We start from the raw sequence: 43,568 nt of genomic DNA, 5'->3' as shown, positions 1-43,568 counted from the left end.
CGCACGGAGAGCACATTAAGTGCTCTCCGGCTCGTGCGGAACTCGCGATCGACTTCGCATGCCGCCGGGCAGCCGGGGCAGACGTGGGGTTCAAAGGTTGTCAAAAAAGCGGTCGGCGCGCAGGTGCGCCGACCGCCGATATATGGGGTCTGATATTTTCTACCAGCTAGTTCCTCTTACTCGTCGAGGAGATCCTCTGGCATGTCGTTACCGTCGCCTAGGTCGACTGGCGCCTCTTCGGCATCGGCTGCGGCCTCGGCGCCTTCGCCTTCGGGCTTTTCCTTGGCGGCCGTCATGCGGGCGACAGCGCATACGCGGTCGTTATCGTCGACGGTCATCATCTTGACGCCCTGGGTGGCGCGACCGGTTTGGCTGATCTCGTCGGTCTTGACGCGAATGACCGTCGCGCCCTCCGTCACGATGAACAGCTCATGCTGCGGACCCACCGTCTTCATGGCTGCGAGGTTGCCTTTGCGCTCGGTCATCTGGATGGTGTAGACACCCTGACCGCCGCGGTTCTGCTCCGGGTAATCCGAGACCGGCGTGCGTTTGCCGTAGCCGCGTTCGGTAATGACGAACAGGTCGCCGTTACCGTTGGTAATCTCCATACCAAGAACGCTCATGCCTTCCTTCATGCCAATGCCGCGGACGCCGCTGGTATCGCGACCGGTGGCGCGCACCTGGTCCTCGGGGAACATAATCGCCTTGCCCGCGGTGGTTGCCATGATGATCTTGTCACCCTCGCGCACGCGACGTACGGCGAGCAGCGCGTCGTCGTCCCTCAGGTTGATGGCAATCAGGCCGTCGCGACGGCTTCGGTCGTAGGCGCTCATCACGGTCTTCTTGACCATGCCGCTCTTGGTGGCAAACATCAGGTACTCGTCGGCGGGGAACTCGCGGCAGCTGATGACGCTCGCGATCTTCTCGCCCTCCTCGAACGGCAGCAGGTTGACGATCGCGGTGCCGCGCGCCTGGCGCGTGCCAACCGGCAGCTCATGCACCTTCAGGCGATAGACTTTACCCTTGCTCGAGAAGAACAGCACGTACTCGTGCGTGGACGCGATAAACATCTCGTCGATAACGTCGTCCTCTTTGAGATTAACGCCCGACACGCCCTTGCCGCCGCGCTTTTGGGCGCGGTAGGCGGCCACCGGGATGCGCTTGACGTAGCCGGTGTGGGTGATGGTCACGACCATGTCCTCGTCGGCAATCAAATCTTCGACATCCAGGTCCTTCTCGACATGGCTGATCTCGGTGCGGCGCTTGTCGCCGAACTTCTTGGAAATCTCGCGCATCTCTTCCTTGATGACGCCCAGGATTTTCTCCTCGTGCGCCAACAGGTCCTCGTAGTAGGCGATGGCGCGGCGCAAGCCGTCCAGCTCTTCCTGAATCTTGTCGCGCTCCAGGCCGGTCAGGCGGCGCAGCTTCATCTCGAGGATGGCCGTGGTCTGCTCGGGCGTAAAGCCAAAACGCTCGATCAGGCGGCTGCTGGCCTCGGAGTCGGTCTGCGAGGAGCGGATGATGCTGATGACCTCGTCAATATGGTCGAGAGCCATCAGGTAGCCCTCGAGGATATGGGCACGCGCCTGGGCCTTCTTAAGGTCAAAGCGGGTGCGGCGGGTGACGACGTCGACCTGGTGGTCGATGTAGTGCTGCAGCATCTCGCGCAGGCTCAGACATTTGGGAACGCCGTTGACAAGCGCCAGGTTATTGGCACCAAAGGTCGTCTGCAGCGAGGTGTACTTGTACAGGTTGTTGAGCACGACCTGCGGGATGACGCCCTTCTTGAGTTCGATGACCAGACGGATACCCTTCTGGTTGGACTCATCGCGCATATCCGAGATGCCCTCGATGCGCTTGTCGTTGACGAGCTGGGCGATCTTCTCCTGCAGGGTACCCTTGTTGACCATATAGGGAATCTCGGTAAAGACCAGGCGGCTACGGCCGGTCTTGGTGGACTCCACATGAGCCTTGGCGCGCACGGTGATGGAGCCGCGCCCGGTCTCGTAACTCTGCTTGATGCCGGCACTGCCCATGATGATGGCACCGGTGGGGAAGTCCGGACCGGGCATGATCTGCATGAGCTCGTCGACGGTGGCGCCGGGGTTGTCGATCAGGTAGCACGTGGCCTCGATCGCCTCGGTGAGGTTGTGCGGGGCGATGTTGGTGGCCATGCCGACGGCGATGCCCTGACTGCCGTTGACCAGCAGGTTGGGGAAGCGCGCGGGCAGCGCTTGGGGCTCGGCGAGCGACTCGTCGTAGTTGGGCTGCCAGTCGACGGTATCCTTCTGCAGGTCACGCAGGAGCTCCATGGCGGGCTTTGCCAGGCGGCTCTCGGTGTAACGCATGGCGGCGGCACCGTCGCCGTCGATGTTGCCGAAGTTACCGTGACCGTCGATGAGCGGTGTGCGCATGGAGAACCACTGCGCCAGGCGGACCATGGCCTCATAGACCGCGAAGTCACCATGCGGATGGTACTTACCGATAACTTCGCCGACCGTCCAGGCCGACTTCTTGTGCGGACGGTTGGGGTAGATGCCGCTCTCATTCATTGCGTACAGGATGCGACGGTGCACCGGCTTTAAGCCATCGCGCACGTCCGGCAGGGCGCGCGCCGTGATGACCGACATCGAGTACTCGATGAACGACTGCTTCATCTCGCGGCCAAACTCCGAAATCTGGAGCTGGCCGCCGTTGATATCCTCGCCGGCCGAGGCACCACGGTCGACTTCGCCAAAGCTCTCCTCGAGCTCGGCGTCGTCATCCTCTTCTTCGTCCTCGGCGTCGGGGTTGTAGGAATCCGGGTTGCCGTCCTCACCCTGCTCGGCGCGGGCGAGCAGGCGCTTCAGATCGTCGGGCATGCCGGCGTCGCCGGCCTCGTCCACACCCTCGTTATTGTTGATATCGTCTGCCACGTTACCTCCTCATGGTTTGCGTGGTCCATTAATCGTCCTGCCGCGGAGACGGATTACCGGGAATGCCGGATAACCCTCCTAGGTTTTCCAGGTGCCCCAGATTGCCCTGAAGGATGAGGGCGCACGCCTTGCGTGCGGCGCCCGAAATCCTGAAGAGCAAGATGGGGCGCCTGGGAAAGCTAGGCATCCAAGAAGCGTGCATCATGCGCGTGCTTTTCAATGTACTCGCGGCGATAGCCGACCTCGGAACCCATCAGTTCGCGCACGGCGCGGTCCGCCACCACGGCGTCCTCGATCGACACGCGCTGCAGAATGCGGGTCTTGGGGTCCATCGTCGTCGAGGCAAGCTGCTTGGGGTCCATCTCGCCCAGACCCTTGTAGCGCTGGACGGTGTAGCCCTTGCGCTTCTTGGTGATCTTGCCGTCCTTGGCCTTGCCGTCCTCGTCGTTGTCGTCGGGGTTCAGTCCCAGGCTCTGGATGGTGTCGCGCAGGATCTCGTCTTCGGGCTGGCGGCCGTTGGGATACACGTAGTGAATCTTGTTGCGCACCTTAATGCCAAAGATGGGCGGGCACGCGACGTAAATGTAGCCGGCATCAATCAACGGGCGCATGTACTTGTAGAAGAACGTCAGCAGCAGGATGCGGATATGCGCTCCGTCGACGTCTGCATCGGTCATGATGATGATCTTGTGGTAGCGCGCCTTGGTAATGTCGAAGTCGCCACCGTCACCGGCGCTCGTCGTGACGCCGCAGCCGATCGCGGTGATAAGCGATTGAATGGTATCGCTCGAGAACGCGCGGTGGTCGCCCACGCGCTCGACGTTCAAAATCTTGCCACGCAGGGGCAGAATCGCCTGGATGTCTCGGCGGCGGCCGTCCTTGGCCGAGCCGCCTGCCGAGTCGCCCTCTACGATAAAGAGCTCAGTCAACTCGGCGTCACGCACCGAACAGTCGGCGAGCTTGCCGGGCAGCGATGCCGTCTCGAGCAGGCTCTTGCGGCGGGTCGCCTCGCGCGCCTTGCGGGCGGCGTTGCGCGCCTTGCAGGCCTGTTGGGCCTTCTTGACGATCTCACGAGCGGGCTTGGGATGCTCCTCGAGGTAATCGGCAAGGCCGTCGGTCACGATCTTGAGCGTCAGCGCGCGCATATAGGAGCTGCCGAGCTTGGCCTTGGTCTGGCCCTCAAACTGCGGATCGGGCAGTTTGACCGAGATAACGGCCGAAAGGCCCTCGCGCACATCGTCGCCGGTCAGGTTGGCGTCTTTTTCCTTGAGCAGGTTCTGTTTGCGCGCGTAGTCGTTGATCACGCGGGTGAGCGCGGTGCGGAAGCCCTCAAGGTGCATGCCGCCCTCGGGAGTGTAGATGTCGTTGGCAAACGACATGACGTTCTCGCCGTAGCCGCTATTCCACTGCAGGGAAACCTCGACCTCGCCCATCTTGGCCACAGGCGCGTCCGGGTCCGACTTGCCCTCGATGTAGATGGGCTCCTTAAAGGCCTCGGGGACGTCCTTGCCCTCGTTGAGGAACTTGACGAAGTCGATGATGCCACCCTCGTAGCAAAACTCCTCCACGTGGGGAGTCGCCTCGCGCTCGTCGGTCAGCACGATTTTGAGGTTCTTATTGAGGAACGCTGTCTCCTGCAGACGGTTGTGCAGCGTATCGAAATCGTAGATGCAGGTCTCGAAGATCTCGTCGTCGGGCCAGAAGGTGACGGTGGTGCCCGTCGAATCCGAGGTGCCTACGACCTCCATCTTCTTGACGGTCTTGCCGCGCGAGAACTCCATCTCGTAGGTGTTGCCATCGCGACGAACCTGAACGACCACGCGCTTGGACAGTGCGTTGACGACGGAGATGCCCACGCCGTGCAGGCCGCCCGAGACCTTATAGGCCGAGTTATCGAACTTACCGCCGGCGTGCAGGATCGTCATGACGACCTCGAGCGTCGGGATCTTTTTAACAGGGTGCTCGTCGACGGGGATGCCGCGCCCGTCGTCGACGACCGTGATGGAGTTGTCGGCGTGGACCGTCACCTGGATCTCGGTGCAGAAACCGGCCATGGCCTCGTCGACGGAGTTGTCAACGATCTCCCACACCAGGTGATGCAGACCGCTGGCGCTCGTCGAGCCGATATACATGCCCGGGCGCTTACGAACGGCCTCGAGACCTTCGAGAATCTTAATCTCGCCGCCATCGTAATCGTTTTCGTTTGCCACACGTCCTCCTTCAGTCAAGAAAATGTGTACAGCCTTACTAGTTTATCGTAAAAAAATACCCTCGGGAACGAGGGTATTTGGCTCTACAAGGCCGCCAGATGCGATTTAAGGCTCTTTTTTGCTTTGCACGCCCTTGGCCCACTCGGCACTGGCTCTCATGGCGTTCTCGAGGGCCTCGCGCAGTTTTTGGTCTTCGATGGGCGCCACTTGGCGCTCGATCTCGGTACGCTCGGCCTCACTTAGGTCGGCGTGCGGGGCCGGCGATCGCTCGGTCGTCGCCGGGCGCAGGCGCTCCTTGGCGGCGGGCGGCGTGTGACCGGGCGCGGTGGTTTTGAACACCAGGCCGTCCACATGCGCACCGGCGCGCTCCATGCGCGCGCGGATGATCTCGCGCAACAACGTCATTTCCTGCGTCCACGAGGGCGAGTCGAGATACACCAGCAGCTCATTGGACTCGGGCAGGTAGCGCAGTCCCGTCACATGCCGCCCCTCGCGCGTGCCCGAGCACACCGCGTTCCATGCGCGATAGACCGTGCGCGACTCCTCGGCGGCCTCCATCTGCGCACGGCGCTCAGGGGTCGCAGCCGCCAGGATGCGCTGGCGCTCTGCGTTCAAAAACCCGCTGAAGGCGACCGTTTCGCTCTCGCGCTCGTAATTAGCACGTCTCACCCATGCTCACCACCTTGGCTCGATCAAGCAGGTCATCGGTAAAGTACCCCAGGTTGGTCGTAGTTATGACCGTCTGGATATCATCGCCGATCAGCCGCAGGAAAGCGCCGCGACGTTCGCCGTCGAGCTCGCTCATCACGTCGTCCAGAAGCAGCAGTGGGGCGGTGCCCAGGACATCGCGAGCCACGGCAACCTCGGCCACCTTCCAGGACAGCACCAGCGTGCGCTGCTGTCCTTGGCTGGCAAATGAACGGGCGGAGCGACCAGCCACGGTGAACTCGATCTCGTCGCGATGCGGTCCCACCAACGTCACGCCGCGGCGAATTTCCTCGTCGGCATGCTCGTCAAGGGCGGCCAGCATGCGCTCGTACGCCCAGCCCTTCAGCTCTTCGCGATCCTCGACCTGGGGCAAATCCCCCAGCGTGGACGCATAGGTCACGTTGGCGGTCTCACCTGACGCCACTTGCCCGTAGGCAGTGTGCACATGGCCCGCCAGCCGGTCGAGCAGAGCCAACCGGTGCACGAGCAGGGCCGAGCCCGCGCGGGCAATCGAATCGTTCCACGCGCCGAGCATCTCGCGGCAGCACCAGGTCTCCTTGAGCAAGGCGTTACGCTGGGTCACGCAGCGCCCATAGGTGCTCGCAAGATCGGCATAGCGTGCGCTCAGTTGCATGCCGAAGTCATCGAGGGCGGCGCGGCGCACACTGGCGCCTCGCTTAACCATGTCCAGATGGTCGGGGCAAAACAGCACGCTCGGCAGAACCCCGCGCACACCGGCGGCAGAGCATCTCTTGCCGTTGCGGCTAAACGAGCGCTTACCGTCCTCCGCGCTCAATCCCATATCAAGCACGCGGCCGTCGCCCTCGAGCCTCAGCTCGATCTTGCACGAGCCCACGCCGTCATGGACGAGCTCGGCTGCGGTCGGATGCCTAAACGAGGCGCCGCTCGTCAGCAGCTGCAGCGCCTCTATGAGATTGGTCTTTCCCGCCGCGTTGGGTCCCGCAAGTATCGTCACGCCCTCGTCCAGGGCAAGGCGATAGCTATCGAAGCTGCGGTAGTGCGCGACGGAAAGATCGCGGGCGAACATAGTCATGGCGCAGCGCTAGATGCGGACCGGCATGACCAGGTACAGGTAGTTGATCTTGTCGTAGGACTTAAAGATGCCCGCCTGCGAGTAGCTCTTGAGCTCCAGCGTGATCTCCTTCTCCTTGGACAGGGCATTGAGGCAGCCGAAGATGTAATGGTAGTTGAAGGCGATGGTACCCGACTCGCCCTCGGCCTCGACATCGATCGTCTCCTGCGCAAGGTCCTGGTCATTGGAAATGGAGGACAGGCCCATCTGCCCGTTCTCGACATCGATCTCGAACTTGACGGCGGGGTTGGCGCTCGCGATAACGGCCACGCGTTTGAGGGCGGCGTTAAAGGCGGCGACGTCGATCTTGACGCTCGTCACGCACGAATCGGGGATGAGCTGCTTGTAGTTGGGGTACACGCCCTCGATACGGCGCGACACGTAGGTGGTGTTGCCGGCCTCGAAGACGACCTGGGTGTCGGTAGCCCCGATCATGATGGTCGCCTGGCTGGCCATGATGTTCAGCGCGTCGTTAAAGGCGTCAGCCGGAACGTTGAGCTCAAAGGAGCCCTCGAGGGTCGAGGTCTCGACCTGCGTATCGCACACGGCCAAGCGAAAGGAATCGGTCGCTACCAGGCGTACGGTGTTGTTCTCGACCTTCATGTGCACGCCGCCCAGGATGGGGCGAGCCTTGTCGGTCGAGGTGACGCGCCACACGCGGCCGACCATTTCGGACAAGACATCGGTCGGCAGCTCCACGGCACTCTCGATGGCATAGGCCGGAAACTCGGGGAAGTCATTGGCATCGAGCGTGTTCAGGCGGAAAGAGCTCTTCTCGCAACCAATCAGCACCTGGCGCTCGGACAGCTCAAAGGTGACCGGGGCATCGGGGAGGGTCTTGGTGATATTGGAGAGCATCTTGCAGGGAATCACCATCTCGCCCTCTTCTTCGACATGCGCCGCGATGCGATGACGGATCGAGATGGTGTAGTTAGAGGTCTGGAATTCCAAGATGCCGTCTTGGGCCTTAACGAGCACGCCCGACAGGATAGGGAGGGTGGATGCCGAAGCGACACCCTTCATAACGACGCCGATGGCTTGTGTAAGCGAGCTCTGGCTGACGGTGAACTTCATCTTTTAATACCTTTCTATAGATATAAATATCTTAATAATAGTAATAGCACTGACGAAACTGTTGATTACTCCCAAAGACGCAGGTCAGACCCAGAAAGAGAATCGACAGCAACCTGTGTGCAACAGGGGTGGTTTTCCACGTTCAAAACCTGCGCAAAACTTTTCATCACCGCGGGTTGGGTTTTAGACACCTTATGCCCGTGGTTTCGACAAGTTTTCAACAGGTGTCTCTATTTCCCTACGAGCGCAGTGTAATTTTATCGCGCAGCGACTTGAGGTCTTCGGTGACAGTGCGGTCTTCCTGGATCATCTTCTGGACCTTTTTGTAGCTCGTGCTGACGGTCGAGTGGTTGCGGTTGCCAAATTCGGCGCCCACCGCCGTGGTCGTCATCTCGCACATCTCGATGGCTAGGTAGATAGCGATATGGCGTGCTTTGGCGATATTGGCGTTGCGACGCGGGCCGATGAGCTCCTCGTGCGTCACGCCGTACTGCTCTTCGATGACGGACTGAACCGTCTGGACGTTGATCTTTTTGGCCGATGTGTCGAAGTACTGGCTGGCGATGGCGTCGATATCGTCAAAGGTGAGCTCCCCGCCCTCGCGCTCGCGGTCGCCCGCCTCGCCGGCGCAGCGCTCGCAGAAGCTCTCGAGTTCGCGGATGTTGGTGCCCGAGACCTCGGCCATGTGTTTAAAGTGCTCGTCGGTCAGGTGCCCGCCGTCGCCCCCATAGGCCGCCAGCAGCGAGTCGTCGCCTGCCTCGGGAGCGGCGACGATGGTGTTCTCGTAATAGCGCTGCAAGATCTTGTATTTCATCTCGTAGCTGGGCTCTGCGACCAAGCAGAGCATGCCGGCGTTGAAGCGGCTGGTCAGACGCTCGTCCATGCTCAGGTCCTTGGGGGCGCGGTCTGCCGCGATGACGACCTTCTTGTTGTTGCGGATGAACTCGTCCATGAGCTGGAAAAAGTAGTCCACGCTCGCGCGCTTGCCGATGATGTTTTGGATGTCATCGATGATGAGCACGTCCACGCCGTGGTATGCCTGCATGATAGGGGCGTTGCTCTTCTTTTGGCGGTCGAACTCGGTCATCAGGTCGTCCAGATATGCCTGGGAGTTGGCATACTTGACCTTGATCTCGGGCGACTTTTCGGCGAGCTCGTTTTTGATGGCAAGCAGCAGGTGCGTCTTGCCCAGGCCCGATTTGCCGTAGATGAACAGTGATGTGCACGTGCCACGCTCGTCCGCGAGGGCGGCAAACTTGAGTGCCGAGCGATAGGCATGGCTGTTCTCGGGGCCGTAGACAAAGTTCTCAAAGGTAAATTTTGAGTTCGCGGCGAGCGGGGCTCCATCCGCATTCTGCTCGGCCGGTACGGTCGGTGCCGGCATGGGTGAAGCGGGGGTCGCAGCTTGCGTGGACTTAGTCGGCGCTCCGCCCTTCATCTGGTTCATCATGCGACGAAAATCATCGGCCGAGAGCGTGTTCTTGATTGCAATGCCCGAATCCGCGCCCGCCGCTGCGTCGTGAGCGATAGGCATGTGCGTGACGGGTGCGTTCGTTGACGTCGCCGCCGCGGTCGGCAACGGTGCCATGGTTTCACGGGAAACATCGCCGTGCTGGTGCTCGATTGTCGGCACGTCGCCTGCGGAGGCCGGCACCGCCGGGGAGGCAGCGGGAGCCGCGGCGGGCGCCGTCGCAGCAGCGGATTCCGCCACGGCTCCTTGCGGTGCCACGATGTCGAGCGCAATCGGTGCAAAGGCGATTTCTTCCAGATAGGCCTCAATAGTCGGCTGATGCTTTTTGAGCTGCGCGATGGCAAAGCGCGAGGGGGCCTCGATCGTGAGCGTATCTTCGGTCAGGCTTGTGGCGCGCGATTGCCCCAGCATGTTGATGAGGCGTGCATCTTGGCCGTCGCGCTGGCAAAAGGCGATGGCATCCCCCAGGATGATGCTTGCTTCCTCGTCCACTGTCTCTCCCGTTCTTTAGCTCTGAGCTCGCACGCGAGCGGCGCCGAGTTCGGTCAGATGGTATTTCTGGCCATGCTTGATGACCAAGCCGGCCTGCGCCAAGTCATTGAGCGTGCGTGACCAAGTGGGGGCCGAGTTTCCAAACGCCCTCGCCAGATCGGTAGCACCGCACGCTTGATTTTGCGCCAGATAGCCCAGCGCGGCGTTGCCGCGATCGCTTACGAACACGTCCGGTTGTGGCTGCGCATACTGATTTGCTGCATTAGGATACATCATTTGAGCTGCTGGTTGTTGAGAACTCTGCATCGGCGGCATTTGCTGTTGAAAACTTTGAGGCCACTGTTGGTAAGGCTGCGGAGTCATCTGCTGGGCCCAGGGGTTGTACTGCTGCTGCGGCATCTGCTGGTACGGCTGCTGATATCCCTGCTGGTACTGCTGCGGGAACTGCTGGCCATACCCCAGTGGCGGCATCTGCTGATATGGATATCCCTGTTGGTACGGCTGATAGCCCATTTGCTGGCCACCCGGTGCCCCCGTCGCCTGCTGCATTGCTGCTGCATCCTGATCCGCCAGCGGCATGGCCTCTGGCGCGTTTGGCGGCATCGACATCGATGCCGCCTGGGGCTCTTGTGTAGGAAGCATTCCGGGCTGCTGCATCTGTCCCACGGGGGGCTGCATCTGTTGCGTTGCCATGGGCTGCTGCGCAAAAGCTCCCGGCAGGGGATATGTGGGCTGCTCCGTCTCGGGCCGCACGGCAGCACCGCGTCCGCCGGCACGCTCTATTTCCTGCACGCGTTTAGGGTCCAGGCTTACCGTAACCACGGTGCCGTTGCCCATGTTGTCCTCGATGGACACGGCCCCGCCGGCGTTTTCCAAATACTCCTGCACCATGGGAAACCCTGCTCCGGTTCCACGGATGTAGCGCTTCATCTTGCTGTTTGCGCTGGTAACGCCAAAGTCGAAAGCACGCTCCTTGTCGTCGATGCCGGGTCCTTGATCAGCGAAGCGGATGGTGTCTCCGCCGTCCAGAATCGAGATGATGGGCTCGGCAAAGTGCGCGTGGATAAAGTTTTCGACAATCTCGCGGATGACCATGAGCGAGATATGGCCACCTTGTTCTTTCATGCACTGGTAGACGGTGTTGGTCGTCTCTTCCAAATACGTGCGGACATCTTGCGGATCAATGACGATCACACGCGGTGTCGACAGCATATCGTCATAGACGGCGATGCGCGCGGCGTACATGGCTTTTGGCGCCTGCGTGGTCGTCTGCTCGCCTTCCTCACGCTCTTCGCGCACGCCGGTGATGTGCTCGTTGTCGGGTGCCGGGTCTCCGGAATCGACCATGGTGTAAAAGTCGTCAGACATGCCGCTCGCAATCTTTCAAAAGGTTTCGAACAAATAGTAGCTCACCGTGCAATGTTTCTCATCTTTCGACAACTTTTCAAAACCTGTTGAAAACTTTGGAAAACGGACGAAAAGTTCTCAACATTGCCAACATGACCTGTTGAAAACTCGATGAAATATCGTGAAAAGTTGCCATGCACCGCTAAATCGAGCTCGGCTTATGGGGGAACCGTGTGAACTGCGCAACCTTTTACCTTTGATTTCTTGACATTTGAACATTGATTTCCCTACAATCTTCAAGCTCACGTGTCTATATCTGCGTCCGCGCCCCCGCGGACACTCGAAATGCAGCAGGAGGAACTTAAGATGAAGCGTACGTATCAGCCTAATAAGCGTAAGCGTGCCAAGACCCATGGCTTCCGTGCCCGTATGGCCACTAAGGGTGGTCGTGCCGTGCTCGCCCGTCGTCGCGCCAAGGGCCGCAAGCGTCTCACTGTCTAGCAGCGATACACACATCTCGCATGAAGACTATTAAGTCTCGGCAAGATTTCGAGCATGTGTTCAGTCAGGGGCGTCGTTTCAATCACCCTCTGATTCGAATGACCATATGTGAATCGGTTGGCGAAGGCGACTCCGGAAGGGTCGCCTTCGTTGGTGCTAAACGGCTCGGTTGTGCTGTCGTGCGCAACCGTTCTAAGCGTGTGATGCGCGAGGCCGCCCGCAGCTGTGGATTTCCCGTTGCGGGTTATGACATCATCTTGTTCGCAACTCCCAAGACGAGGGTTTCTTCGCCTCAGGAGATGGACAATGCATTGCGTTCGCTTATGAAACGCGCCGGCGTTGCCGGGGAGGAGCGATGAGCAATCACGTTTTGCGACGTGTTGCCATCGCTCCTATTCGCATATATCAACAGGTTATTTCGCCCTTATTGCCTGACGCCTGCATTTATTACCCAACGTGCTCGCAATACGCCGTCCAGGCGATTGAGAAGTACGGTGTTTTGAGAGGCTGCTGGCTTGCCGTGAGGCGCATCGCTCGCTGCAATCCCCTGCACGTCGGCGGTTATGACCCTGTGCCCTAGCGGGCACTCGCTATCGGAGGAAAACTTACATGTGGGATTGGATCGTTAACATCCTTTTCGAGCTGCTCAAGCTCATCCAGACCTTTGCGGTCGACTGGGGCCTGTCCATCATCATCCTGGTGGTCATCATCCGTCTGCTGCTGACGCCGCTTATGCTCAAGTCGACCAAGTCGACGGCTCGCATGCAGGTGCTGCAGCCCAAGATGCTCGAGATCCAGGAGCGCTATGCCGACGATCCCCAGCGTCAGGCCGAGGAGATGCAGAAGTTCTACAGCGAGAACAAGTTCAACCCCATGGCTGGTTGTCTGCCGCTTCTGATTCAGATGCCTATCCTGTTTGCCCTGTTTACGCTGCTTCGTAACCTGCCGCAGTACTTTAACGAGGGCACGTTCTCGTTCTTCAACATCCTGCCCGACCTGACCACCACGCCGAGCGCTTCCTTTGCCGATGGCTTTATGGTTGCACTGCCTGCGCTGGTCTGCCTGATCCTGTTTGCCGTCCTGACCCTGATTCCGCAGCTCTATATGTCGCGCAACCAGACCGGCCAGCAGGCTCAGAGCATGCGTATGATGGCCGTTGTCATGACGGTCATGATGCTTTGGATGGGCTGGAGCCTTCCCGTTGGTGTTCTGCTGTACTACGACGTCTCGTCTGCTTGGCAGGTTATCCAGCAGATTTTTGTGACGCAGAAGGTCATCGACAAGGCGAAGGCCGATGAGGAGGAGCGCCTTAAGAACGCGCCGCTGCAGGTTGAGGTCACTCGTCGCGAGAAGAAGCCGCGCCCGCACAAGAAGAAGTAGCGGGATATCAATCTTATTTAGGTACCTAACTTTTGGAGTACGTTATGTCTGAAGAGATCATCGAGGATATGCTTGAGGAGGTTGCCCCGCAGGTCGCGGGCGATTATCCCGAGATTGCACAGCGCTACAAGGCCGGTGAAGAGCTGACCGACGAGGAGCTCGACACCATTGCCGATGTCGCGATTTCCATCCTGCGTTCCATCCTTTCGCACTTCGATGCCGCCAACTCTCCTATCGATGAGTATGAGGGCGACGAGGGTGAGCTGATTCTGGATGTAACGGCTCCCGACCTTGCTGTTCTCATTGGCCGTCATGGTCGCACCCTTGATGCCCTTCAGGTTATGTTCTCTTTGCTAGTGAGCCGCAAGCTTGGCTTTAGGTATCCGGTTGTAGTGGACGTCGAGGGATACAAGAGCCGCCGTCAGGACAAGGTTGCCTCCATGGCTCAGTCTGCAGCCGAGCGTGCCATCCGCACTCATAAGAGTGTTTCGCTTCCGCCCATGAATGCCTATGAGCGTCGACTGGTTCACATTGCACTTCGTGGCAATGATGCCGTCGATACTCATTCTGAGGGTTCTGACCCTGATCGCCATGTGGTGATTGTTGCTCGATAATCTGCTCGAGCTTATGCTAAGGGGACGTGGTTTCCACGTCCCCTTTTTTTGTCAAAAGTTCTCGATACACTGATTTTTGTCAGAAAGGAGCTTTCGTTGTTAGTACTTACTGATCAGCAAGCTGACGAGATGTTGACTCGTCTAACTTCCTATTGCAAAGAGTATTCCTTGAGCGTATCTGATGTTGAGCTGAGGAAATGTATTCAGCATTTGGATTTGGTTCTGGAAACAAATAAGACAACTAATCTCACCCGTATTCTTAACGTAGAAGATGCTGCGGTACTTCATATCCTCGACTCACTTGTTTTGCTTCCCTATATCAATAAGGCTCCTGAGGGAGCTTTGCTCGATATGGGGACAGGTGCGGGCTTCCCTGGTATTCCGTTAACCATAACCACGCATCGTAAAGCTACTTATATTGACTCTGTTGGTAAGAAGGTTGATGCCGTCAATTCTTTTGTTGATGCTCTTGGGTTGAAACATGCTCATGCGATTCATGATCGCCTTGAAGAATATGCTCGAAGCCATAAGAAGCAGTTTTCTGTCGTAACCGCCCGCGCACTTGCCCCTCTACCGATTCTTGTTGAGTATGCGGCTCCGTTCCTCAAGGATGGAGGTCTATTTGTTATCACCAAGGGTAATCCTTCGGATGAGGAGCTAGTTTCCGGCATGTCGGCAGCTAAGATTTGCGGCTTCACTTTGCTTCTTAATGACGCAATCGATTTGCCTGAGGGCTTGGGCCACAGGGAGTTCATTGTTCTCAAGAAGAGTCATCCATCATCCGTTTCATTGCCTCGTGCAAATGGCATGGCTAAGAAGAATCCGCTTGCCTAGATGTTTCACGTGAAACATAATGGATACTAACAACTTGCAGTGTTTCACGTGAAACATGGCGGTTGATATCGAATCGGAATGTTTCACGTGAAACATCCTCCGTTTGACAGCTTTAATACACACCAGGAGGGACCGTGGGATTTCGCGACGTTAAGCGTTCTAAGAACGCAAAAGACACGCGTATCATTGCAATCATCAATCAAAAAGGCGGCGTCGGTAAGTCAACGACGGCTGTAAACCTTGCAGCAGCACTGGGTGAGCAGGGTCGTAAGACACTGATTGTCGATTTTGATCCGCAGGGAAACAGTACCAGTGGATTTGGAATTGAAAAAGAAGACCTTGATCACTGCATCTATGATGCATTGTTGAATGATGTGCCGGCAGAATCGCTTGTTCTTGATACAAATTGCAAAAAGGTATTCGTAATTCCAGCTACGATTCAGCTTGCAGGTGCCGAAATTGAGCTCGTAAGCGCAATTGCTCGTGAAACCCGTCTCAAAGATTTGCTTGAGCCGATTCAGGACGAGTTCGATTTTATTTTCATTGACTGTCCTCCTTCGCTCGGCCTGCTTACTATCAATGCCTTGACCGCAGCAGATAGCGTTTTGATTCCAATCCAGTGTGAGTATTACGCACTCGAGGGCGTTACGAAGCTGCTTGAGTCAATGAAGATGGTCAAATCACGTCTGAACAAGGGCTTAGACACCTATGGCGTGCTTATGACGATGTTTGACTCGCGTACTTCTCTGTCAAATCAGGTTGTTGAGGAGGTTCAATCGTACTTTGGTGATAAGGCATTTAAGACGCTGATTCCCCGTACGGTTAAAATCTCCGAAGCTCCGTCTTTTGGAGAACCGGTAATTACCTATGCACCTCAAAATAAGGGTGCAAAAGCGTATATGAACCTTGCAAAAGAGGTGATCAAACGTGCCTAGTGCAAAGAAACGTGGAGGATTGGGACGTGGACTCAATGCTTTGGTCTCTGAGGCCGAGTATGAGACCGGTGGTTCGGCTGCATCGGCTTCAAATGCCGCATCTGAAACTAAACTGCCTATTGAGGATATCGTTCCCAACCCTAATCAGCCGCGAATTCACTTTAACGAAACTGAACTTCGAGAGTTGAGCGAGTCGATACAAGAACATGGTGTTTTGCAGCCTCTGTTGGTTCGCAAGCATGGAAACGGCTATGAGATCATTGCTGGTGAGCGCCGTTACCAGGCGTCAAAGCTTGCTGGTCTTGAGGAACTGCCTGTCATCATTAAGGAAGTTAATGATGAGGAGATGCTCACTCTTGCTCTTATCGAGAATCTTCAGCGTTCTGATTTGAATCCCGTCGAAGAGGCGAAGGGTTATCGTCAGCTCATTGATGCCAGCGGTATGACACAAGAGGCGTTATCAAAGGCTGTCAGTAAGTCTCGTTCTGCAATTACAAATTCACTTCGTTTGCTAGATCTTCCCGAAGTCGTACAACAGATGATTTTCGAGGGCAAGCTTACTGCGGGACATGCGAGAGCGATTCTTGCAGTTCCATATGAAGATGCCAGGATTCGACTTGCTGAGAAGGTTGTTGCAGAAGGTCTTTCCGTTAGAGCGACAGAAAATCTTGCTCCGTTGTTTTCTGCCGGAGAGACGCCAAGGACTCCGAGGCCAGCAACACCTCAGTCATTCAAAAAGGCCGCTCGAGTCCTTCGTCAAGTTTTCAACACGAATGTTCGTGTGAAGAGCTCGCGAGGCAAGAACAAAATTGAAATCGAGTTCAAAGACGAAGAAGAGCTCTCCCGTATCCTTGGCGAGATGATTCAATTTGGGCAGGAGGATCAGGATGAAGAGTAAGGTTCTCGCGGTCATTGCGTTTGCAACCACCGTCGCCGCTGGTGCTTTTGCTGGTTATAAGATTGCGACAGATGATGAACTGCGCGGTCGACTGCTGCGCGGAGCTCAGGATATCGTCGATACATCTAAGAAGAAAATGGATGTCATGACCGAAGATGTCGCAATGCGCACTGCTCAGGTGACTAAGAATCCCAAGATTAACCAAGACTGGGTTAACCATCAGTGGGAAAATGTTGGCTATTAGGTACCTAACAATTACTTGCCTGTTTTGAAAGGGTCCTTGTCTGATTCATGAGACAAGGACCCCTTATTTTGGCCATAAAACTATGCTTGAAGAAATCAAATCCAATAGTATGAATATAAATGAAACAGCCCTGGTTGCATTATTTGCAACCAGGGCTGTTGGATGTTTCACATGAAACGTTATGGGGCACAGACTCCCCTATGCGTTCTTCTGGACCTTGAAACGTTGCTTCAGCTGACCGCAGGCGGCATCAATATCATTGCCGCGAGAATTACGGATCGTGGTCTCGATGCCACGAGACTCAAGGCGGCGCTGAAGATCCTCGACCTTATGAATCGGCGACGGCTTGAGCGGGCTGCCCTCGATGTCGTTAAGCTGAATCAGGTTAACGTGGCACAGCGTTCCCTCGCAGAAGTCGCAGAGTGCCTGCATCTCGGGATTCGTATCGTTGACGCCTTCGATCATGGCATATTCATAGGTCGGGCGGCGGCCAGTCTTTTCGGTGTAGAGCTGAAGCGCTTCGTGAAGGCGAAGCAGCGTGTATTTCTTAACACCGGGCATGAGCTTATTGCGCGTCGACTGGATGGCGGAATGCAGGGAAACGGCAAGCGTGAACTGCTCGGAGATGTCGGCAAATTTGCGAATACCGGGAATAACGCCGCTGGTAGAGACGGTGAGATGACGGGCGCCGATACCGATGCCATCGGGGTCGTTGAGGATACGCAGTGCCTTGAGAACCTCGTCGTAGTTGGCAAACGGCTCGCCCTGGCCCATGAAGACAACGCTCGTGGCACGCTCGCCAAAGTCGTTGGATACATGAAGTACCTGGTCGACGATCTCTTGAGCGGTCAGAGAGCGCTTGAGGCCGTTGAGACCGGTAGCGCAAAAGGCGCAGCCCATGCCACAGCCTGCCTGGGTGGAAACGCAGACGGAAAGCTTGTTGCGACGGGGCATACCGACGGTCTCGACGGAAATGCCGTCGTGGTACTCGAGCAGGTACTTGCGAGAGCCGTCTTTGGAAACCTGCTTGGTGAGTTCAGTCGGCGTGTCAAAGGCAAAAGCCTCTTTAAGCTGCTCGCGGAAAGCCTTGGGAAGGTTGGTCATGTCGTCAAACGAACAAACGTTCTTCTCAAAGACCCATTCGATGAGCTGCTTTGCGCGGAAGGCGGGCTGGCCAAGTTCGGCCACGAGCTCGCGAATATCGTTTTGGCTCAAGTCGCGAATGTCCTGAGATTTAGTCCTGGGATTCATGGAAGCCTTTCGATTTTGGGGAAACGTAGAGGGTATCGCTACAATATGGTATCAGCTGCAGAAATTATAGAGGAGGAGTCTGCCCATGCCGGGTAAAAGCCTAGAGAACATGCACGTAGCGGTCTTGGCGGGCGGTCATTCCGCCGAGCGCGAGATTTCGCTCAATTCGGGAAAGAACGTCGTGGTGGCACTGAAGGAGGCCGGCTACACCTCGGTGGAGCTGCTCGACACGGCCGCCGAGGACTTTATGGTGACCATGGCGACCGGTGGCTTTGATGTGGCATTTATCGCGATGCACGGCGCCGGCGGTGAGGATGGCGCCATGCAGGGAGCCATGGAGACCCTGGGTATCCCCTACACGGCCTCGGGCGTGCTTGCCAGCGCTTGCGGTGCCGACAAGGAGGTCTCTAAGCTCCTGTACGCCAAGGCGGACATTCCCATTGCCCCCGGCCTTGCGCTCGAGGTGGGCGATGAAGTCGATATCGATCATATCGTCGAGGTTTGTGGCGAGCGCTGCTTTGTGAAGCCGGCCGTCAACGGTTCCAGCTATGGCATTTCCCTGGTCCATGAGCCCTCCGAGCTGCCCGCGGCAATCGCCAAGGCGTTTGAGTACGGCGACAAAGTGCTGGTCGAGAAGTGCATCGAGGGTACCGAGATCACCGTCGGCGTGTACGGCGAGGATGACGTGCGCGCTCTGCCGATTGTCGAGATTCGTAAGCCCGAGGACTGCGAGTTCTACGATCTGGACGTAAAGTACGTCGATCCCACTGACATCCATCGTATTCCGGCGCAGATCTCGCCCGAAAACTATGCGCGTGCCCAGGAACTTGCCTGTGCGGCCCACAAGGCCCTCGGCTGCCTAGGCGTTTCGCGCAGCGATTTTATCGTGAGCGAGGACGGCCCCGTCATTCTCGAGACCAACACCATCCCCGGCATGACCGATACGTCACTGTATCCTGACGAGATCCGCCACACCGACGACATGACGTTCCCGCAGGTGTGCGACAGCCTAATCCGTATGGGTCTTCGTCGAGCGGGCGTTGCATGCTAATCGAGGACGCTGTATCTCCTGGAACGCCACAGTTTGTCATCGATTCTTATGCCACGCTCGCCGAACGTGCAAAGACACAATCGTTTGGCCTCATCGAAGAGGACGTTATCGTCCTCGATACCGAGACCACGGGTCTTTCGGTGCAGGACAACGAGTTAATTGAGATTTCCGCGGCCCGTCTTTCGGGCCGCGAGATCATCGACCGCTTCGATACCTTCGTGCATCCCAAGCAGCTGATTCCCGCCGAGATTACCGAGCTCACGAGCATTACAAATGCCGATGTGGCAGATGCCCCGTCGGCCGTTGAGGCCGTCGCCGCTCTCTCCGATTTTGTCGGTGGTTGCCCGGTGATCGCACATAACGCCACGTTCGACCGCTCGTTTATCGAGTCGGTCAAAGGCGGCGTCAACGTGAGCGATATTTGGATCGATTCGCTGGCGCTGTCGCGCATCGCGCTTCCACGCCTGGCCTCGCACAAGCTGTCTTTTATGGCCGATCTGTTTGGCTGTGACTCGGTATCACACCGTGCCAATGCCGACGTCGACGCCCTGTGTGGCGTATGGCGCGTGTTGCTCGTGGCGCTCACCGACTTGCCCCAGGGCCTCATGGCGCGCCTAGCCGACATGCACTCGGATGTGCCTTGGTCCTATCGTCCCATCTTCTCGTTCTTGGCGGGACAGAACCCTGGTTCTATCTTCTCTCTCAGCGCCGCCCGCGCCGACGTTCTCAAGGCCGATCGCGCCGACGATCGGGTGGACGCCGACGAACTGCGGGTCCTCAAGATGCCGAGTCGTGAGGAGATTGAGGCAGACTATGCGCCGGGTGGCCTGGTCAATCGCATGTATCCCACCTACGAGCCGCGTGATGAGCAGATCGCGATGGCACTCGAGGTCCGTGACGCACTCGTTACGGGAACGCATCGCGTGATTGAGGCGGGCACAGGTGTCGGCAAATCGATGGCCTATCTGGTGCCTTTTGCCGAGGCAGCACGCCGTAACAACATCACGGTTGGTATTGCGACCAAATCGAACAATCTTGCCGACCAGCTCATGTACCATGAGCTGCCAAAACTTGCCGAGCAACTGGACGGCGGCCTATCGTTTTGCGCCCTTAAGGGCTATGACCACTATCCATGCTTGCGTAAGCTTGAGCGCATGAGCCGTGGCCAAGTCGAAATTACGACTAAGCGTGATCCTGCCGACACGCTCACGGCGGTCGCGGTCATTATGGCGTACGTCTGCCAATCGGCCGATGGCGACCTCGACTCGCTTGGCATTCGCTGGCGCAGCGTCAACCGTCCCGACTTTACGACGGCGTCGCGCGAGTGCGCCCGTCGCCTATGTCCGTTTTTCCCTGATAAATGTTTGGTCCACGGCGCTCGCCGTCGTGCGGCGCATGCCGACGTGGTGGTCACCAACCATTCCCTGCTGTTCCGCAACGTAGCGGCCGAGGGCAGGATTTTGCCTCCGATTCGTCATTGGGTAATCGACGAGGCCCATTCCATCGAGCGCGAGGCGCGCCGTCAGTGGGCGCGCGTGGTGTCGGCGGACGAATCACGCGTTCTGTTTGAGCGCCTGGGTGGCTCGAGCACCGGCGCACTAAGCCAGGTTTCCCGTGATTTGGCAACCTCCGAGGGCTCTACGCTCTATCTGGGCCTTACTGCCAAGGCGACGTCGATGGTTGCGCGCGCGAGCATGGCAATCGCCGACGTGTTCGATGGCGTTCGCGAGCTCGGCCGCCGTGCCCGTGGGGGTTATGACAATGCCAATCTATGGATTGGCCCCGAGCTGCGCGAATCTGACGACTGGCATGATTTCTTACCGTCGGCCTACACTGCCATCGACGCATTGGAACAAGCTGACAAGAGCGTCGACGCGCTCGTGCAGTCCGTTGCCGCCGACAAGCCCGAGGTTGTTGTCGACCTGGGTGATATCTCGCGCCGCCTGCACGAGCTGGCCGAGAACCTCAAACTCATCATTGATGGCACCGATGAACACTACGTGTATGCGCTGCAGGTCAATCGCAGGCTGCGTGCCGGCGGAGAGTCAATGACCGCAGAGCGCATCGATATTGGCGAGGCCTTGGCAACCGAGTGGCTGCCCGAGGTTCACACGGCTATCTTTGCCTCGGCGACCATGACGGTGTCCAAAAGCTTTGAACACTTTAACCACGCGGTTGGCCTCGATCGCATCGGTGCTTCAACATCCTCATCGCTGCACTTGGATTCGAGCTACGACTTCGATTCGAACATGGCTGTAGTCGTTGCGGGCGATATCCCCGATCCGCGCGATCGTGAGAGCTATCTTACGGCGCTCGAGCGCGTACTGGTCGACGCCCATCTTGCCATGGGCGGATCGGTGCTCACGTTGTTCACCAATCGGCGCGACATGGAGGACCTATACGCCCGCGTTGAGCCCAAGATGGCCCGTGCGGGTCTGGAGCTCAACTGCCAGCAGCGCAACTCATCTCCTCGTCGCCTGCGCGACCGGTTTATCAACGAACCGACCTCGTCGCTTTTTGCGCTCAAGGCCTTCTGGGAGGGGTTTGATGCCAGCGGCGAGACGCTGCGCTGCGTCATCATTCCCAAGTTGCCGTTCTCGAGCCCCACGGACCCGCTCTCGTGCGAGCGCAACCTGCGCGAAGACCGCGCATGGGCGCGCTATTCGCTGCCCGAGGCGGTGCTCGAGGTTAAGCAGGCCGCGGGGCGTTTGATTCGCTCGTCGACCGATAGCGGCGTGCTGATCTTGGCGGATCCTCGCCTGGTGACGAAGGGCTATGGCAAGAAGTTCTTAACGTCGCTGCCCACGAGCTCCTACCAGCGCATCGAATCGGCGCAGATCGGGCACTATCTACAGCTGTGGCGCGCACGCCACGAGCGGCGGCGCTAAAGCGGACAGACGAGAGTTTTTGCCATATCGCACAGACGCTTTGACAGGGTGGGGTCATCCAAGATGCGGATGGCTCCGCCCGCTGCGATTATCTGGCTCAGCAGCCAACGCTCGGAGCCGTAATGCACGGTTACCGTTGCCATGTCTGCCCCGCTGCGCTCGATGAGGGTGATGCCGGCCCAGTCCAGATGCTCCGCCATATCGAATGGCATCAAGAGCTTTGCGCTACGCTGCGTCTGGGCAAGGGAATCGTGGAGGGATGCGACGTCCGGTGCGTGAGGCACGACGGAGTCTTCCGTCAAGGCGAGTCCCTCGATTTTATCCATGCGATAGGTGCGCTGCTCATCGACCGCGATGTCCCAGGCAATCAGATATGTTTGGTCGCCGTTTGCTGTAATGCGCAAGGGGTCGACCAGACGCTCGCGTGGCCGCGCATCGTCCATCGAGCGATACGAGATACGACAGCGAACGCCGTCCTGAATGGCGCAGCTCAGCTGCTGCCAGTGCGACCCGTGGTTGACGGTGTCAAAGACGTGCTGGTTATAGCCGAGCTCTTCGGGTAGAAGAGCATGTCGAATTCGAGCCGCCGCCTGGGGCTCGATCCCCAACGATTCAAGTTCGTGGTTGAGCACAGCGCCCTCGGCGGCACTCAGGCGCAGCGGTAGTACACGCCCGGCGTCACCGGTGAGGACCACGCGCTCGCCGTGGCATTCGCAGATGATACGCGCACCCGATTCTCGGTCCGCGAGCGTCGAGACGATCTCGAGAATCTCGTCGAGCGACGCCCCCGTGATGTCAAAGCGACTGCAAATCTCGGTTCGTGTCATGCCGCTCTCGCCGGCGGCGTAGAGGGCCTCCATGATGTCGATGGCGCGCGAGAGCCTCTGCTCGCTGGTGAGTTTACGCACGGGCATGCTCGTGCACCGTCCTTTCAATGAGGTGGTTCCACGCCTGCTTGAGCGATTTGGGGGCCATGGGCCTCATGCCGTCCATGGCGTGGGCCATGCAAAATGAGGCGGCGGCTTCAAGATCGCGCACGTCAACGGTCCAAGTCCATCCCGAATCGGTGTGTGCGAGCTCACCTCGCCCGCGCGTGAGGCCGTTGATCATATCGATCTGCGTCTGCGGGGCGAACGAGAACGTAGCCGCAACGGGCGGGCGGTCGGCAAAATCGAATTCAAAGAACAGGTAGTCGTTGAGATTGAAGTCTGCAGGGATGGCGTAGGCCTTCGAAGGACGCCAAGCGCGAACGATACGGTCGCAGCGGAATGTCCTGATGTCGTCGGTGGCATTGTCGAGGCCGCAGAAGTACGCAACGCCCTCGCGCTCGAACATGCCGTAGACGCAGACGGTACGCTCTTTCTGCTCACCGCGTCCGTTCTGATATAAAAATCGCAGTGCGCATCGCTCGGCAAAGGCGCTCCATACCGCATCGACGGTGGGAGAGCGGCGGATCGGTGCTTCGTCCGCCGTCGTCCTGCCGGTGAGGTAGGCAATCTTGGAACGAATATCGGCAAGCGGCGCGGCAAAAGTGGATGAGCCGGCCGCTATTGTCTGGTCGATAGCGTTGAGCAGGATATCGGCGTCGTCTGCGGTGATGAGGCCGCCTGCCGCAAACGTGTGCTCGCGGTCGATTGTCCATGAGCTTTCCTCGGTCTCCTGCGCGCCGGCGGGGCGAACCTCCTTGATTAAGATGCCGCGTTCGAGCAGTTTGTCACGATCGCGCCGAAACTTGCGCTTATCCGAGTCGATATTGCCCGAGCCATATCCCAGGTCAGAATCCAAGACGATCTGCTCGGTCGTCAGCGGTTCGGGGGAGCTGTTGAGCACAAAGAAAAGATTGAGGATGCGCTGAGCCGTTTTATCGAAACTGGGCTCCGAATTCCCCTTTTTAATTGTCGCGGTCGCGTCGCTTGCCGTCATAGAGTCCTCGCATGAGAAGGTGGTTTGCTGCCATGATTTTAGTCCGATATGGAGATTAGGCTATATCCTTGTCCGCTCGGGGCGTTAAGATGGCCCGAATTCGGTCGTTTGCGCTCGCTCGGGGTATACTTTCGACTATATACGGTTCTAATGTGCATGCATTGGGCCTATTTGTCGGATTATGGATGTGGAGCGCACATGGCGAACACCCAGAACTATATTAACCACCTGCTGCAGAACACCGGCATTACGCCGGCATGCAGCGAAGAAGAGCGCTTGGCTGCCGAGGATATCGCTCAGATCTTCCGCAACCACGGCTTTGATCCCGAGGTTCAGGAGTTCAATGCCCCGGCGCCCAGCAGGTTGGCATTTGCCGTTACCGGTATTCTTGCGTTTGCCGGCGCCCTGCTGATGGGCATCGGCGGCGGCATCGGCTTGGTCGGCACCTTGCTGGCCATTGTCGGTGCCGTTCTTTACGTGCTCGAGCGCACGGGCCATCCCGTGGTTTCGCGCCTGGGCAAGACGGGCGTGAGCCAAAATGTCATCGCCTACCACAAGGCCTCGGGCCCGCTCGCGTCTCCGCGCAACCGCCCGGTGGTCGTTGTCGCACACTACGACTCTCCCCGTGCTGAGCTGCTCGCCCGCGAGCCCTATGCTTCGTATCGTGCGCTCATCGCCAAGCTGTTGCCCGTTGCCACGGTTGCCCCTGCTGCCGTTGCCATCTTGCGTATCCTGCCGCTCCCCGGCGCGCTCAAGGTTCTGCTGTGGATTGTCGCGATCCTCGCTTCCCTCGTTGCGCTCGCCAACGCGGCAAACATCATTTCTAACCGTTTTGTGCTTCCCTATACGTCCGGCGCAGTGTGCAACAAGTCTTCTGTCGCCGCTATGCTCGGCGTTATGGACAACGTTGCTCCCTTCCAGGGCGAAAACGAGTTTCCCGACGATGTTCCGTTCGATACCTATTTTGGGGAGCAGAAGCGTCGTGCCGAGGAGATGGCGCGCGCAGCAGCGGAGTATGCCGCGGCCCAACAGCAAAACGACTACGGCAACACCATCGAGTATGAAGAGCCTACCTACGCCGAGGACGAGTTCGGTCAGCCGATTGCTCCCGACGCTCAGACCGAGCCCGAACAGGGCGAGGCTTTCGACGAGCAGATCGAGGGCTTTGAGGGTGCGTCTGCCGACGAGACGCTGATTGGCGCCATCGTGCCCGAGGATCAGAATCAGGCTGTCCAGGCCGAAGAGTTCAATGACGAGGTTTCCGCTGCCGAGCCGGCGGAGGAGCCTGTCGCGGCCGAGCCCGAGCCCAAGCTCTATCGCAATGCCGCCGGCAACATCCGCTTTGGTTCGGATGCCATCCGTGCGCTCGGGATGCTTCCCGAGTCCTGCACGCTCGATTACGAGGAGGGCGAGGAGCCGACGTTTGAGCCCGAGCCTGCCCCCGTCGTGACTGCACCTGCGCACGCCGTCACCGTGGATGATGAGTCTGCCGCGGTTACCGCTGCCGTTGCCGAGCCCGAGGCGGTGTCCGCGATCGATCCCGCGGCAGGACTGGACATTTTGGCCCCCGCCGCGCCGGCGCAAGACGTTGCGGACGAGCCTGACGACGATTACGTTGAACAGCCGAGGCGCGTGTCTTACGAGAGCGATACTGATTTTTCGGCCGAGATTCCCGCGGCAACGCCCCATGCCGATATTGCATCCGCGTTCTCTTCGATTGGCGCCAGTGCTTCCAACTTCTTTAAGGGCGCGCTTGCAAAGGGCAAGAAATTTGTCGACGATTTCGAGGAGAAGCGCGCTGCCGCACGCGAGGCTGCCGAGCAGGAGGCTATCGCTCAGCAGCAGGCAGCCGAGGCGGCACGTGAGCTCGCGGCGCAAGAGCTCGAGCAGAACGAGGCTATGCAGTCCGTGCCCGTCGACGCTGCCGAAGCTACAACGTCCTTTGAGTCCCAGCAACCGGCGTCCACGGATGTTGTTGAGGCGACGACGTCTTTCGAGGCTCAGCAGCACGTCGATAGCACCATGTCGTTTGATGCCGCGCAGTTCGATTCCACGATAACGTTTGAAAAGCAAGGCACCGCGATTGCCGAGCCCCTTCCTGTTTCCGATGAGCAGGGCGACGCGGCAGACGATGACGAGCCCATTGATGCTGCCGAAATTCAGGATGCCGCCGAGGACGAGTCCGTCGAGGCCAACTGTGACGAAGAGCAATACGCGGCAGCCGATCAAGGTGATTCGGCCGAGGTCGAGCAGGAGGAGGTGCCTGCGGTTTCCGAGACTCCCGAGACGGATGAGTCGAGGCCTTACTCCACGCAGATTTTCACCATGCCGACCCCGAGTGGTTCCGGTGCCACGGTTGCCAATGTCGCTCCCACCCAGGACGAAACGGTCGATTCCCTTATGGCCCAGATTTCCTCCCAAGCATCGCCGCGTCCGCAGATGAATGTTCCCGATCCGGCGTCGGCACCGTCGCCTGCACCCTCCTCGTCTCCGCTGGCTTCGGTCCCCGATCCGTCGCTGCCGTCGATGAAGCAGACAAACGTTGCGTCTCGCACGTCGCTGTTCGACCTTCCCGATCCCTCCGCACAGGTCAACGACCCCTTTGCTACCGCCCAGGGTCCCGAACCCACATCGGCACCCGTTGCGCCTCCTATGCCCGTTGCGTCGGGCGCACAGCCGATCGAGACCATTTCGGCTCCCGCCCCTGCGGCACCCAAGTCTCGCAAGCGCGGCCTGGGCGGCCTGTTCGGTCGTAAAAAGAAAAACGAACAGGACAGCATGAGTGACTGGCTGGGCGTCGAAGACGATTACGATGCCAAGAAGTCCGGTCGCGGCATCGGTTCGTGGGATAATTTCGAGGACGATAACGATGGCTGGAAGGGCGGCGCTACGTCTTCCGACGGCGCTTCTTCCGAAGATATGCTCTCGGCTGTCGCCTCTATGGGCGACGATGAGCTGCTCGGTCACGATATCTGGTTTGTGGCAACGGGCGCCTCGGATTGTGATGGCGCCGGTATGAAGGCCTTCTTGGCTTCGCATCGCGATAAGCTCCGCGGCGTCTTCTTCATCAATCTTGAATCCGTCGGCGCCGGTAGGCTTTCGGTGGTGACGGTTGAGGGCGAACAGCAGCTGCTCAAGGGCGATCGCCGCATCATGAACCTGGTCAGCAAGGTGTGCAAGTCGTTCCATGTCGATTGTGGCGCGCTCGAGATGCCCTATGCCAAGACCGATGCCTACGCCGCGCTCGAGGCGAGCCGCCGAGCCCTCACCATCGCCGGCGTGGACGGCACGCGTCTGGCTTGCGCTCGTACCGAGGACGACCTGCCCCACAATGTCAACCCGACGAACATTGCCACGGTATCCGAGGTCGTGACCGAGGTTATCCGCCGTTCGTAGACGGAGCTCTAAGGAGTCAACGTGTTTTCGTATATTAAGCGCCATTGGCCTGTCTACGTGATTTTGACCTTGATTGCCATTGCGTTGGGGTTTGGAGCCGCCTATATCGTGGGCGCGAAGGGCTCGACCCCCGCCTCCGCAATCAGCGAAGAGGTGGAGCAAGAACAGAGCACGGGTGCCGATGGGATTCCTGAGTCCGAGCAGGCAATCGTTGATGGTGGATCTTCGTCTGCAGAGTAGATACGGCGATTTAAATGATTGAAAGCGGGCGAGCCGGGGGACTGGCTCCCCCGCTTTTTTATCGCGCTAGCGCTTCTTTGGGATTGACCTAAGGCGAGCGAACCATAGGGCTGCGGCACCCGAGGTCAGGAGCGCGGTGATGCAAGCGGCGATGGGGGCTGATCCTGTTGCCGGTAGGTCCTGCGGTAGGGTACAGCGTTGAATGACACTGTCCTCGTCATGTGACTCAAGTTTATCGCCGCCGCCGTTGCGGCAAAGATCGACGCGTGCGCTGTTGGTGAGTGCAGTTTGGGGTGTATAAGCCGACGTTGCCTGCATGTGCACGACTGCGCCCCGAGCATCTGTGCCAAGGATTGCTCTGGCATCGTCAAGGTCGTCGTGCTCATCTTTGAGATCATCGCGGGTCCAAGAATCCGTATCGCTTCGAGTCGTAAAGTCGGCGGCTACCGCACCGTATTCAATGCGAATGCCCGTTACGACGGTATTGGATGCAAGGTCGAGTTCTTTCGCCTCGAGTGTGGCGGATTCCGTGGTCGAGACATCCGCCTTCCAGAGGTGCCAGCCGTCGTAATCGACGAGGCGGCAATCTTCACCCAGACTCTCTTTTACTTCGTCGGACTCAAGCCAAGGATTTTCGTGCCCATCGTCAAGCGTCGCGTTTGCCGGCTCATCGACGTCTGTCGAGTCCAACGGCGTCGTGCGATACCACACGTTGCACAGACCGTTGAGGTCGCCGATGGCGACGGGGGTTTCGATTGAGACGAATCTCGCCGTATCGTCCTCGGCGCACTCAAGATCATCGGTAATCGTAAACTCATCAACCCAAGTAGCGGAATCGTTTCGAGCATCGATGGTATAGGAGAAAAGTCCGTCCGTATTGGTTTGCATCGCGGCGCGGTTTTTTCCATCGCCGTTAGCCAACAGACCCTTCCCGATAGGTTGGACAAGTTCCTGACGCTTGTCGACCTGTCCTTTGATCTCGATGGGCGCATCCTTCATCGCGACGGATTGGACTTCTCCCGTATCCTTTATTTCAAACGTTATCTCCTCGGCAAGGTCATAGGTCCGCGGAGACATCGTTTCGCGCAACGAGTAGGTGCCGGGTGCAAGATGTTCGATGCGGTGCGGCTTGTCGGATGAGGTCCAGGAGTCTATTTCGGTTTTATCGGGACCATATAAGGTGAGCTGTGCGCCTTTCACTTCCTGCTCTCCGCTTGCATCGACCTTGGAGATATCAACCTTGGTGTAATCGTCGGATACGTTAAGCCGTGCTTCCACAACGGGTGTTTTCTGGTCGGCATAGGTAAGGTCGACGATATGGTGCGTCCGGTCGAGTAAGAAGCCGGTCGGCGCTTGAGTCTCGACAACCTCGTAGCGTGCGGTGCCAGATCCCAGCGGGAGGTCGTCCGCGCGTGCTTCTCCAGTTTCATCCGTCGTGACGGTAGCGACAGTCTCACCGTCGAGCGCGGCAATGCTACCGTCGGGGCGCACGATATCACCTGAGGCACGGATCTCAAAGATGGCGCCCGCGAGGCTGCTGCCGTCTACGGCATCGGTTTTAACGATCCTGATGTTTCCGGTCGCGGCGCGGTCATAATACGAGACGATTGCAACGGGCGTTAGGTTTATATCGGCGGGTATGTTTACCTCGATCTCTCCGCCGACAAGATAGGGCTCTTTGGCCGAGGTTTCGCGTACATAATAGGTGCCCGGCACGAGCGATTCGGGCAGTGTGACGGTGCCGGTCGCGTCAGTCGTAAAGGTGTCCATTACGTTATGTGCTGGATACCAGCATGTTTGTGAGACAGGTTTGTGATTGCTGTCGAGGAGTTGGAAGGTGAATCCGGCTAGGGGAACAGAAGCGCCTGTTTGGGCATCGCGTTTTACAATCTGGAGATGCGTCGACAGAGCGTGGTTGTCCACGATATATTGAAGCTCGGCGCCGTCGGAAATCTGATTGGCCTCGACGGTCCATTCCCCCGCACGTTTAAAACCCTCGGGGACGGTTTCCGGAACCTCACGAACCGTGTAGCCGGCGCGGTCGTATGGGACGGCTCCGTGGACACCGGCTGGTCGCTTGCCTGTGCCGAACCATGCTTCGGGCTGGTCTTTGGTGGAGGCAAAGCCATAGATGTTTGTAGTCAGTGTGCCAACAACCTGCTGAGAGCTGTTACTGACAACCTCAAAGACAACATCTCCTGCCGGCTGCTCCAGGCCGGATTGATCGCTATTGCCGTAGTCCTTGAATTTGGAAATCTCAAGGTCAAACGCAATGGGGATATCGGAAACGCGAGATTCGATCTCGACCACGCCTGAATCGCCGAGTTGGTCGGCTCCAACGGTGTAAGACCAACTGTCACCGGAGGGCAAATAGCCCTCGGGCGCCTTCGATTCATAGATGGTAAAGGTTCCCAGGGGGACATCGGTGAGGGTAGCTCGACCGCTTTCATCGGTCCTGAGAGTTTGTGTCCATCCAGGGGTTGATTGCGATACGCACACGAATTCTGCTCCTGCGAGCGAAGCCCCAACTTGGGGGCCTGCATTCGTTGCGGCGTCGAGCTTTACAATGCGCAAGGTAATGGTGCCGGGTTGTTCATCAATGGTGACGTATCCGCCGTTATTCGTCGTGGTAAAGGCAATGCGATCGTGCAGGGGGATATAACCAGCTGGCGCTGTTGTCTCAACTAGGTAGTATGCCGTGTTGGGCAGGAGTGTTGCCTGCGCTCGACCGTTGCTGTCCATCTGGACGGTGCCGACATGCGCGCCGCTGGCGCTCTCAAAAACATCGAATGTTGCCCCGTCAAACTGATAAGTATTGTTTCCGCTGGTAATGGCAGCGTTTGCAGACTGCTTTTGGAAGGAAACAGAGACCGCCGGCAGTACATAGAGCATGTCTTGACGTTTGCTGCCGCCCGATACGGTTCCTATATAGCGCCGCGCGCGGTGCGGAGCGGCTTTGATGCTTCCTGATTTTGCGCTGTCGTGGAGCCACCGCGCAGCCGCCACGACTTCATTGTCGGCGGTAAAGTGCCCGCTCTTGGTTTTGCCCTGAGCGGTCGTGTAGGAGTAGGTGCCGTCGACATGGGTAGTGCCGTTGAGCATCCATACGGCAAGCTGGGTGGCGGCGCGGGCGCGATCGGGTGAAAGATGGTAACCGCCAAACGACGTGGCGGTAGGATATCCGTGACAAACGATTGCCGCGAACTCGTCGTCGAGCCACACCCAGCCTTGATCAAAGTTGAGCCATGGGCCGCCCGGCTTGGTGGGGCCGGGGCGCTCCTGGTTCATGCAGTAGGCAATCGAGGCGTCTTGAGCTTCATACTTGCCGATGAAGAAGGGCCCACAATCATCGCTAATAGTGCGGAAGCCGAGCTGGTCGTAGCCATCGACGGCAAATGCGGCTCCCGGTGCCAGACAGCCGAAAAGCAGGAAGAGGAGCAGGAGCAGCGGACCTGTTGCGATTGCGCTGTGGACAGAGTGCGTGGGTGCGTTGGACATGGCAGCTCCTTATCCCTCGTGCGCCGCACGGGGAGGTTGCGACGCGTAGGATGAGGCTACCCCCGAGGTTCATGCGGGTAAGTACCGGAGCCTGACCAAAAGCTTGCCCAATTCCTGACAAATTGAGCTCAAATACAACAATCAAGCAAAAGCGCAGGTAGAAGATAAGGTGAACAGGAAGTCAAAGGTCCTCGTCTCCACAATTGACGCGATTTTCAAACGAATCTCCACAGCTAAAACAAGCATCGCCACCCTTGTATCGAACAAGACAACCGCGTTATACTATCCCCCACATATGCGGGCATCGCCAAGTGGTAAGGCATCAGCTTCCCAAGCTGACACTCGCGGGTTCGAGTCCCGTTGCCCGCTCCAGCAAAAAGCACAAGCACGGCAGCGTTACGTTGCCGTGCTTTTTACTACCAAGCGCCGGGGCTCGAACCCGCCAGGGTGCGAGCGTTAAGCAAACGCGAAGCGTTTGTAGCGAGCAGGCGAAGGCGCCGACAGGCGTCTGAAGCCGGTGCGGATTTGCGAAGCAAATACGCGGACGTCCCGTTGCCCGCTCCATGGAGCACAGAAGACCTCGGGACGGCCAATTCAACAAAGTCTTCCCCATCGTCTCCGTGAATCCGAGGAGATCGACCGCAGCCGGTGCGGATTTGCAAAGCAAATACGCGGACGTCCTCATGGCCGCTCTTGCGGCAAAATGTTAGGTTAATGCCTGCAGCCCATACTCGCACCCGCGCACGGTACAATGGTTGGGTTACGACCAACGTGCCAATAACCAAAAAGGAGCCGCTATGATCGATCGCTATACCCGCCCGGAGATGGGACACATCTTCTCCCTCGAGAACAAGTATGCCATTTGGCAGGAGATCGAGGTTCTGGCCTGCGAGGCCCAGGCGGAGCTCGGCAAGATCGGCATTTCTAAAGACGAAGCCCAGTGGATCCGCGACCATGCCAACTTTGAGAAGGCGAAGGTCGATGAGATCGAGGAGGTCACGCGCCACGATGTCATCGCCTTCCTGACCAACATGAAGGAATATATCGACGCCGATGTTCCCGAGGGCGAGCCCAAGCCTAGTCGCTGGGTTCACTACGGTATGACCAGCTCCGACCTGGGTGATACTGCTCTGTGCTATCAGCTTACTCAGGCGTGTGACCTGATTATCGAGGACGTCAAGAAGCTCGGCGTGATCTGCAAGCGCCGCGCCTTCGAGGAGCGCAATACGCTCTGCGCCGGACGCACCCATGGCATCCATGCTGAGCCGATGACCTTCGGCATGAAGTTTGGCTCTTGGGCATGGGAACTCAAGCGCGACCTTGATCGTCTTGAGGATGCTCGCAAGAACGTTGCCTTCGGTGCCATCTCCGGTGCCGTCGGCACCTACAGCTCCATCGAGCCGTTCGTCGAGGAGTACGTCTGTGAGCACCTGGGTCTGGTTCACGACCCGCTGTCCACGCAGGTCATCAGCCGCGATCACCACGCCTATCTTGCCGGCGTGCTTGCCACTACAGCGGCCACCTGCGAGCGCATCGCGACCGAGGTCCGCAACCTGCAGAAGACCGATACACTCGAGGCCGAGGAGCCCTTCCGCAAGGGCCAAAAGGGCAGCTCCGCCATGCCGCACAAGCGCAACCCCATCACCATGGAGAAGGTCTGCGGTCTGTCGCGCGTCGTGAAGTCCAACGCCCAGGTCGCCTTCGACAACGTCGCCCTGTGGCACGAGCGCGACATTTCGCACTCTTCCGCCGAGCGTGTCGCCCAGGCCGATAGCTTCATCGCGCTTGACCATATGTTCCAGTGCCTCATTCGCGTTATCGACGGCCTGCAGCTGTATCCGGCCCGCATGATGGCCAATCTCAACAAGACGCGCGGCCTCATCTTCTCCTCCAAGGTCCTGCTTGCCCTCGTCGATACGGGTATCACCCGCGAGGATGCGTACGCCATTGTGCAGGAGAACGCCATGGCCACCTGGCACGAGGTGCAGGATTGTGTCTCTGGCCCCACCTTTAAGGAGCGTCTCGAGGCCGATCCGCGCTGCACCGTCAGCCAGGAGAAGCTCGACGAGATTTTTGATCCGTGGGACTTCCTCACCCGCATCGATACGGTCTTCGATCGCCTGGAGCAGCTGAGCTTCGAGTAGGGTTAACCTAATTCGACCGCTTGCGGATGCATTTCAACCTTTGGCGCCTTGCCCGTCTTGGGCGAGGCGCTTTTTTTACTGTCGCATATGCGCCCGGGTAATAAAATGAACTCCGACTGCTGTTTCGATGAAAGGGGGCACGTGCCCAGACGCATCAAGCGGGCCACCATCGTCTCGTTTACGCTCATACTCCTTGTTGCCGTCTTTGCGGGCGCCCTGACGTATACCGTTCGAAGCAGTTCTTCCTCCTCGAATGAAGCCGATAGAGATCTCCCGGTGCTCAAAATCGGCGTTACGGATAACGACCCCTATGTGTATGTCGATACCACGGGCGATTACGCCGGTATCGATATCGACATCGCCCGCGAGGCCTGCAAGCGTGCGGGGCTCAAGCCACAGTTTGTCGATATTGACTGGAACGATCGCGACCGGCTGCTCAAAAACGGTGATATCGATTGCCTGTGGTGTGACTATTCTCCCTGTTATCGCGAGGATAAGTATTACTGGACCGAGCCGTATCTAACCGTGACGGTCTCGGTTGCCGCCAAGAAAACGAGTGGCATCAAGTCCTTGGCACATCTCGATGGAAGTAAGACCATTGCGGTGATTGCGGGTTCGGTGAGTGAACGCCGATTGCTTGCGGGGGATCTGGGGGTCTCGTCGGACGTTCAAATCAAATCATATGGCTCTGCCGAACTCTGCAAAGCCGCTCTAGTCAAAGGGTACGTTGACTGCTGGATGGCGGATGTCCAGTCGCTTGACCGACTCGTTGCTCAGTATCCCGGCGTTTACCGTGTGTTTGCCGACAATGTTATGACGGTTGACCTGGGCGTCGCGTTTGATGACAGCTATGAAGGATCGGTCGTAAAGGATCTCAATACCGCGCTGTTCGACATGGATCGAGATGGCACGATTGACCGTATTGTGGGCAATTACAAGACAGGAGCGACGACGGGCGGGCAAGGAGGAAATTCATGACAACTGATGAGCACCGCTTGAGTCGAAAGACTCTGAACGTCATAGCTGCCAGCGTTATTGTCAGCGCCGTCTTGTTAGGCCTGTTGTATACGGTTGGAACCCATCGCTGCCTCGAAAAAACGCTTGGGTTTGGCCAAGAAACCATGGTGTTTTTGGAGAACGCTTGCGAAAAATATGACCGCTACGAACAGGGGAGAAAAACCGAGGCGACGCACGATTTGCTCGCCGCGGTCGAATCGTTTGTGACGTTCCTGTCCTCTGATCGCGTTGAGGTTAACGACGATCTTATCGAGCAATTTGTCCATGCCGAGAACCTTTCGGGGCTGATGGTCATGGACTCCGATGGCCATATGGCTGCCCACTACGACATCGATGGTCGCGACCCGCTCATGTTGTGGCGAGATGAGTTGGCCTGTTCGCCGGTCGCATCGATGTATCAAGGTTCCAAAGTGACCTACTCAACTGTCGATGAGCGCCGTGGTGTCGTTTTTGCCGTCTGTGCTGTTCCGTATGGCGACGGCGTTGCCCTGGCATACCGCTCACTTGTTTCCGATACGGCGGACGACTATTCATATGCCATAGCCGACGTGCTTTCGAACAGTACCTTCCACCAGGGTCCCACGGTGCTTGTTATGGAGGATGCGGAGATTGTCTCATCCAACAGTGCCGATGCTGACGTGTCGCTCGCCCGACTCCTCACCAGCGTAGGAGTTGAGTGGAAAGACGACGGCCTGACGCGCATCGAATATCGAGGAGACGAATGGTATGCCGTGCGTGCGGCATATAAGGACTACCGCCTGTTTGCGCTATATCCCAAATCTGAGGTCATGTCTGACAGGATTTCATTTGTCGCCGTCGGCGTCTTGGTGTGTCTTGCGTTTTGGGTCGTGGTGCTGTTGGCTCGAAATATCGTTGACCACCGCAATTTGGTCGAAAAGGATAAACAGCTCGGCATTATCAATGCCATAAGCGCCATCTACGATTCGACCTTCCTTTTGCATCTCGACACCCTCGAGATCGAGGGGATCAATATGTCGCCGGCGATAGCGAAGATATTTGCCGAGCACAGCGAGGCATATGACTTTATGGACACGGTCTGCCGGGATATCGTGAGCCCCGAAAGCCGCGAAGCGGTTGTGGGACTCGTAGATATAAGTTCGCTTCGTGAACGTATGGAGGGCGTACCGTACTTGGCTGCCGAGGTGCGAGATTGTCGAGGCGCTTGGTACTCGCTACAGGTTGTCCCCCAGCATCGCGATGAGCAAGGCCGGCTGGAGTCGGTCGTCGTGGCGACGCACAACATATCGATGGTCAAGCATGCCGAGGAGCTGTCATATCAAGACAAACTGACGGGGCTTCGCAACCGCAACTATCTTGAATCGCGCGGAGATAGCCTGGTAAACGAGGACTTGCCCGTGAGCGTGATTATGTTGGACTGCAATTATCTCAAGCGGACCAACGACATCTATGGTCACGAGATGGGGGATGAACTGCTGCGACGGACGGCGTCCGTGCTGCGGCGGGTGGCTGGTGCGGATTATCTGCCGATGCGCCTTGGCGGCGACGAGTTTTTGCTGGTTTGCCCCCATACTGACAACGAGTCTGCGCTCGGGCTGGAACAGGATCTTCGTCTCGGTCTTGCCGCGGTAAGCGATGAGGCCCTGACGGTCAGCGCATCGATTGGCGTGGCGACCGTCGAGACGGCCGGAAATACGCTGGCCGATGTATATCGTGTCGCCGACCACAATATGTATCGGGAGAAGCGCACGGTCCACGCACAGGGTGCGGACTGCTAATCTTGCCCCCGCGAGTCCATGCATCGTAGGATGTTGAATCGGTGCTTGCGATAATAAGTCGGCCCAGGCGGGGATAATAGACGTCTGAAATTTCTTTCTGAGAGGGGATCTCAATGATTAGTTTTGACTACAAGCCGCAGGGTGTATGCTCTCGCAATATTCACCTCAATCTCTCTGACGATGGCAGCAAGGTGCTGGGCGTTGAGTTTACCGGCGGCTGTGACGGCAATCTCAAGGCAATCTCCAAGTTAGTCGAGGGTGCTCCTGCCGATCGCGTAATCGAGGTTCTCGCCGGTAATACCTGCGGTATGAAAAAGACCTCTTGCGCCGATCAGCTTACGCGCGCTATCGAGGCCGCTCGCGCCGAGATCGCCTAATGGGTATCGCCGACCACATCAAGAATGGAATATCGCGCCGTGGCTTTGTGCTCGGCGGTGCCGCCGCGGGCGCTGCCACGGTGCTTGCCGGTTGCTCGAAAAAAACGGGCACCAGCGACGATGCCGCCGGCGAGCCGCAGGTTATCAAGGACGATTCGAAGATTGTCTCGATCACTGATGAGTACGAAGCTGTTGATATCGATCTTGAGCCGGCGGCGTCGTGGACGCTGCCGCTGGGCACGCTGCTGTACTACTGCGATGGCGACTACGCCGCCGCGATGATGGCGCCTGCTTCTGCCCTGCATGCCAATACGCTTGGTGTGCTCAACCTGGGCGATGGCTCGCTTACCACATTAATCGAGGATCCTATCGAGGGCACGGGATATGCTTTTTACGATGTCCGTGCCGGCGATGGCGTGTTTGCGTGGGTTGAGATGAACTTTGCCAATTCATCGTGGAAGCTCTACGCTCAAAATCTGTCGGGCGCTTCGCTCTCTGGCGACGCGGTTGAGCTCGATCGGGGTGGCAAGGACTATGATCCGCCACTGTTTACGGCGTTCGGATCATCAGTCATCTGGTATAAAATGCCTTCGGCAGGCGGCAATAAAACGAGTAGTGATTCGTTTTGCTATCGTCGCTCGCTTGATGAATCCAAGGCCGAGACAATTTGGAAATCGACGGGCCGCTTTGCATCGGCCCCGCGTGCGAGCGACGGCATTTTGACCATCTCGCCGCGTGTCCGCAACGACGAGGGTGTCTACTACGGCATAACGGCAATCGATCTGACCGACGGCAACAACACCAAACGTGCCCAGCTAGTCCTTCCCTCGTCAGTCTCGCCTTTCGAGGCCGTATATATGGGCGATACCTTCGTGTTTTCTATCGAGGCGACCTATAGTGGCGTGGGCAGCTTGGGCAATATGGGCACGTATATCGGTAATGAGGGAGGGCCGTACCTCTTCCTGTCACGCGAGCCGCTCGCATGTGCGGCTGGCAAAAAGAATAAATACCTTGTTAAGGTGCAGGCGTCGCATTTCCTGATCGACACCTCTGCCAAGACCTATGGCTCGCTGCTGTCGCCCGACCGCGCTTTGGAGTATGGCGATTATCCAGCTACGGCGGGAAAATCGGACTCATTCCTTACGTACGCCACGGTGCGCAACAGCCAGGGTATACCAGAGACGGTCACTGCACGCCTATTCTCTCTTTAAGCTTAGAGGGGTTAAAAAGGCGCCAACAGGGGAATAAACGCGTTGTAATTGTGAGTACCGCCCGCCGAGCTGCCGCGTCATAGTGGCATCCGGCGGGTTCAGGTGCGTTAAAATGGGCTTGTTCTTAGCTAATTGAGACAGGGGGGCCGTGTTATGGCTTCAGATGCAAAAAAGATTCTGCTGGTCGAGGATGAGAAGGCAATCCGTGACGCCGTCGCTGCCTATCTCGAGCGCGAAGGCTACTGGGTTGTGGGCGTCGGCGACGGTCAGTCCGCGATCGAGGAGTTCGAGAAGCATCAGTTTGACCTGGTCGTGCTCGACCTTATGCTCCCCAAGATCCCCGGCGAGCGCGTTTGCCGCACCATTCGCGATACCTCGGATGTCCCTATCATCATGCTGACTGCCAAGGGCGAGATCGAGGACCGTATTATCGGTCTTGAGCTCGGCGCCGACGACTATCTGATTAAGCCGTTCTCGCCGCGCGAGCTTGTCGCCCGCGTACGCGCCCTGTTCCGTCGTGCCCACCAGGCCGACGAGCCCGCCGTCGAGGTACTCGACTTCGGCGATCTGGTCATCGATATCTCGGGCCACAAGATCTTGGTCGAAGGCAAGGAAGTCGATCTGACGGCTTCCGAGTTCAAGCTGCTCACCACGCTTGCTCGTCATCCCGGCCGTGTCTACAACCGTATGGAGCTGGTCGAGAAGGTGCTTGGGTACGACTTTGAGGGCTATGAGCGCACCATCGATAGCCACGTGAAGAACCTTCGCGCCAAGCTGGGCGATGATCCCAAGAAGCCCAAGTGGCTCTACACCGTCCACGGTGTCGGCTATCGCTTCGAGGCTCCGGCCAAGACCGATAAGTCGGACGAGAAATAGGGAAATCACATATGACACCTGCGCGCTTTGAAATCGGACAAAAGCACAAGCAGGAGAGCGAGGCGGGTTCCAAGGCTAGTTGGAACACGCCTCGTTCCGATTCACGGCCAACGATGAGCTATCCCTCGCGCATGGCACTTGCTTTTGCTCTGACATCGCTCATGACGGTATTGGTGCTGGTGGGCGTGGTCTCTGTTGTGTGGGGCACGGTCTTTTCGGATTACACGCGCTCCAATATCGTCGAAATCGCAAATTCCGCTGCCGAAAAGCTTGCGACGTCGTATGAGGAAAACGGCAATTGGACTGCGGGCGAGCTACGTACGGTCGCGACATCGAGTTTGGTATCCGACGATTTGGGTATGCAGGTCGTCAACAAGAAAGGCGTTGTCGTTTATGACGACTCATGGCCTTCGGCAAGCGCGACCGCCGATGTGCGCGAGAGCGAATCAGCGTCGAGCAGCTCGAGCGGTAAAAAAGCATCGCATAGTCCGGTCTCGTCGGCTCCCACCGACTCCGATAGCGTTGCAAACGTCGAAATCATAACGTCTTCCGGCGAGCATGTCGGACAAGTAAAGCTGTGGGCCATCGGCTCCGATGCCTTGCTCACCAAGGCAGATTCTGCGTTTAGGGAGAAGACCTTTAACGCCATGGCCCTTGCTGCGGTTGTTGCAGTTTGCATTTCGGTCGTTATCGGATCACTCGTGTCGCGCATGCTCACCAAGCCGATTCACCGTATTACCAGCACGGCCAAGCAAATTCGCGATGGCGATCTGTCTGCTCGTACGGGCTTGCGCGGCGATGACGAGATCGATCAACTGGGCGAGACATTCGATGAGATGGCCACTTCGCTCGAGAAGGATATGAAACACGAGAAACGTTTGACCTCGGACGTGGCTCACGAACTTCGTACTCCGCTTATGGCCATGCTCGCAACGGTCGAGGCCATGCAGGATGGCGTATATCCTACCGACGATGAGCACTTGGAGACTGTTGCTTCCGAGACGCGTCGCCTGGCTCGTCTGGTGCAGCAGATGCTCGACCTGTCGCGCATGGAAAACAGCACGGCTCCGCTCAACCTTGAGCCGGTGGACATGGTTCCTTTCGTGCGTTCCATCGTCAATGCCCAGGAGCGCCTGTTTGTCGACCGCGATCTGCGCTTGCGCTTTGCTGACGAGACCCAAGGTCACGACGATGTCGTCGAAGCCGATCCCGACATGATCACACAATGCGTCATCAATCTCATGAGCAACGCCATGCGCTACACCCCCGAGGGCGGTTGGGTCGTGGTGTCGGTGCTCAGTGACCGCAAACACGTCAGCATCGCCGTTTCTGATACCGGCATCGGTATTGCCAAGGATGACTTGTCGCGCATCTTCGGCCGTTTTTGGCGCGCCGATGCCAGCCGTGCCCGTGAGGCGGGCGGTCTGGGCGTGGGCCTCGCCGTGACTAAACAGATCGTCGAGCGCCATCACGGCTACATATCCGTGGAGTCGGAGCTTGGAAAGGGTACGACTTTTACGATTCATCTGCCTCGCGAGCACACGGCGGACGCGGCATCTACTACAATGGAGCACTAGCTTTTCGCTATTCGGTGAAGGAGGGGTTTCGTCCCTGCCGCTCCGAGTTTGCGAAAACGTGCGGGAAAGAACCCGCATTACTGTCGTATTTTGGTAAGGAGTGACTCACGTGACAACGATGGAGCGTCGTCCGGATTCCCGTGGCAAGGTTCGTGATATCTACGATGCCGGTGAAAACCTGCTGATGGTCGCCACCGACCGCATTTCTGCGTTCGACTTCATTCTTCCCGACGAGATTCCGTTTAAGGGAGAGGTGCTCAACCGCATCTCGGCATTCTGGTTCGATAAGTTTGCCGACATCGTTCCCAACCACCTCGTTTCCATCGACCCGGCGGATTTCCCTGAGGAGTTTGCTGAGTATCGTGACTACCTCGCCGGCCGCGCCATGCTGGTTAAGAAGGCCCAGACGATTCCTATCGAGTGCATCGTCCGCGGCTATCTGACCGGTTCGGGCAAGAAGACCTACGACGAGAACGGCACCGTCTGCGGCATCCAGCTGCCTGAGGGCCTGACCGAGGCTTCCAAGCTTCCCGAGCCGCTGTTTACGCCGTCCACGAAGGCCGAGATCGGTGACCACGACGAGAACATCTCGTTCGAGCGTTGCTGCGAGATCGTGGGCGAGGACATCGCCACGCAGATTCGCGACCTTTCCCTCAAGATCTACAAGGCTGCCGCCGAGTATGCAGCGACCCGTGGCATCATCATTGCCGACACCAAGTTCGAGTTTGGTGTCATCGATGGCAAGGTCACGCTGATCGACGAGTGCCTCACGCCCGACTCCAGCCGTTTCTGGCCTGCCGCCAGCTACGAGGAGGGCAAGATTCAGCCCAGCTACGACAAGCAATTCGTCCGCAATTGGCTCAAAGCCAACTGGGATATGACGGGGGAGACCCCGCACCTGCCCGCCGAGGTCATCGATGGCACGTCCGAGCGCTATCGCGAGGCCTTCCAGATCATCACGGGCTCCCAGTTCACAAGCATGAAGGAGAACGCATAAGTGAGTACCCGTAGCGCCACGAACAAGCGCACGCAATCCCACGAGGTTACCGGGGTTGCGCGCAAGTCCGCCGCATCCGCCAAGCCCGCCCGTCAGGCAGCGAGCTCTGTCCGCGTCGTGCCGGCTTCGTCTAAGGCACGCCGCAAAGAGCTCGAGAAGGGCGAGAACCTCGAGGGCCTCTCTAAAGAGGAGAAGCGCGCCCGCAAGGCTAAGCAGCGCGCCAAGGAGGATCGCATCTACACGGTGTCGAATATCCTTCTCAAGCAGGATGAGGACTACACCAAGCGCCGCCGTATCTGGTGGGCCGTGCTTACTATCGGCATGGTACTCGTCGTGGCAATTTGGGCTTCGCTCTACTTCGCTCCCGCTGGCATGGTGTCCAGCCCTGTCCAGATGGTCGGCATCGTTTTGTCCTACGTCGTCATTTTGGGTGACTTTATTTACGACTTCGTTCGTATTCGTCCCCTGCGCAACATGTACCGCACGCAGGCCGAGGGCATGTCCGAGAACAAGCTCAACGCTCTTATCGAGCGCGCAGCTGCCGAGGAGGACAAAAAGGACTCCAAGAAGAAGTAGCGTTTGCATTCACACTTATCGCTAAGATATAAGGCGTGTCGTTTTTGCGGCGCGCCTTATTATTGTCCTATAGATAGATGGAGTGGCACATGATTCGAGCTGCCCTGACGGTCGAAGAAGCTCTGGAGGGCATGAAGGCCCTGGAGCCCAAGATTAAAAACTATGCGCGCCTGGTTGTCCGCAAAGGCGTAAACGTCAAGCCCGGCCAGGAGGTTGTCGTTCAGTCTCCGGTCGAGTGCGCGCCTTTTGCCCGCGTGGTGGTCGCGGAGGCTTATGCCGCCGGCGCTGGCCACGTGACGGTCATTTGGGCCGATGATGCCGTGACGAGGCTCACGTACGAGCATGTCGATAAAAGCTATTTTGAGCAGACGCCCGAGTGGAAGCGCCTGCAGTTGGATTCCCTGGCCCAGGATGGCGCCTGCTTTATCTTTATTGAGGGTGCGGATCCTGCAGCCCTCAAGGGCATCGATCCAGCCAAGCCGGCCGCGGCATCCAAGGCGAGGAATACGCAGTGCAAAGTTTTCCGCCGTGGACTGGATTACAACATCAATCCGTGGTGCATCGCCGGCGCTCCGGTCGTGGCTTGGGCGCACGAGGTGTTCCCGGGAGACGCCGATGAGGTTGCAATCTATAAGCTATGGAATGCGATTCTGCACACCGCTCGTGCCGATGGCCAGGACCCGGAGAGCGACTGGGAGCTTCATGACGCGGCGTTCGAAAAGAACCTGCGTTTCCTGAACGACAATCGTTTTGACCGCCTGCATTACACCGCGGAAAATGGAACCGATCTGACGATTGGCATGACGAAGGGTCACGAGTGGGCCGGCGGCAAGGGCAAGACGCCCGATGGACACCCCTTCTTCCCCAACATTCCCACCGAGGAAGTCTTCACCTCGCCTGATCGTATGCGCGCCGACGGTATCGTGTACTCGGCCATGCCGCTCATTCACCACGGTAACAAGGTCGACGATTTTTGGATTAAGTTCGAGGCCGGCCGCGTAGCGGACTACGATGCCCGCGTGGGCAAGGCAACGCTCGCAAGCATCATCGATACTGACGAGGGCGCTGCTCACCTGGGAGAGGTCGCGCTCATCTCCAAGAACACGCCGATCCGCGAAAGTGGCGTACTGTTCTACGATACGCTCTATGACGAGAACGCTAGCTGCCATCTCGCGCTAGGTGTCGGTTTCCCCGAATGCATCGAGGGTGGGTATGACATGTCCAAGGAAGAGCTCCTGGAGCATGGCGTTAACGTATCGAGCACGCATGTCGACTTTATGATCGGCACGGACGACATCGATATTACGGGCATTACGCCTGATGGACGTGAAGTTGTGATTTTCCAGAACGGCCAATGGAGTTGGGAATAGTCCCAGACCGTGGTACAATGCCACCCGCGGGCCGTTAGCTCAGCTGGCAGAGCAGGGGACTTTTAATCCCAAGGTCCAGGGTTCGAACCCCTGACGGCCCACCATAGAATGGAAAAGCGACTGGCGGATGCCGGCCGCTTTTTTGTTGCCGCGACGCGGGTTCGAACCCGAAAGGGCGCGGAGCTGAGTAAACGCGTGAGCGTTTGCCAGCGCAGCGCGCAAGGCGCGAAGCGCCGCAGCGGCCGCCTGCGGAGCAGGCTGAACCCCTGACGGCCCACCCAAAGTAAGGAATACGAAATGAAAACAAATAGATACGGAATTAGCGGCAGCACATTAAAGATAATAGCAGCCATTTCGATGGTTCTCGATCATGTAAGCAGGATCGTCCTGACCAATGGAATCATGACTCACGCATCGTACAGTCAGATATCAGACGAACAGTGGGCGATTCTAAGCGAGGCTTCGGATGTGCTTCATGTTCTTGGCAGAATTGCATTTCCCTTATTTTGCTTTTTGATAGTTGAGGGATTTTTGCATACTCATGACTTAAAGAAGTACCTGCGAAATATGCTTGTCTTCGCAATCATTGCGGAGCCCATATACGATTTCGTCCAAACCGGGCAACTATTTGACCTTCGGCAACAAAATGTTAGGCTCTGTTAGACCAAGGTTGACATAAAAACGATGTCACCGCGAGGCGGTA

The 43,568-nt window shown here is 57.9% G+C and carries 35 protein-coding genes and 2 tRNA genes; 26 read left to right on the top strand and 11 right to left on the bottom strand.

The window, feature by feature from the left end; genetic code table 11:
• Positions 1–176: 176 nt before the first annotated feature.
• The 7 genes from gyrA to DWW51_RS08685 all read right to left on the bottom strand — a co-directional run bounded on the left by gyrA (position 177) and on the right by DWW51_RS08685 (position 11,331).
• Positions 177–2,861 carry a DNA gyrase subunit A gene (gyrA, locus tag DWW51_RS08715; protein ID WP_117774227.1) on the bottom strand — a complete coding sequence of 895 codons (2,685 nt, stop codon included), beginning with the start codon at positions 2,859–2,861 and terminating at the stop codon, positions 177–179.
• Positions 2,862–3,094: 233 nt separating this feature from the next.
• Positions 3,095–5,125 carry a DNA topoisomerase (ATP-hydrolyzing) subunit B gene (gene gyrB / locus DWW51_RS08710; protein WP_117774225.1) on the bottom strand — a complete coding sequence of 677 codons (2,031 nt, stop codon included), beginning with the start codon at positions 5,123–5,125 and terminating at the stop codon, positions 3,095–3,097.
• Between the two features lie 105 nt (positions 5,126–5,230).
• Positions 5,231–5,794, bottom strand: coding sequence for a DciA family protein (locus tag DWW51_RS08705; protein WP_117634713.1), 564 nt, complete (start codon positions 5,792–5,794; stop codon positions 5,231–5,233).
• The gene (locus DWW51_RS08700) at positions 5,781–6,887 is read right to left on the bottom strand and encodes a DNA replication/repair protein RecF (protein ID WP_117774224.1); all 1,107 of its coding nucleotides are present in this window, start codon (positions 6,885–6,887) and stop codon (positions 5,781–5,783) included. Before DWW51_RS08700 ends, DWW51_RS08705 begins: the two co-directional genes overlap by 14 nt.
• Before the next feature lie 9 nt (positions 6,888–6,896).
• On the bottom strand, positions 6,897–8,000 hold the full coding sequence (gene dnaN / locus DWW51_RS08695) for a DNA polymerase III subunit beta (protein ID WP_099432409.1): 1,104 nt from the start codon (positions 7,998–8,000) through the stop codon (positions 6,897–6,899).
• A gap of 238 nt (positions 8,001–8,238) precedes the next feature.
• The gene (locus DWW51_RS08690; RefSeq protein WP_117774223.1) at positions 8,239–9,963 is read right to left on the bottom strand and encodes a DnaA ATPase domain-containing protein; all 1,725 of its coding nucleotides are present in this window, start codon (positions 9,961–9,963) and stop codon (positions 8,239–8,241) included.
• Between the two features lie 15 nt (positions 9,964–9,978).
• Positions 9,979–11,331: an ATP-binding protein gene (locus tag DWW51_RS08685; RefSeq protein ID WP_117774222.1), complete on the bottom strand. Its 1,353-nt coding sequence runs from the start codon at positions 11,329–11,331 to the stop codon at positions 9,979–9,981.
• A gap of 345 nt (positions 11,332–11,676) precedes the next feature.
• Between DWW51_RS08685 and rpmH the strand changes: the two genes are divergently transcribed.
• The 9 genes from rpmH to DWW51_RS08640 all read left to right on the top strand — a co-directional run bounded on the left by rpmH (position 11,677) and on the right by DWW51_RS08640 (position 16,716).
• Positions 11,677–11,811, top strand: a complete 135-nt coding sequence (gene rpmH, locus DWW51_RS08680; RefSeq protein WP_019127408.1) for a 50S ribosomal protein L34 — start codon at positions 11,677–11,679, stop codon at positions 11,809–11,811.
• Between the two features lie 20 nt (positions 11,812–11,831).
• Positions 11,832–12,170, top strand: coding sequence for a ribonuclease P protein component (gene rnpA / locus DWW51_RS08675; protein ID WP_082435526.1), 339 nt, complete (start codon positions 11,832–11,834; stop codon positions 12,168–12,170).
• Positions 12,167–12,391 carry a membrane protein insertion efficiency factor YidD gene (yidD, locus tag DWW51_RS08670; RefSeq protein WP_022093804.1) on the top strand — a complete coding sequence of 75 codons (225 nt, stop codon included), beginning with the start codon at positions 12,167–12,169 and terminating at the stop codon, positions 12,389–12,391. The genes rnpA and yidD overlap by 4 nt, the downstream gene beginning before the upstream one ends.
• Positions 12,392–12,420: 29 nt before the next feature.
• On the top strand, positions 12,421–13,191 hold the full coding sequence (locus DWW51_RS08665) for a YidC/Oxa1 family membrane protein insertase (RefSeq protein WP_117584025.1): 771 nt from the start codon (positions 12,421–12,423) through the stop codon (positions 13,189–13,191).
• Positions 13,192–13,235: 44 nt separating this feature from the next.
• Entirely contained in the window at positions 13,236–13,805 is a 570-nt protein-coding gene (locus DWW51_RS08660; RefSeq protein WP_022093802.1) for a R3H domain-containing nucleic acid-binding protein, read from the top strand.
• A 168-nt stretch (positions 13,806–13,973) separates the two neighbouring features.
• Positions 13,974–14,639 carry a 16S rRNA (guanine(527)-N(7))-methyltransferase RsmG gene (gene rsmG / locus DWW51_RS08655; protein WP_231501623.1) on the top strand — a complete coding sequence of 222 codons (666 nt, stop codon included), beginning with the start codon at positions 13,974–13,976 and terminating at the stop codon, positions 14,637–14,639.
• A 134-nt stretch (positions 14,640–14,773) separates the two neighbouring features.
• Entirely contained in the window at positions 14,774–15,574 is an 801-nt protein-coding gene (locus DWW51_RS08650) for a ParA family protein (protein WP_117774220.1), read from the top strand.
• On the top strand, positions 15,567–16,472 hold the full coding sequence (locus DWW51_RS08645) for a ParB/RepB/Spo0J family partition protein (protein ID WP_197032232.1): 906 nt from the start codon (positions 15,567–15,569) through the stop codon (positions 16,470–16,472). Before DWW51_RS08650 ends, DWW51_RS08645 begins: the two co-directional genes overlap by 8 nt.
• Positions 16,462–16,716, top strand: a complete 255-nt coding sequence (locus DWW51_RS08640; protein WP_117716217.1) for a hypothetical protein — start codon at positions 16,462–16,464, stop codon at positions 16,714–16,716. The genes DWW51_RS08645 and DWW51_RS08640 overlap by 11 nt, the downstream gene beginning before the upstream one ends.
• 198 nt (positions 16,717–16,914) lie before the next feature.
• Here DWW51_RS08640 and rlmN read toward each other — a convergent pair whose 3' ends face one another.
• Positions 16,915–17,967 (bottom strand): 23S rRNA (adenine(2503)-C(2))-methyltransferase RlmN, encoded by a 1,053-nt coding sequence (rlmN, locus tag DWW51_RS08635; RefSeq protein WP_117774219.1) that lies wholly within the window; start codon positions 17,965–17,967, stop codon positions 16,915–16,917.
• Positions 17,968–18,052: 85 nt separating this feature from the next.
• On the opposite strand from rlmN, the gene DWW51_RS08630 reads away from it, so the two are divergent.
• Entirely contained in the window at positions 18,053–19,018 is a 966-nt protein-coding gene (locus tag DWW51_RS08630) for a D-alanine--D-alanine ligase (protein ID WP_117774218.1), read from the top strand.
• Positions 19,012–21,906 carry a helicase C-terminal domain-containing protein gene (locus tag DWW51_RS08625; RefSeq protein ID WP_117774217.1) on the top strand — a complete coding sequence of 965 codons (2,895 nt, stop codon included), beginning with the start codon at positions 19,012–19,014 and terminating at the stop codon, positions 21,904–21,906. The genes DWW51_RS08630 and DWW51_RS08625 overlap by 7 nt, the downstream gene beginning before the upstream one ends.
• Here DWW51_RS08625 and DWW51_RS08620 read toward each other — a convergent pair.
• A complete protein-coding gene (locus tag DWW51_RS08620; RefSeq protein WP_117774216.1) occupies positions 21,903–22,820 on the bottom strand; it encodes a YafY family protein in 918 nt (305 codons plus the stop codon). The two genes, DWW51_RS08625 and DWW51_RS08620, sit on opposite strands and share 4 nt — an antisense overlap.
• The gene (locus DWW51_RS08615) at positions 22,807–23,829 is read right to left on the bottom strand and encodes a YafY family protein (RefSeq protein ID WP_117647825.1); all 1,023 of its coding nucleotides are present in this window, start codon (positions 23,827–23,829) and stop codon (positions 22,807–22,809) included. Before DWW51_RS08615 ends, DWW51_RS08620 begins: the two co-directional genes overlap by 14 nt.
• Before the next feature lie 198 nt (positions 23,830–24,027).
• Between DWW51_RS08615 and DWW51_RS08610 the strand changes: the two genes are divergently transcribed.
• Both DWW51_RS08610 and DWW51_RS08605 read left to right on the top strand, forming a co-directional pair.
• Positions 24,028–27,225 carry a hypothetical protein gene (locus DWW51_RS08610; RefSeq protein WP_117774215.1) on the top strand — a complete coding sequence of 1,066 codons (3,198 nt, stop codon included), beginning with the start codon at positions 24,028–24,030 and terminating at the stop codon, positions 27,223–27,225.
• A 21-nt stretch (positions 27,226–27,246) separates the two neighbouring features.
• Positions 27,247–27,465, top strand: coding sequence for a hypothetical protein (locus tag DWW51_RS08605; RefSeq protein ID WP_022094153.1), 219 nt, complete (start codon positions 27,247–27,249; stop codon positions 27,463–27,465).
• A 66-nt stretch (positions 27,466–27,531) separates the two neighbouring features.
• Here the strand turns inward: DWW51_RS08605 and DWW51_RS08600 are convergent, their stop codons facing one another.
• Positions 27,532–30,963: a SpaA isopeptide-forming pilin-related protein gene (locus tag DWW51_RS08600; protein WP_117774214.1), complete on the bottom strand. Its 3,432-nt coding sequence runs from the start codon at positions 30,961–30,963 to the stop codon at positions 27,532–27,534.
• 297 nt (positions 30,964–31,260) lie between these two features.
• Here DWW51_RS08600 and DWW51_RS08595 point away from each other — a divergent pair.
• From DWW51_RS08595 to DWW51_RS08535, 13 genes are all read left to right on the top strand, one after another.
• Positions 31,261–31,335, top strand: a tRNA-Gly gene (locus DWW51_RS08595).
• A gap of 425 nt (positions 31,336–31,760) precedes the next feature.
• Positions 31,761–33,107 (top strand): adenylosuccinate lyase, encoded by a 1,347-nt coding sequence (gene purB, locus DWW51_RS08590; RefSeq protein ID WP_117640633.1) that lies wholly within the window; start codon positions 31,761–31,763, stop codon positions 33,105–33,107.
• Positions 33,108–33,248: 141 nt separating this feature from the next.
• A complete protein-coding gene (locus DWW51_RS08585) occupies positions 33,249–34,085 on the top strand; it encodes an ABC transporter substrate-binding protein (RefSeq protein WP_158549080.1) in 837 nt (278 codons plus the stop codon).
• The gene (locus tag DWW51_RS08580; RefSeq protein ID WP_117647833.1) at positions 34,082–35,881 is read left to right on the top strand and encodes a GGDEF domain-containing protein; all 1,800 of its coding nucleotides are present in this window, start codon (positions 34,082–34,084) and stop codon (positions 35,879–35,881) included. Before DWW51_RS08585 ends, DWW51_RS08580 begins: the two co-directional genes overlap by 4 nt.
• Positions 35,882–35,994: 113 nt before the next feature.
• Positions 35,995–36,258 carry a TIGR03905 family TSCPD domain-containing protein gene (locus DWW51_RS08575; protein WP_089572560.1) on the top strand — a complete coding sequence of 88 codons (264 nt, stop codon included), beginning with the start codon at positions 35,995–35,997 and terminating at the stop codon, positions 36,256–36,258.
• Positions 36,258–37,469: a twin-arginine translocation signal domain-containing protein gene (locus DWW51_RS08570; protein ID WP_117774213.1), complete on the top strand. Its 1,212-nt coding sequence runs from the start codon at positions 36,258–36,260 to the stop codon at positions 37,467–37,469. Before DWW51_RS08575 ends, DWW51_RS08570 begins: the two co-directional genes overlap by 1 nt.
• A gap of 153 nt (positions 37,470–37,622) precedes the next feature.
• On the top strand, positions 37,623–38,345 hold the full coding sequence (locus DWW51_RS08565) for a response regulator transcription factor (protein ID WP_006236208.1): 723 nt from the start codon (positions 37,623–37,625) through the stop codon (positions 38,343–38,345).
• Between the two features lie 11 nt (positions 38,346–38,356).
• Positions 38,357–39,922 (top strand): cell wall metabolism sensor histidine kinase WalK, encoded by a 1,566-nt coding sequence (locus tag DWW51_RS08560; RefSeq protein WP_117774212.1) that lies wholly within the window; start codon positions 38,357–38,359, stop codon positions 39,920–39,922.
• A 118-nt stretch (positions 39,923–40,040) separates the two neighbouring features.
• The gene (locus DWW51_RS08555) at positions 40,041–40,919 is read left to right on the top strand and encodes a phosphoribosylaminoimidazolesuccinocarboxamide synthase (RefSeq protein WP_035136481.1); all 879 of its coding nucleotides are present in this window, start codon (positions 40,041–40,043) and stop codon (positions 40,917–40,919) included.
• On the top strand, positions 40,920–41,495 hold the full coding sequence (locus DWW51_RS08550; RefSeq protein ID WP_117774211.1) for a hypothetical protein: 576 nt from the start codon (positions 40,920–40,922) through the stop codon (positions 41,493–41,495).
• Between the two features lie 89 nt (positions 41,496–41,584).
• On the top strand, positions 41,585–42,865 hold the full coding sequence (locus tag DWW51_RS08545; protein WP_117655806.1) for an aminopeptidase: 1,281 nt from the start codon (positions 41,585–41,587) through the stop codon (positions 42,863–42,865).
• 28 nt (positions 42,866–42,893) lie between these two features.
• Positions 42,894–42,969: transfer RNA gene (locus tag DWW51_RS08540), tRNA-Lys, on the top strand.
• Between the two features lie 193 nt (positions 42,970–43,162).
• Positions 43,163–43,528 carry a TraX family protein gene (locus DWW51_RS08535; RefSeq protein ID WP_117774210.1) on the top strand — a complete coding sequence of 122 codons (366 nt, stop codon included), beginning with the start codon at positions 43,163–43,165 and terminating at the stop codon, positions 43,526–43,528.
• Positions 43,529–43,568 lie beyond the last annotated feature (40 nt).

The sequence above is a fragment of the Collinsella sp. AF15-51 genome (genome assembly GCF_003462845.1).
In the GTDB taxonomy this organism is placed as follows: domain Bacteria; phylum Actinomycetota; class Coriobacteriia; order Coriobacteriales; family Coriobacteriaceae; genus Collinsella.
Note: the sequence above shows the minus strand (reverse complement) of the source record. Positions and strands in the feature narration are given on the sequence as shown.

What these genes read in the sequence shown, in the direction of transcription:
- DWW51_RS08580 (WP_117647833.1), top strand. Translation starts at nt 34,082, where the DNA reads ATGACAACTGATGAGCACCGCTTGAGTCGAAAGACTCTGAACGTCATA.
- DWW51_RS08685 (WP_117774222.1), bottom strand. Translation starts at nt 11,331, where the DNA reads ATGTCTGACGACTTTTACACCATGGTCGATTCCGGAGACCCGGCACCC.
- gyrA (WP_117774227.1), bottom strand. Translation starts at nt 2,861, where the DNA reads ATGCCCGACGATCTGAAGCGCCTGCTCGCCCGCGCCGAGCAGGGTGAG.
- DWW51_RS08545 (WP_117655806.1), top strand. Translation starts at nt 41,585, where the DNA reads ATGATTCGAGCTGCCCTGACGGTCGAAGAAGCTCTGGAGGGCATGAAG.
- DWW51_RS08570 (WP_117774213.1), top strand. Translation starts at nt 36,258, where the DNA reads ATGGGTATCGCCGACCACATCAAGAATGGAATATCGCGCCGTGGCTTT.
- dnaN (WP_099432409.1), bottom strand. Translation starts at nt 8,000, where the DNA reads ATGAAGTTCACCGTCAGCCAGAGCTCGCTTACACAAGCCATCGGCGTC.
- rnpA (WP_082435526.1), top strand. Translation starts at nt 11,832, where the DNA reads ATGAAGACTATTAAGTCTCGGCAAGATTTCGAGCATGTGTTCAGTCAG.
- purB (WP_117640633.1), top strand. Translation starts at nt 31,761, where the DNA reads ATGATCGATCGCTATACCCGCCCGGAGATGGGACACATCTTCTCCCTC.
- DWW51_RS08555 (WP_035136481.1), top strand. Translation starts at nt 40,041, where the DNA reads ATGGAGCGTCGTCCGGATTCCCGTGGCAAGGTTCGTGATATCTACGAT.
- DWW51_RS08700 (WP_117774224.1), bottom strand. Translation starts at nt 6,887, where the DNA reads ATGACTATGTTCGCCCGCGATCTTTCCGTCGCGCACTACCGCAGCTTC.
- DWW51_RS08620 (WP_117774216.1), bottom strand. Translation starts at nt 22,820, where the DNA reads ATGCCCGTGCGTAAACTCACCAGCGAGCAGAGGCTCTCGCGCGCCATC.
- DWW51_RS08610 (WP_117774215.1), top strand. Translation starts at nt 24,028, where the DNA reads ATGGCGAACACCCAGAACTATATTAACCACCTGCTGCAGAACACCGGC.
- DWW51_RS08615 (WP_117647825.1), bottom strand. Translation starts at nt 23,829, where the DNA reads ATGACGGCAAGCGACGCGACCGCGACAATTAAAAAGGGGAATTCGGAG.
- DWW51_RS08625 (WP_117774217.1), top strand. Translation starts at nt 19,012, where the DNA reads ATGCTAATCGAGGACGCTGTATCTCCTGGAACGCCACAGTTTGTCATC.
- DWW51_RS08565 (WP_006236208.1), top strand. Translation starts at nt 37,623, where the DNA reads ATGGCTTCAGATGCAAAAAAGATTCTGCTGGTCGAGGATGAGAAGGCA.
- rlmN (WP_117774219.1), bottom strand. Translation starts at nt 17,967, where the DNA reads ATGAATCCCAGGACTAAATCTCAGGACATTCGCGACTTGAGCCAAAAC.
- rpmH (WP_019127408.1), top strand. Translation starts at nt 11,677, where the DNA reads ATGAAGCGTACGTATCAGCCTAATAAGCGTAAGCGTGCCAAGACCCAT.
- DWW51_RS08630 (WP_117774218.1), top strand. Translation starts at nt 18,053, where the DNA reads ATGCCGGGTAAAAGCCTAGAGAACATGCACGTAGCGGTCTTGGCGGGC.
- DWW51_RS08665 (WP_117584025.1), top strand. Translation starts at nt 12,421, where the DNA reads ATGTGGGATTGGATCGTTAACATCCTTTTCGAGCTGCTCAAGCTCATC.
- DWW51_RS08600 (WP_117774214.1), bottom strand. Translation starts at nt 30,963, where the DNA reads ATGTCCAACGCACCCACGCACTCTGTCCACAGCGCAATCGCAACAGGT.
- DWW51_RS08560 (WP_117774212.1), top strand. Translation starts at nt 38,357, where the DNA reads ATGACACCTGCGCGCTTTGAAATCGGACAAAAGCACAAGCAGGAGAGC.
- DWW51_RS08660 (WP_022093802.1), top strand. Translation starts at nt 13,236, where the DNA reads ATGTCTGAAGAGATCATCGAGGATATGCTTGAGGAGGTTGCCCCGCAG.
- DWW51_RS08575 (WP_089572560.1), top strand. Translation starts at nt 35,995, where the DNA reads ATGATTAGTTTTGACTACAAGCCGCAGGGTGTATGCTCTCGCAATATT.
- DWW51_RS08535 (WP_117774210.1), top strand. Translation starts at nt 43,163, where the DNA reads ATGAAAACAAATAGATACGGAATTAGCGGCAGCACATTAAAGATAATA.
- yidD (WP_022093804.1), top strand. Translation starts at nt 12,167, where the DNA reads ATGAGCAATCACGTTTTGCGACGTGTTGCCATCGCTCCTATTCGCATA.
- DWW51_RS08640 (WP_117716217.1), top strand. Translation starts at nt 16,462, where the DNA reads ATGAAGAGTAAGGTTCTCGCGGTCATTGCGTTTGCAACCACCGTCGCC.